Annotated in this window: 55 protein-coding genes (2 of these 55 only partly in view); 37 read left to right on the forward strand and 18 right to left on the reverse strand. The window is 67.2% G+C overall.

Annotated elements, in window-relative coordinates:
* Positions 1-190, reverse strand: partial view of a M48 family metallopeptidase gene (locus ASC87_RS03535; protein ID WP_056656966.1) — the 5' portion only. 323 nt of this gene lie to the left of the window's left edge; the window shows 190 of its 513 coding nt (coding positions 1-190); the start codon lies at positions 188-190; its stop codon lies off the left edge, out of view.
* A 62-nt stretch (positions 191-252) separates the two neighbouring features.
* Here ASC87_RS03535 and ASC87_RS03540 point away from each other — a divergent pair, with 62 nt between their 5' ends.
* The 4 genes from ASC87_RS03540 (at position 253) to ASC87_RS03555 (ending at position 3901) form a co-directional block, all read left to right on the forward strand.
* Positions 253-579 (forward strand): DUF6176 family protein, encoded by a 327-nt coding sequence (locus ASC87_RS03540; protein WP_056656970.1) that lies wholly within the window; start codon positions 253-255, stop codon positions 577-579.
* Positions 580-628: 49 nt separating this feature from the next.
* Positions 629-1123 carry a DUF1993 domain-containing protein gene (locus ASC87_RS03545; RefSeq protein ID WP_056656758.1) on the forward strand — a complete coding sequence of 165 codons (495 nt, stop codon included), beginning with the start codon at positions 629-631 and terminating at the stop codon, positions 1121-1123.
* A gap of 212 nt (positions 1124-1335) precedes the next feature.
* Positions 1336-1917, forward strand: a complete 582-nt coding sequence (locus ASC87_RS03550; protein ID WP_056656761.1) for a DUF1415 domain-containing protein — start codon at positions 1336-1338, stop codon at positions 1915-1917.
* 157 nt (positions 1918-2074) lie between these two features.
* On the forward strand, positions 2075-3901 hold the full coding sequence (locus tag ASC87_RS03555; protein ID WP_056656764.1) for an ATP-binding protein: 1827 nt from the start codon (positions 2075-2077) through the stop codon (positions 3899-3901).
* Here ASC87_RS03555 and ASC87_RS03560 read toward each other — a convergent pair.
* Positions 3895-4665, reverse strand: coding sequence for a hypothetical protein (locus tag ASC87_RS03560; protein WP_157603823.1), 771 nt, complete (start codon positions 4663-4665; stop codon positions 3895-3897). The genes ASC87_RS03555 and ASC87_RS03560 overlap by 7 nt on opposite strands.
* 220 nt (positions 4666-4885) lie before the next feature.
* Between ASC87_RS03560 and ASC87_RS03565 the strand changes: the two genes are divergently transcribed.
* The 5 genes from ASC87_RS03565 (at position 4886) to ASC87_RS03580 (ending at position 7515) form a co-directional block, all read left to right on the forward strand.
* Complete coding sequence (locus tag ASC87_RS03565) at positions 4886-5071, forward strand: CsbD family protein (RefSeq protein ID WP_056656770.1); 186 nt, start codon at positions 4886-4888, stop codon at positions 5069-5071.
* A 72-nt stretch (positions 5072-5143) separates the two neighbouring features.
* Positions 5144-5314, forward strand: coding sequence for a hypothetical protein (locus ASC87_RS31555; protein ID WP_157603824.1), 171 nt, complete (start codon positions 5144-5146; stop codon positions 5312-5314).
* An 83-nt stretch (positions 5315-5397) separates the two neighbouring features.
* The gene (locus ASC87_RS03570; RefSeq protein ID WP_056656773.1) at positions 5398-5847 is read left to right on the forward strand and encodes a CHRD domain-containing protein; all 450 of its coding nucleotides are present in this window, start codon (positions 5398-5400) and stop codon (positions 5845-5847) included.
* Between the two features lie 12 nt (positions 5848-5859).
* Positions 5860-6870, forward strand: a complete 1011-nt coding sequence (locus ASC87_RS03575; protein WP_056656776.1) for a PHB depolymerase family esterase — start codon at positions 5860-5862, stop codon at positions 6868-6870.
* Positions 6871-6966: 96 nt separating this feature from the next.
* Positions 6967-7515: a DUF3617 domain-containing protein gene (locus ASC87_RS03580; protein WP_056656779.1), complete on the forward strand. Its 549-nt coding sequence runs from the start codon at positions 6967-6969 to the stop codon at positions 7513-7515.
* A 180-nt stretch (positions 7516-7695) separates the two neighbouring features.
* Here ASC87_RS03580 and ASC87_RS03585 read toward each other — a convergent pair whose 3' ends face one another.
* Entirely contained in the window at positions 7696-8820 is a 1125-nt protein-coding gene (locus ASC87_RS03585) for an HPP family protein (protein WP_056656782.1), read from the reverse strand.
* A gap of 111 nt (positions 8821-8931) precedes the next feature.
* The gene (locus tag ASC87_RS03590) at positions 8932-11781 is read right to left on the reverse strand and encodes a DEAD/DEAH box helicase (RefSeq protein WP_157603825.1); all 2850 of its coding nucleotides are present in this window, start codon (positions 11779-11781) and stop codon (positions 8932-8934) included.
* Between the two features lie 6 nt (positions 11782-11787).
* Between ASC87_RS03590 and ASC87_RS03595 the strand changes: the two genes are divergently transcribed.
* On the forward strand, positions 11788-12906 hold the full coding sequence (locus tag ASC87_RS03595) for a lipocalin-like domain-containing protein (RefSeq protein WP_056656787.1): 1119 nt from the start codon (positions 11788-11790) through the stop codon (positions 12904-12906).
* A gap of 99 nt (positions 12907-13005) precedes the next feature.
* Positions 13006-14691, forward strand: coding sequence for a sensor domain-containing diguanylate cyclase (locus ASC87_RS03600; protein WP_056656790.1), 1686 nt, complete (start codon positions 13006-13008; stop codon positions 14689-14691).
* Positions 14692-14704: 13 nt separating this feature from the next.
* Here ASC87_RS03600 and nhaR read toward each other — a convergent pair whose 3' ends face one another.
* Complete coding sequence (gene nhaR, locus ASC87_RS03605; protein WP_056656793.1) at positions 14705-15601, reverse strand: transcriptional activator NhaR; 897 nt, start codon at positions 15599-15601, stop codon at positions 14705-14707.
* Positions 15602-15714: 113 nt separating this feature from the next.
* Between nhaR and ASC87_RS03610 the strand changes: the two genes are divergently transcribed.
* The 3 genes from ASC87_RS03610 (at position 15715) to ASC87_RS03620 (ending at position 17945) form a co-directional block, all read left to right on the forward strand.
* On the forward strand, positions 15715-16464 hold the full coding sequence (locus ASC87_RS03610; protein ID WP_056656796.1) for a TerC family protein: 750 nt from the start codon (positions 15715-15717) through the stop codon (positions 16462-16464).
* Between the two features lie 105 nt (positions 16465-16569).
* Positions 16570-17256 carry a Bax inhibitor-1 family protein gene (locus ASC87_RS03615; protein WP_056656799.1) on the forward strand — a complete coding sequence of 229 codons (687 nt, stop codon included), beginning with the start codon at positions 16570-16572 and terminating at the stop codon, positions 17254-17256.
* Between the two features lie 77 nt (positions 17257-17333).
* The gene (locus tag ASC87_RS03620) at positions 17334-17945 is read left to right on the forward strand and encodes an exopolysaccharide biosynthesis protein (protein WP_056656802.1); all 612 of its coding nucleotides are present in this window, start codon (positions 17334-17336) and stop codon (positions 17943-17945) included.
* A gap of 12 nt (positions 17946-17957) precedes the next feature.
* Here ASC87_RS03620 and ASC87_RS03625 read toward each other — a convergent pair whose 3' ends face one another.
* A complete protein-coding gene (locus ASC87_RS03625) occupies positions 17958-19436 on the reverse strand; it encodes a PLP-dependent aminotransferase family protein (RefSeq protein WP_056656805.1) in 1479 nt (492 codons plus the stop codon).
* Between the two features lie 152 nt (positions 19437-19588).
* Between ASC87_RS03625 and ASC87_RS03630 the strand changes: the two genes are divergently transcribed.
* Positions 19589-19882, forward strand: a complete 294-nt coding sequence (locus ASC87_RS03630; RefSeq protein WP_056656808.1) for a DUF2917 domain-containing protein — start codon at positions 19589-19591, stop codon at positions 19880-19882.
* A gap of 12 nt (positions 19883-19894) precedes the next feature.
* Here the strand turns inward: ASC87_RS03630 and ASC87_RS03635 are convergent, their stop codons facing one another.
* The 4 genes from ASC87_RS03635 to ASC87_RS03650 form a co-directional block, all read right to left on the reverse strand.
* Positions 19895-21457: a DHA2 family efflux MFS transporter permease subunit gene (locus ASC87_RS03635; RefSeq protein WP_056656811.1), complete on the reverse strand. Its 1563-nt coding sequence runs from the start codon at positions 21455-21457 to the stop codon at positions 19895-19897.
* 19 nt (positions 21458-21476) lie between these two features.
* Complete coding sequence (locus ASC87_RS03640) at positions 21477-22754, reverse strand: HlyD family efflux transporter periplasmic adaptor subunit (protein ID WP_056656815.1); 1278 nt, start codon at positions 22752-22754, stop codon at positions 21477-21479.
* 33 nt (positions 22755-22787) lie between these two features.
* Positions 22788-24257 carry an efflux transporter outer membrane subunit gene (locus ASC87_RS03645; RefSeq protein WP_157603826.1) on the reverse strand — a complete coding sequence of 490 codons (1470 nt, stop codon included), beginning with the start codon at positions 24255-24257 and terminating at the stop codon, positions 22788-22790.
* 89 nt (positions 24258-24346) lie between these two features.
* Positions 24347-24829 (reverse strand): MarR family winged helix-turn-helix transcriptional regulator, encoded by a 483-nt coding sequence (locus ASC87_RS03650; protein WP_056656820.1) that lies wholly within the window; start codon positions 24827-24829, stop codon positions 24347-24349.
* Positions 24830-24927: 98 nt separating this feature from the next.
* Here ASC87_RS03650 and ASC87_RS03655 point away from each other — a divergent pair, with 98 nt between their 5' ends.
* The 3 genes from ASC87_RS03655 (at position 24928) to ASC87_RS03665 (ending at position 28392) form a co-directional block, all read left to right on the forward strand.
* Positions 24928-26742, forward strand: a complete 1815-nt coding sequence (locus tag ASC87_RS03655; protein WP_056656823.1) for an ABC transporter transmembrane domain-containing protein — start codon at positions 24928-24930, stop codon at positions 26740-26742.
* A gap of 107 nt (positions 26743-26849) precedes the next feature.
* Complete coding sequence (locus ASC87_RS03660) at positions 26850-27506, forward strand: OmpA family protein (protein WP_056656973.1); 657 nt, start codon at positions 26850-26852, stop codon at positions 27504-27506.
* A gap of 76 nt (positions 27507-27582) precedes the next feature.
* Entirely contained in the window at positions 27583-28392 is an 810-nt protein-coding gene (locus tag ASC87_RS03665; protein WP_255358878.1) for a thymidylate synthase, read from the forward strand.
* Positions 28393-28450: 58 nt separating this feature from the next.
* On the opposite strand, the gene ASC87_RS03670 is transcribed toward ASC87_RS03665, so the two are convergent.
* The 5 genes from ASC87_RS03670 to ASC87_RS03690 all read right to left on the reverse strand — a co-directional run bounded on the left by ASC87_RS03670 (position 28451) and on the right by ASC87_RS03690 (position 34490).
* Complete coding sequence (locus ASC87_RS03670) at positions 28451-29353, reverse strand: GGDEF domain-containing protein (protein WP_056656826.1); 903 nt, start codon at positions 29351-29353, stop codon at positions 28451-28453.
* A gap of 167 nt (positions 29354-29520) precedes the next feature.
* Positions 29521-31797 (reverse strand): xanthine dehydrogenase family protein molybdopterin-binding subunit, encoded by a 2277-nt coding sequence (locus ASC87_RS03675; protein ID WP_056656829.1) that lies wholly within the window; start codon positions 31795-31797, stop codon positions 29521-29523.
* A complete protein-coding gene (locus tag ASC87_RS03680) occupies positions 31794-32264 on the reverse strand; it encodes a (2Fe-2S)-binding protein (protein WP_056656832.1) in 471 nt (156 codons plus the stop codon). The genes ASC87_RS03675 and ASC87_RS03680 overlap by 4 nt, the downstream gene beginning before the upstream one ends.
* Before the next feature lie 65 nt (positions 32265-32329).
* On the reverse strand, positions 32330-33418 hold the full coding sequence (locus tag ASC87_RS03685; RefSeq protein WP_235582037.1) for an alpha/beta fold hydrolase: 1089 nt from the start codon (positions 33416-33418) through the stop codon (positions 32330-32332).
* Positions 33419-33437: 19 nt separating this feature from the next.
* Positions 33438-34490: an AraC family transcriptional regulator gene (locus ASC87_RS03690; RefSeq protein ID WP_056656835.1), complete on the reverse strand. Its 1053-nt coding sequence runs from the start codon at positions 34488-34490 to the stop codon at positions 33438-33440.
* 177 nt (positions 34491-34667) lie between these two features.
* Between ASC87_RS03690 and ASC87_RS03695 the strand changes: the two genes are divergently transcribed.
* From ASC87_RS03695 to ASC87_RS03700, 3 genes are all read left to right on the forward strand, one after another.
* Entirely contained in the window at positions 34668-35471 is an 804-nt protein-coding gene (locus tag ASC87_RS03695) for an SDR family NAD(P)-dependent oxidoreductase (RefSeq protein ID WP_056656838.1), read from the forward strand.
* A 75-nt stretch (positions 35472-35546) separates the two neighbouring features.
* Positions 35547-36179 (forward strand): class I SAM-dependent methyltransferase, encoded by a 633-nt coding sequence (locus ASC87_RS30530; RefSeq protein WP_082568361.1) that lies wholly within the window; start codon positions 35547-35549, stop codon positions 36177-36179.
* 90 nt (positions 36180-36269) lie between these two features.
* A complete protein-coding gene (locus tag ASC87_RS03700) occupies positions 36270-36620 on the forward strand; it encodes a YciI family protein (protein WP_056656841.1) in 351 nt (116 codons plus the stop codon).
* On the opposite strand, the gene ASC87_RS30535 is transcribed toward ASC87_RS03700, so the two are convergent.
* The 3 genes from ASC87_RS30535 to ASC87_RS33000 form a co-directional block, all read right to left on the reverse strand.
* Positions 36563-37612, reverse strand: a complete 1050-nt coding sequence (locus tag ASC87_RS30535) for a sigma 54-interacting transcriptional regulator (protein ID WP_082568362.1) — start codon at positions 37610-37612, stop codon at positions 36563-36565. The two genes, ASC87_RS03700 and ASC87_RS30535, sit on opposite strands and share 58 nt — an antisense overlap.
* A 237-nt stretch (positions 37613-37849) precedes the next feature.
* Entirely contained in the window at positions 37850-38827 is a 978-nt protein-coding gene (locus ASC87_RS03710) for a helix-turn-helix domain-containing protein (RefSeq protein WP_056656847.1), read from the reverse strand.
* Between the two features lie 161 nt (positions 38828-38988).
* Positions 38989-39372 (reverse strand): hypothetical protein, encoded by a 384-nt coding sequence (locus ASC87_RS33000; RefSeq protein WP_235582038.1) that lies wholly within the window; start codon positions 39370-39372, stop codon positions 38989-38991.
* A 51-nt stretch (positions 39373-39423) separates the two neighbouring features.
* Here ASC87_RS33000 and ASC87_RS33005 point away from each other — a divergent pair, with 51 nt between their 5' ends.
* The 16 genes from ASC87_RS33005 to ASC87_RS03790 form a co-directional block, all read left to right on the forward strand.
* Entirely contained in the window at positions 39424-41403 is a 1980-nt protein-coding gene (locus ASC87_RS33005; RefSeq protein ID WP_056656853.1) for a phage tail sheath C-terminal domain-containing protein, read from the forward strand.
* Positions 41404-41414: 11 nt separating this feature from the next.
* A complete protein-coding gene (locus ASC87_RS03725; RefSeq protein WP_056656856.1) occupies positions 41415-41930 on the forward strand; it encodes a phage tail protein in 516 nt (171 codons plus the stop codon).
* A 12-nt stretch (positions 41931-41942) separates the two neighbouring features.
* On the forward strand, positions 41943-42677 hold the full coding sequence (locus tag ASC87_RS03730) for a hypothetical protein (protein ID WP_056656859.1): 735 nt from the start codon (positions 41943-41945) through the stop codon (positions 42675-42677).
* On the forward strand, positions 42671-43477 hold the full coding sequence (locus ASC87_RS03735) for a hypothetical protein (protein ID WP_056656862.1): 807 nt from the start codon (positions 42671-42673) through the stop codon (positions 43475-43477). Before ASC87_RS03730 ends, ASC87_RS03735 begins: the two co-directional genes overlap by 7 nt.
* Positions 43474-44811: a DUF4255 domain-containing protein gene (locus tag ASC87_RS03740; protein ID WP_056656865.1), complete on the forward strand. Its 1338-nt coding sequence runs from the start codon at positions 43474-43476 to the stop codon at positions 44809-44811. Before ASC87_RS03735 ends, ASC87_RS03740 begins: the two co-directional genes overlap by 4 nt.
* 8 nt (positions 44812-44819) lie before the next feature.
* Entirely contained in the window at positions 44820-46931 is a 2112-nt protein-coding gene (locus ASC87_RS03745; protein WP_056656868.1) for an ATP-binding protein, read from the forward strand.
* Positions 46928-47203, forward strand: coding sequence for a hypothetical protein (locus ASC87_RS03750; RefSeq protein ID WP_056656871.1), 276 nt, complete (start codon positions 46928-46930; stop codon positions 47201-47203). The genes ASC87_RS03745 and ASC87_RS03750 overlap by 4 nt, the downstream gene beginning before the upstream one ends.
* A gap of 8 nt (positions 47204-47211) precedes the next feature.
* Positions 47212-49626, forward strand: coding sequence for a DUF4157 domain-containing protein (locus tag ASC87_RS30540; RefSeq protein ID WP_082568363.1), 2415 nt, complete (start codon positions 47212-47214; stop codon positions 49624-49626).
* 292 nt (positions 49627-49918) lie between these two features.
* Complete coding sequence (locus ASC87_RS31560; protein ID WP_157603828.1) at positions 49919-50179, forward strand: hypothetical protein; 261 nt, start codon at positions 49919-49921, stop codon at positions 50177-50179.
* Positions 50176-50886: a hypothetical protein gene (locus tag ASC87_RS32390; RefSeq protein WP_056656877.1), complete on the forward strand. Its 711-nt coding sequence runs from the start codon at positions 50176-50178 to the stop codon at positions 50884-50886. The genes ASC87_RS31560 and ASC87_RS32390 overlap by 4 nt, the downstream gene beginning before the upstream one ends.
* On the forward strand, positions 50883-51251 hold the full coding sequence (locus tag ASC87_RS03765) for a hypothetical protein (protein WP_056656880.1): 369 nt from the start codon (positions 50883-50885) through the stop codon (positions 51249-51251). Before ASC87_RS32390 ends, ASC87_RS03765 begins: the two co-directional genes overlap by 4 nt.
* Before the next feature lie 4 nt (positions 51252-51255).
* Complete coding sequence (locus ASC87_RS03770) at positions 51256-52527, forward strand: hypothetical protein (RefSeq protein ID WP_200954298.1); 1272 nt, start codon at positions 51256-51258, stop codon at positions 52525-52527.
* Entirely contained in the window at positions 52524-53132 is a 609-nt protein-coding gene (locus ASC87_RS03775; protein ID WP_056656883.1) for a phage baseplate assembly protein V, read from the forward strand. Before ASC87_RS03770 ends, ASC87_RS03775 begins: the two co-directional genes overlap by 4 nt.
* 13 nt (positions 53133-53145) lie before the next feature.
* Positions 53146-53472 (forward strand): hypothetical protein, encoded by a 327-nt coding sequence (locus ASC87_RS03780; RefSeq protein ID WP_056656886.1) that lies wholly within the window; start codon positions 53146-53148, stop codon positions 53470-53472.
* Positions 53473-53479: 7 nt separating this feature from the next.
* A complete protein-coding gene (locus ASC87_RS03785) occupies positions 53480-53842 on the forward strand; it encodes a GPW/gp25 family protein (protein ID WP_056656889.1) in 363 nt (120 codons plus the stop codon).
* A protein-coding gene (locus ASC87_RS03790; protein WP_157603829.1) for a putative baseplate assembly protein crosses the window boundary here: on the forward strand, positions 53839-56248 show its 5' portion. 245 nt of this gene lie beyond the right edge of the window; the window shows 2410 of its 2655 coding nt (coding positions 1-2410); it begins with the start codon at positions 53839-53841; the stop codon falls past the right edge of the window. The genes ASC87_RS03785 and ASC87_RS03790 overlap by 4 nt, the downstream gene beginning before the upstream one ends.

Genomic DNA, 56248 nt, shown 5'->3' on the forward strand with positions numbered 1-56248 from the left:
GCGGGGCGTTGCGCAGGTGGCGGTTCTTCAGGTCCACCGCGTAGTCGTACAGGGCGGTGTCGGTGCGCACGTCGTGCACGGCCCCATACCGGCCGCGCAACACTTCCGCAAGGCGGCCCTCGTCGACGAGGGCCTGCACTTTCGCCTGCAGGGGCGCCGGGTAGGCGGAGAGGTACTTCAAGACGGCCATGGACACATCGTAACCGCCCGCGCCGCGCAACAATGCAGGCACCGCCGCTTCCGGAGACGCCGATGAAAGACGATGTCGTGTGCGCTCGCGTTCGCCTGCAGCCCGGCAGCCTGCCCCGGGTGCGCGCCTGGGCCGCCCACCTGCACGCGCACCGTGCCGATGCACTGCGCACGCTCGACGCCGAAGGGGTATCGGTGGAATCGGTGTTCCTCGAGACGGGCGCCGATGGCGACAGCCTCGTCTACTACATGCGCGCCAGCGACATCCAGGCGGCTTTCGCGGTGGCGGCGCGGTCCGAGGCGGCCATCGAGCAATATCATCGGGAATTCAAGCGAACCACGTGGCTCGAGGTGAACCGCCTCGAGCTGCTGGTGGACCTCTCGTCCTGATCCTGGAGCGTTCCCATGTCCCTCCACACCTGGCTGCGGGCGGCCCGCGATGCGTGACGCGCCTCACCGCCACACGGCCTCGGTGCCGGTGTTCGACCGCTACCTGGGCCAGCTCGGCGGCCTGCTCGACATCGCCGAGGCCGCAGGCGACCCGGCGGTGCTGGACGCCCGGCTCGTCGCCGGCATGCTGCCGTTTGGCGTGCAGGTGGAAATCGCCTGCAACTTCGCGCTGCGCGCCTGCTTTCCGCTGGCCGGTGAACCGGTGCCGCCTTACGGCGACTTCCCCGGCACGTTCGCAGGCCTGCACGACCGGATGGCCCGCGTGCGCACGATGATCGGCCTGCTGCCCCCGGCCGCCTTCACGCGCGACACCCCCATTGCCGACCAGGCGGGCTGTGCCCTCGTGACACTGCCGCCCGACACGTTCCTGTTCCAGTACGCCTTGCCGAACTTCTTCTTCCACGTGGGAGCGGCGTACCACATCCTCCGGCAGCGCGGCCTGGCCGTCGGCAAGGCCGACTTCGACGGCTTTCATAAATATTAGCCCCCCAGTCGCTTCGCTCCTGCCCCCAAGGGGCGCCCGCGGTCACCCGGGGGACCCGGGCTCGGCGGTAGCTTGATCTTCGGCTTCGCTTCGCTCGCCTCCTCCTGGCGTTCGCGGTTCGGGGCGTTGCTTGCTTCGCTCGCTTGCCCCTTTTCATCTCGACGGGCCGCGGCGGGGGACAATCGGGCTTTCGTGATCTGATTGAGTTGCCCATGTCCGTGACCCCTGAATTCGCCCTCGCCCACACCCGTGCCTGGGTGGACCGTGCCGTGATCGGCCTGAACCTTTGCCCGTTCGCGAAGGCGGTGCAGGCGAAGGGGCAGGTGCGGTATGTGTTCAGCGACACCACGGACGAGCAGGTGCTGCTCGACACGCTGTGCGCGGAGATGCACTACCTGGCCGAGACCGACCCGGCCAAGACGGACACCACGCTGATCGTGCACCCGAACGTGCTGGCCGACTTCGAGCTGTTCAACGACTTCCTCGATGCCGCCGACGCCGCGGTGGAAGAGCTGGGGTACGGCGGGGTGCTCCAGGTGGCCACGTTCCACCCGCAGTACCAGTTCGCCGACACGAACCCGGACGACATCACCAACGCCACGAACCGCTCGCCCTACCCCACGCTGCAGTTGCTGCGCGAGGAAAGTGTCGACCGCGCGGCCGATGCCTTCCCCGAGGCCGAAACGATCTACGAGACCAACATGCGCACGCTCGAGGCCCTGGGGCCCGAGAAGCTGGCCGCCCTGCAGGCCCGGTGCGAGGCCGACGCAGCCACGCCCCCACCCGCAGCCTGATTCGCTCGCGCCACGGCCAGCCACCCCGGTTGGCGCGCGCGGTCATCCCCCTGGCGGGGGAGATGCCGCCCGGTTGGGCGCACGCGGCGGAATTTCGCCACTTCGCGGGCGCCGCGCACGGTATAACGTACGGGTCCAGGCTCCACGGATCTGCCCCATGGCAGCAGCCCCGGTTCACACCGCGCCCGCAGTGCCCGCGTCGCCCGCCGCGGCCGACGACGACGTGCGTACCCGCGTGCGCATGGAGCAGATGGCGATGGTGTTCGGCCAGACCGCGGTGGCCACGTTTGCCGCCACCGCGTTCGCCCTCGGATTCGCACTCCACCTGCGCGGCAGCGTGCCCGACCTGCCGCTGACCCTGTGGGTTGTCGCGAAGGTGCTGGTGGTCATCCCCCGCATCGTGCAGGTGTGGCTCTACTCGCGCCGGCCTCACTCCTTGTCGTGGCTGTTCTGGGGCAAGGTGATGCTGTTCGCCGATGGCCTCGTGTGGGGCGCCGCCGGTGTGTGGCTCGTGCCCATGAGCGACATCCCCACCACCACCGTGATGGTGGCCACCCTGACCGGCGTGTGTTCGGTGGCCGCGTTCGTGCTGCACGTGGACTGGATCGCGTGCGTGGCGTACACCGTGCCCGCCGTGCTGCCCGCTGCCGTGAGCCTCCTGATGCGGGGCGACAGCTTCGGGGCCTACGGTGGCTTTACGGTGCTGATCTTCCTCGCGCTGCTGCTGCGCGCCACGCGCCGGTCCGAGCGCATCGTGGTGGAGATGCTGACGCTGCGCTTCACGAACGAGCGGCTCACCACGCAGCTGTCGGCAGCCCTCGCATCGGCCCACCGCGACAACCTCGCGAAAAGCGAATTCGTCGCGAACATGAGCCATGAGCTGCGCACGCCGCTGCACGGCATTCTCGGCATGGTGAACATGCTGCAGCACACCACCGCGCCCGAACGGCGCATCGAGGGTGCCCGGGTGATCCGCCGTTGCGGCGAACACCTGCTCGGCCTCATCAACAACATCCTCGAGTTCTCCCGGTTCGCCGCCCATGGCATCGACCTGCACCCGGAGGTGGTGGACCTGCGCGCGCTGGTCGACGATACCGTGGCGATGTGTGCCCCCGCCGCCACCGAGAAGGGCCTCGCGCTCACCACGCAGCTCGACCTGCCGCACCCGTGCCTGCGCTCAGCCGACCCGTTTCGCCTGCGCCAGGTGCTGTTCAACCTCGTTGGCAACGCGATCAAGTTCACCGACCACGGCAGCGTGACGGTGATCGCGCGCACCGACGCTTCGGGCGTCTTCCACGCCCAGGTCATCGACACGGGGGTGGGCATGAACGCGAAGATGCTCAGCCGCCTGTTCGAGCCTTTCGTGCAGGCCGACACCTCCAACAGCCGGCGTTTTGGCGGCACCGGCCTCGGCCTGAGCATCACCCGCGACATCTGCCGGGCGATGGGTGGCCGCGTGGACTGTTCCAGCAGCCCTGGCGCCGGGTCCACGTTCGAGATCGAGCTGCCGCTGCCGCCGGTGCCTGCATCCACGCCCCTGCCGGTGCGCGCCGGGCCCGTGGCGGCCCACGGCGAAGTGCCGGCCGGCGTGTCATTGGCCGGCACCGTGCTGCTGGCCGAAGACAACGAGGTCAACGCCATCGTGGCCGAGGCCGCGTTGCTGCGTTGGGGTCTCACCGTCGAGCGCGCGAGCGACGGCCACGAGGTGCTCGACCGCCTCAGCCACGGCGCCCGGCCCGACCTGGTGCTGCTCGACTGCCAGATGCCGCGCATGGACGGCTTCGAGGCCGCGCGCCGCATCCGCGCCATCGAGGCCGAGCAGGGCCTGCCGCGCATCCGGCTCGTGGCGCTGACGGCCAACGTGTTCCCGCAGGACCGCGAGCAGTGCCTGGCCGCCGGCATGGACGACTTCCTCGCCAAACCGTTCACCGACGCCCAGCTGCACGCCGTGCTGACCGAGGCGCTGGCGGTCCAGCCTCAGTGAGCGACACGCGGCCGCAGGCCGTGCCCCACGCGGTCGGTCACCGCGGCGAACAGGTCGATGTCGGGGTGGTACGTGCGGAAGACGAACGGGTAGTCGGCGGCGTCGCGCGCCCGGGCATCGGCCTCGGCCGTCACCATGTCGCGCACCAGCACGTGGTGCGGCAGGCCCCCTGCATGCACCAGCGGCACGAGGCGTCCGTCCTCGAACAGCGGTGCGAACCCGAGCATCCGGTACGACCGCAGGAGCGATTGCCGCGAGCCGGCGAGCACGGCCCCGATCTGCATCGCGATGCAGTACAGGTGGCTCGCCTTCACGAGCGCGAGCCGCACCGGCCCCGTGTAGCCGGGCCGCACCGCGAGACGCGTGATCTCGGCCAGCAGGCGGCCGCGCCATGCATCGGGCAGCGCCACGCTGCGTTCGATCTGCAGCGGCGCACGGCGGTTGGTCTGGATGCGGGCCGAGCCCACCACCTCGCCGGTGAGCTTGTCCTCGGCGTAGAAGATCGTGGTGCCAGGCAGGCGGTCCAGTGGATCGGCCTCGCCGAACGACGCCTTCAGGTGCGGCAGGTGGCGGCCGTACGCCACCTCGCGCAGTGCCTGCACCGCTTCGAGCTGCTCCTCGCTGCTGACCACGTGCACCGAGAACGGCAGCGCCACCTCGTCGATGCCTGCCCCTTCGAACGCCCCTTCGCACGCCCGATCCTCAGCCCAGAGGCCCGGAAACATCGCACGCTCGCCCATCCCCGTCGATTCAATCTGCAGCACGTTCGTTCTCTTGTTGAGTGTTGACCTTCCGAATGTCGGCACGTCGTGAACGGGATCAAGTAAGGCGCAGTAAGCGGCGTGTCGACGCGGTGAAAAGGGGGTGGGCCGATTCCTACGCCGATTGGCCGCCCGCACCGACAGACCTTGTCTCCCCGCCGGGGCACATTGGGCCCATCGGCCATGTGCCGGTTGTCATCCACTGCAGCGAAAGGAACACCCCATGAACAAGGACCAGGTCAAAGGACGTGTCGAGCAGGCCAAGGGCGCCATCAAGGAAACCACCGGCAAGGTGGTGGGCAACGAACGGCTCCAGGCCGAAGGCAAGCTCGACAAGGCGGGCGGCAAGATCCAGTCTGGCGTCGGCGACGCGAAGGAAAAGGTGAAGGACGCGGTGGACAAGCTCTGACCGGCCCACTCACCCGGTGCGGGGCGGCCGCCGGTCTCCGGCCCCGTCCTGCACGTTCGACGCGGACCCCCGATGCCCATCCCCACCACACCGAACCCCATCCTTCCGGACCTCACGCCGCCGCCACCGCCGCTGCCGCCACGACCGGAACCCGATCCCGAACCGGTCGACGACCCGCGGGCACCACAAGGCCTGCCGGTGCCGGTGCGCGACCCGGGTGCCCCCGCGCCCGCATCGCTTTGATGCCCCTTCCGACCGCACGGGCGCTTTTGGCGTCCCTGCGGCGGGTATGCCATAACAGGCTTCCGGCCACTCTGGAGACATCCATGCCGAAACTCGCTTTCGCGTCACGTTCCGCATTCCTGGCCGCCATCGTGCTGGTGGCGGGTTGTTCGATGAACCCGATGGGCACGCACGCGCCCACGTTCGGCGCCAAGCTCACTGGCGGCGCGGAAGTGCCGGCCAATGCCAGCCCCGGCACCGGCTCGTTCGAGGCCCGCCTGAACAAGGACACCTCGGTGCTGAAGTGGAAGGTCAGCTACGCCGGCCTCACCGGCCCCGTGACAGCCGCCCACCTGCATGGCCCGGCCGCACCGGGCTCGAACGCCGGCCCCGTGGTGCCGTTCACCGGGCCGCTGTCCAGCCCGTTCACGGGCGAGGCCACCCTCACTGCCGCACAGGTCGCCGACCTGATGGCGGGCAAGTGGTACGTGAACCTGCACACCGCGGCCCACCCGGGTGGTGAGATCCGCGGCCAGGTCAACGCGAACAACTGACCCACGCAACCGATGGCACGCCGCCGCGCCAGCGTCCCCTGGGGCGTGACGCTCCAACGCGCCTTCGGTGCCGTGGCCCGGGCCAACCTGGGCCTCGCCGGCAAGGCGGCCACGCGGGCCGCCAAGGCCGTGCTCGAGCCCGCCGCGGAGCGGCGCAAGCCGCCTCGCGGCGTGGGCGACTGGATCGCGGGATTCGCGATGGCTGCAGGCGGCACGCGGCGCTTCCAGCTGTACCGTCCGCCCGGCGTGAAGGCCTCGGACCGCCTGCCACTGATGGTGATGCTGCACGGCTGCCAGCAGGACGCCAAGTCGTTCGCGGTCAGCACGCGCATGAACACGCTGGCCGCGCGCGAAGGCTTTTTCGTGCTGTACCCCGAACAGGACCGTCGCGCCAACCCGCAAGGCTGCTGGAACTGGTTCGAGACCCGCACGGGCATTGCGCACGCCGAGGCCGACATCCTGATGGCCGCGGTGAAGCAGGTGTGCCTGCTGTACCCGGTCGACCCCGCCCGCGTGGCGGTGGCCGGCATGTCGGCCGGCGCCAGCATGGCGGCGCTGCTCGCCACGCGCCACCCCGAGCGTTTCAAGGCCGTCGCCATGCACTCGGGGGTGCCACCGGGCGCGGCCAGTTCAACCACGTCCGCCCTCGGTGCCATGCGGGGGCGCCGCACGCCCTCGTCGCCAGACCAGGACAGCGACTGGCCCCCGCTCATCGTCATCCACGGAGGGGCCGACAGCGTCGTGTCCGCGCGCAACGCCGAAACCTCCGCCCGGCTGTGGGCGGAAGCGGCCGGCGCCCGGGCCACCGTGCCGCGCGCGGTGCAGCGCGGCCAACGCCACGCGATGACCATCACCGACTACAAGCGCGGCCGCGACACCGTGGCGTCGCTGTGCGAGGTGGGGTCGTTGGGCCACGCCTGGAGCGGCGGCGCGGCCAAACGCCCGTTCAGCGATGCCAACGGCCCGGACGCCTCGCGGCTCGTGTGGGCCTTCGCGTCGCGCCAGTTCGACAAGGCGGGCTGAGCCCGCCGTCACATCGCGCAACAACCCCGGAGGCCCGAGGGCGCCACATCGCGCGATGCCGTGCGAACATCGGCGACTTCCGCCAGACCGACCGCCATGAACGCCTGCCAACTCACCCTTGCCATCGCCTTCGCCGCCGCCTCCGTCGCGGCCCATGCCCAAACCACCGCACCGCTGAAACCCGGCCTGTGGGAGCAGTCCGCCACGCTGAAGAGCCAGAGCGGCCAGATCGAAAAGGCCATGGCCGACGCCGAGGCCCAGATTGCCCGGCTGCCAGCGGAACAGCGCCGCCAGATCGAAGCCATGATGAAGGCGCGCGGCGTCAGCATCGGCAACGGCGCCACCACGGTGCGCATGTGCCTCACCGCGCAAGACATCGAACGCGGCAACATCCCGGTGCAAACCGGCGACTGCGCGCAACAGGTGCTGTCGCGCGACGACACCACGCTGAAGGTCTCGTTCACGTGCCAGACCAACCCGCCATCGCGCGGTGTGGGCGAGGTGCGCCTGCTGAGCCCCACGTCCACGGTCGCCACCGCCCAGGTGGACACCCAGGTCAACGACAAGCCCGAGCGCATCGACACCACGCAAAAGGGCACGTGGATCGGCGACGACTGCGGCGACATCAAACCGCTGGCCCGCTGAGGGCCTGCGGTCCGACACCGGCGTGCGGCGCACGCCGGTTCTCATGTCCCGGGGTGCCACCTACCCTTTCAATGTCCATCGACTTGAAAGGACCCCATCATGAAAACGCTGCTGTTGCTGGCCGTGGGTGTGCCGCTTCCCATCATCCTGTTGATCTGGTTCCTCACCTGACCGGTGATGTCACCTCGGGTGCGGATCGGCCAGCACGGCCACCACGTCCGACTGCGTGATGATGCCCACCAGGCGCTCCCGTTCGCCCAGGATGGGAATGTGGTGGTGACCGGTGCTGCCGAACAGCGGCACCAGGTCCACCAGCTTGCGGTGCTCGCTCGCCACGCGCACCGTGCGGGTCATGATCTGGCCCACCACCTCGGGCTTGTCCGAGTGTGAGCGGCCCGTGCTGCGGATGAGTTGCTTGAGCTTCTGGCCGAATCCTTCGTGCAGGTCGAGTTCGGCCGTGCGCATGAAGTCGGCGAGCGTGACGATGCCCACGATGCGAAACAGCCGGTCCACCACCGGCAACGCCTTGATGCGCCGCTCCCGCAGCAGCGCCCAGGCCTCCTGCAACGGGGTGCCGAATTCCACCGTGACCAGGTCGCGCGACATCACGTCGCGGCAGTGCAGTTCGGCGAGGCGCCGCTGGTACCCTTCTCCGCGTGTCTGCTCCAGCAGGGCCTGCAGGTCGTCCCGGCTGATGTCGAGCACCTGGTTGTAGCGTGCCAGCACGGCATCGAGGTCGTCGCGCACCCCGGGGGTTTCAGGCACCACCTGGGCGTGCGGGTAACGGCGCCGCGTGGCGTTGTTGTAGAACACCCCCACCGCCACCAGCACCACGGAATTGAGCATCACCGGGAACAGCACGAACCGCGGGTCGGTCACACCGGCCATCACCATCAGCAGGGCCGCCGCGCCACCGGGCGGGTGCAGGCACCGCAGCGCGAACATCGTGCCGATGGCGCCGGCCACGGCCAGCGCCGCGGCCCATTCGGTGGTGCCACCCAGGTTCATGCAGGCCACGCCAACGAGCGCAGACAGGGTGTTGCCCCCCACCACGGCCCACGGCTGCGCGAGCGGGCTCGCCGGCACGGCGAACACGAGCACGGCCGATGCCCCGAGCGGTGCCACGATCCACGCCGCCATGCCGGGGCCGCCGACAAAGTGGCCGATCAGCCCGGTGATGACGATGCCCAGGCACGCCCCGAGCGCCCCGCGCAACCGCTCCCGTCCGTCGACCTTCTGCGGGGCGGGCCAGTAGGCCTTCCACCACGGCACGGCGGCGGGCGATCGGGGAATCGGGGTGGACATGGGCACGGTCGCTGGCAGCGGGACAATCGCACATCCTAAGGCTTCGCGCAGCCCGGGCCGCAGGCCTGGGTGACCGCCACCGTGCTGTGACGCACGGGGCGGCCCCCGCCGTCAGACCCCGTTGTCCACGGCCACCAGGCCGGCCTTCGGGAGCGGCTTGAACAGCTCGTCGAAGTCCTGCGCGTTGAGCGCGGCATCGCTTGCCACCCCCGACAGCAGCATGTCGGCCAGCCCCGCCTTGCGCGCCTGGAGCTCGAGCATCTTGTCTTCCACCGTGCCGTCGGCCAGCAGCTTGTAGACGAACACCGGCTTGTCCTGCCCGATGCGGTACGCGCGGTCGATGGCCTGCTGTTCCACCGCAGGGTTCCACCACGGGTCGTACAGGATGACCGTGTCGGCCGCGGTGAGGTTCAGGCCCACGCCACCGGCCTTCAGGCTGATCAGGAACAGCGGCACGTCGCCCGTCTGGAATTCCTCGACGAGCCCCGCCCGGTCCTTCGTTTCCCCCGTCAGCAGCAGGTACGGCAGCTTCAGCCGCTGCACTTCGGCCTCGATCAGGTTGAGCATCTCGGTGAACTGCGAGAACAGCAGGATGCGCCGGCCGTCCTCCACCAGCGTGGGCAGCAGGTCGAGCAGCAGCTCCATCTTGGCCGAAGGCGCCACCTTCACGGCGGCGTCGCCACCGGTCTTGATGAGGCGCGGGTCGCAGCACACCTGGCGCAGCTTCAGCAGCGCGTCGAGCACCATGATCTGGCTGCGGGCCAGGCCCTGCTTCTCGATGGCCTCGCGCAGCTTGCTGTCCATCGTGGCGCGCACGGTTTCGTACAGGTCGGCCTGGGCGCCCGAGAGCTGCACGCGCAGGTGGGTCTCGGTCTTGTCCGGCAGTTCCTTCGCCACCTGCTGCTTGGTGCGGCGCAGGATGAAGGGGCGCACGCGCCGCGCGAGGTGGGTGGCCAGCGCCGATTCCTGGCGCTTCTCGATGGGGTTGCGGTAGTGCTCGCGGAATTCCTTCTCGTTGCCGAGCAGGCCCGGGCACACGAAGTCGATCAGGCTCCAGAGTTCGCCCATGTGGTTCTCGAGCGGCGTGCCGCTCAGGCACAGGCGGTGGCGGGCGCGCAGGCCCTTCACGCTGAGCGCCGCCTGGCTGCGCGCGTTCTTGATGCGCTGCGCCTCGTCGAGCATCAGGTAGTGCCATTCCTGGCCGGCGAGCGTGTCCACGTCGCGCACGGCGAGCGGGTAGCTCGTGATCACCACGTGCGCCTTCGGGATCTTCGAGAAGTGTTGCATGCGCTGCGGGCCGTGCAGCACCAGCGTCTTGAGCTGCGGTGTGAACTTGTGCGCCTCGGCCGCCCAGTTGCCGATCAGGCTGGTGGGCACGATGACGAGGCACGGACGGTCGAGCCGGCCCGCGTCGAGCTCACCCTGCAGCAGCGTGAGGGCCTGCAGCGTCTTGCCGAGGCCCATGTCGTCGGCGAGCACGCCGCCGAGCTGTGCGCGGCGCAGGAAGTCCATCCAGGACAGGCCGTCCTGCTGGTAGTGCCGCAGCGTGGCGTTGACGTGGGGCGACGGCTGCACCACCGGCAGGCCCTCGCCGATGCGCAGCGCCCGCACCTGCTCGATCAGCGCGGTGAAGCTCGTGGGGGCCGTGATCTTGGCACCCACGGACAGGTCGTCCATGGCGCCGAGGTCATAGCGGGACATGCGCAGCGGCGCGTCGCGTCCGTTGGCCTCGAACACCGTGCGCAGCCAGTCCATCAGCGGCGCCACGCGCTTGACGGGCACACGCAGCAGGCGCTGGCGCACCGGGCGGCCCGGCAGGACCGGCTCGTTGCCGGGCCACGGCACGAGCACGTCGCCGTCGGGGTCGCGCAGCGCGGCATCGAGCTTGAGCCAGCCGGTCTGCACCAGGCCCACGAGCAACGGCACCAGGTCGACCGGTTCACCTTCCACCGACACCTTCAGGCCCAGCGTGAACCAGTTGCCGTCGGGGGCCTCCTCCACGTCTACGGACCATTCGTCCGCGTTGTGCATCTCGTACGGGAAGTCGTCGGCGAGTTCGATGGCCCAGCCGCGGGCCTGCAGTTCGGGCAACTGCTTGGCGAGCAGCGTGGGCCACTGGTCGCGCAATTGGGGCACCAGCACCAGCGGCTGGCCTTCGAGCGCATGCGGCGTGGTGTGGGCCGCGCGGGCGCCCACCTTGGTCAGCCGGTTGTGGGCCAGCCCCGCGGCGAGGCTCCACGGCCGGAAGCCGAGTTCGTTGAACAGCACCAGCAGTGCCGCCGCCTCTTCCTTGCCCTGGCGCTGAAAGCGCACGGCGCTCGTCTGCCCCGGGTGGGCGGGGTCGGCGCGCTCGGCGAGCGTCTGCTCGGCGGCACCCGCCGGGTAGTGGTACTCGAGCGGCGCGCCGTTTTCGGGCACGTAGCGTAGGATGAACTGGGCCGAGGCCTGGCGCAGCGTGGTGTTGCGCGACGCGTTCGACCCGTAGCGGTGGTGCAGCAGCGCTTCGGAGGCCACATCCACCGCGGTGGTGAGGCGCAGCACCGGCACCAGCTGCAGCGTGCCGAGGTTCTCCACCGGGCGTTCGGCCTGGCGTGCGGCGGCGGGCGGCGGTGGCGGCGTGCCACCGAGCGGGCGCACGGCCGGCGCCAACTCGGGGTTCTTCTTGCGGCGGATCTCGCGGGCCTCGAACGCCATCAGCGCGGCGGCCACGTGGGGGCAGTTCAGCCCGACCGGGCAGGTGCAATGGCCCTGCACGCGCAGGCCCAGCCGGTCGAAGGGCAAGGTGATGCGCTGGTCGTACGCAGCCAGGCCGAGGCCCTGCATGCGCGTGAGCAGCGTGCTGCCGTGCGTGTGCATGGACAGCACGGACTGGTCAGGGTTCAAGGCCATCGCGCGCGTCAGCGTGACGCGGTCGAACTGCTGGCCAAAATCAAAGTCGGGGGGAAGAGAGAATTCGATCATGAGCAAATGGGCGGCAACCCTCGATTGTCGGGCAGGACGGAGGTACTTTTGAACTCGAATCGACGCAATCTGCTGTTTTCGCTGGCCGCGCTGCCCTGTTGGGGGGTCGCGGGGGCCATTTCGCGCCCTCCGGCGGTGCACCTGCCCCATGATTTCGGCGCCCACCCGGGCACCCGCACCGAGTGGTGGTACCTCACCGGCACCCTGTCGGCCGGCGATCGGCTGTGGGGGTTCCAGGTGACGTTTTTTCGCGCCACCACCGGCATGGCCACCAGCCACCCCAGCCGGTTTGCCCCGCGGGAGCTGGTGTTCGGCCATGCGGCACTGACCGACCTGGCTGCCGGCCGCCAGCACCACGACCAGCGGGTGGCCCGGGCCGGGTTCGGCGCCGCGGGTGCGGCCGAGGGCCGCACCGACGTCCGGCTGCGCGACTGGCGCCTGGCGCGCGACGGCCCGGTGAACGACGGCCGGTACACCGTCCGCGTGCGCAGCCCCGCGGCCGGTTTTTCCCTGGACCTGGCACTGGCCACCACCCAGCCGCCGTTGCTGCAGGGGCTGGACGGCTGGTCGCAGAAGGGCCCCGATCCGCAACACAACTCCCATTACTACAGCGAACCGCAGCTGGCCGTCACCGGCACCGTCACCCAGCGGGGGCGGGCCACCGCCATCACCGGGCGAGCCTGGCTGGACCACGAATGGAGTACCGCCCTGATGGCACCCGAGGCCCAGGGCTGGGACTGGATCGGCATGAACCTCGACGATGGCAGCGCCCTCACCGCCTTCCGCCTGCGCCGGGCGGACGGCACGGCGCTGTTCGCCGGCGGCAGCTTCCGCCGCCCGGGTGGGCCGGTGCTGATCTTTTCGTCGGACAGCGTCACGTTCACCGCCGGCCGCACGTGGCAAAGTCCGGCGTCGCAGGCCCGGTACCCCGTCGCCTGGACGGTGGACACCCCGGCCGGGCATTTCACCGTGGCCGCGCTGCTCGACGCCCAGGAACTCGACAGCCGGGCCAGCACCGGCGCCTGGTACTGGGAGGGGCTGAGCGACCTGCGCGACGCGGAGGGCCGGCGGGTGGGCCGCGGCTACCTGGAGATGACCGGTTACGCAAGCCGCCTGCAGCTGTGACCCCCGCATTTCGTGCAAATGGGCGCGGAACCGCGCGCTTATCCGCACACACACGGGTCAATCCGCGCCCACAATGGAAGGAACCCGGAATTTCCATCCATGTCGACGTTCACCCCTCCCCGCCAGTGGTCGCTGCGTGCGCAGGTGAGGTGGTCGGTGTGCCTGCTGGTCGCCACGCTGGCCGTCGGCGGAGGTGAATGGCTGGCCCGGCACGACGCCAGCCTGGCCCGCCAGGATGCCGGCAACCAGCAGCTCCAGGTGGCCCACGACATGGCCGAGCGGCTCTCGCAGGAGATGGCCGCCCGCGCCCGCGACGTGCAGCTGCTGTCGGAACTCGACGAGCTGCGCCACTTCACCGACGCCGATGCCGCCCGCAGGGCCCTCGAACGGCTCAAGGCCACGCTGAGCTCCTATGCCTGGCTCGGCATCACCGACCGCGAGGGCACCGTCCTCGCCGCCACCGACGGCGTGCTGGTGGGCCAATCCATCGCCACCCGCCCGGTGTTCCTGAACGGCATCCAGGGCCTGTGGACCGGAGACGTGCACGAGGCCGCACTGCTGGCCAAGCTGGTGCCGCACCCGCCCGGTGAATCCGTCAAGTTCGTGGACGTGGCCGCCCCACTCCGCGGCCCCGACGGCACCATCCGTGGCGCGCTGGCACTGCACCTGAGCTGGGAATGGGCCGAACAGCTCCGTCAATCGGTGCTGCGCCCGCGCGGCGCCGCGCGCGCGCCGCAACTGATGATCTTCGACGCCCGCGGCCAGATGCTGCTGCCCGCGGAAAAGGGAATCCCCAACCCCGTGCTGCAGCTGCCCCGCATCGCCGCGCTCGGCGAACGCTGGGGCGTCGAGACGTGGAGCGACGGCCAGGAGGCCCTCACCAGCGTCTCGGAAAGCCGGCCGCTTGGTGACTTCACCGGCTTCGGCTGGCGCGTGGTGGCCCGAGACACCCAGGCTGCCGCCGCCACGTCCGTGCAGGCCGCCCGGCCCGAAGCCTATGGCTGGGCACTGGGTGCCGGCGCGTTGGCCGCCCTGGTCGCTTGCTGGGTGATCGGCCGCGTGGTCGCACCGGTCGAGCAACTGGCCCGGTCGTTGCGCCCCCCGGGATCGCCCGCGCAGGGCGCGGGCCCCAGGTCCCAGCGCCGCAGCGACGTCCAGCAGATTGCCGCCGCCGTCACCCGGCTGCAGGCCACGGTGAAGGAGCGCGATGATTCCATGGGCCAGCTGGCCGACAAGGCCCGCCGCGACCCCCTGACCGGCGTGTGGAACCGGGGTTACCTGCCCGAGATGACGGAGTCCCTGCGCGTCGCACTGGCCGACGGGACGTACGAGGCCTGCGTGCTGTGCGTGGACCTCGATGGCTTCAAGGAGGTCAACGACCGCTACGGCCACGCCGCCGGCGACGAGGTGCTCGTGCAGGTGGCGCGCCGCCTGCGCCAGGCCGCGCGCGCAGGCGACCCTGTGTTCCGCCTCGGCGGCGACGAGTTCATGCTGCTGCTGACCTGCCCGCTCGGCGAGGCCGCCGGCCTGGCCCGCAGCATCGCCGCCCGCGTGCTCGCCGAACTGCAGCGCCCCATGAGCTACCGCACGCTGAGCAACCTGCGCATCAGCGCGAGCGTGGGCGGCGCGGTGTGGTCCAACCCCGCCGAGCCCCTCGCCGACACCATGGCCCACGCCGACGAAGCCTTGCACGCGGCCAAGCACAGTGGCCGCGGCATGTTCCGGCTGTATGCCGGCATGCCCGCCGCGGCGGCGCAGGGCACACCGCCGCGCCTGCAGGCCTGAGAGGCTGACAGGCTCACAACCGCAGGAACCGCCCCCGGGCCGCCTGCGTGATCGCCACCACGCACGGGTGCGTGATGCGCCGCTCGACCGAGATCGCGTAGAACTCCTCCACCAGTTCCTCGGTGCGGCCCACCACCTGCACGCCGTACTGCTCGCAGGTTTCCTCCTCCAGCACACGCGGCGACATGAACACGCCTCGTCCTTCCCGGCCGAAGGCCTTCATCAGGGCCGCGTCGTCGAATTCACCGATGGCGCGCGGGTGCACCTGCTGCTGCGTGAGCCACAACTCGAGCCGCTGCCGCATGGCCGAGGCCGAGCCCTGGATCAGCATGGGCGCACCGTCGAGGTTGTGCGGAAACGTGCCCTTGAGCGTGCGCTTGAGTGCCGGCGACGCAAAGAAGCTCATGGCCGTGGTGCCGAGCGCGTGGTTGAACGCCTTCACGCTCAGCTGCTTGCTCATGGGCTCGTCGGCGATGACCAGGTCGATGCGGTGCACGGCCATCTGGGCCAGCAGGTCCTCGAACTTGCCTTCGGTGCAGATGAGCCGCACCGTCTCGGGCAGCCCGAGCGCCGGCTCCAGCAGCCGGTACGCGATGGACTTGGGCACCGAATCCGCGATGCCGACGCGGAAATCCACGACGTGTTCTCCTTCGGTGGCGGCGCCGATGGCCGCCTCCATCTCGGTCGACAACGCGAAGATCTGGTCGGCATACCCGAGTGCCACCCGCCCCTGTTCGGTGAGTTCGAGCCGGCGGCCGCTCTTGCGGAAGAGACGGCAACCGAGGCGGTCCTCGAGCAGCTTGATCTGGCCCGAGAGCGTCTGCGGGCTGATGTGCAGCTGTTCGCCGGCCCGCACGATGCCGCCGGCCTTGGCGGTGGCCCAGAAGTAGTGCAGGTGCTTGAAGTTCACGGGCGGAAGTCGATACTGCGGTTTTTCCGCAGCATCTGGCTGAAAAGCTCGAATTTACGCGAAACGTCGCACTCGGTACATTGCCCCCTATTCAAGACTGACGAGGCCACGCCATGGAATTCCTGCTCGACCCCAACATCTGGATTGCCTTCGGCATGCTCACCGCCCTCGAGATCGTGCTCGGGGTGGACAACATCATCTTCATCTCCATCCTCGTGGGCCGCCTGCCGCCCGAGCAGCGCGACTTCGCACGCCGCCTGGGCCTCGGGTTCGCGATGGTCTCGCGCCTCGCGCTGCTGTTCTCGCTCAGCTGGGTGATGGGCCTTACCGCCGACCTGTTCACGGTGGCCGGCCAGGGCATCAGCGGACGCGACCTGGTGCTGCTGCTGGGTGGCCTCTTCCTGCTCTACAAGGCGTCGCACGAGATCTTCGTCGAGGTGGAAGCCCGCGAACAGGACGGCCCGCCGGCCACGTCCCCCGAAGCGGCCGCCGCCGCGCGCCGCGGCATGGTCTGGGGCATCGTGGGCCAGATCGCCGTGATCGACATCGTGTTCTCGCTCGACTCGGTCATCACCGCGGTGGGCATGGTGGACCAGATCGGCGTGATGGTTGCCGCCGTCGTCACCTCCGTGGCGGTCATGCTGTTCGCGGCCAAGCCCATCGGGGATTTCGTCGACAGCCACCCGTCGGTCAAGGTGCTGGCCCTCGCCTTCCTCGTGATGGTGGGCATGGCGCTCACCGCGGAAGCGTTCGATGCCCACGTGCCGAAGGGCTACATCTACGCAGCCATGGCGTTCTCGCTCGCGGTGGAGGCCCTCAACATCCGCGCGCGGAAGAAGCGCATGCTCCTTGCGGCGAACTGAATACCTCGCCTTTTCCCGAAGTATTCCTGCTGAAAATTCGCATTTACGCGAAGTGTTGGGCCACCCAGAATGGCCCATCGCTTCCCTTCTTTGAAAGGACCCCAGATGAACCAGTCCCTGCAAACCGCCTACGGTTTCCCGACCTCCTCGGAAACACGCAACCGCGTGCTCCGCAACACCTACTGGCTGCTCGCGCTGTCGATGGTTCCCACCGTGCTCGGCGCGTGGATCGGCCTTGTCACCGGCGTGGGCGCCGCCCTGTCCGGTGGCTTGGGCGCCATCGTGTTCCTCGCAGGCGCGTTCGGCTTCATGTTCGCCATCGAAAAGACCAAGCACTCCTCCGCGGGTGTGGCACTGCTGCTCGCGTTCACGTTCTTCATGGGCGTGATGCTGTCGCGCATGGTGGGCGTGGTGCTGGGCATGGCCAACGGTGCCGGCCTGATCATGATGGCCTTTGCCGGCACGGGCGCCATCTTCTTCGGGATGGCCACGCTATCGTCGGTGATCAAGCGCGACCTGTCCGCGATGGGCAAGTGGCTCTTCATCGGCGCCATCCTGCTGCTGGTGGCGGGCATCGCCAACATCTTCCTGCAGTCGAGCGCGCTGATGATCACGCTCGCCGTGCTGGCCATCGGCATCTTCTCGGCCTTCATCCTGCACGACCTCAAGCGTGTGCAGGACGGCCTTGAAACCAACTACATCAGCGCCACGTTGGGGGTGTACCTGAGCCTCTACAACGTGTTCCAGTCGCTGCTGATGCTGTTCGGCCTGGGTGGCAGCCGCGACGAGTGACCTCGTCCTGAAACCCGCAAGCGGGGCCTTCGGGCCCCGCTTTTTCGTTCCTGTGTCGTGAAGGAGAATGTTCCCCCATGCACTCCCCTTCCGGGCGCCCGCTGTCAGACGTGCTGTTCGAGATCGCCTCCGACACCACGCGCCCCCGCATCTCCATCGGCCAGCTGCTTCGCGCACTGGACGACCGGGCACTCGCGGCCCTGCTGCTGATCTTCGCGCTGCCCAACGCCATCCCGATGCCCCCGGGCACGTCGTCCGTGCTCGGCACCCCGCTTGTCTTCCTGACGGCGCAGCTCGCGCTCGGGCTGTCGCCCTGGCTGCCCCAGTTCATCGCCAAGCGGTCGGTGGCCCGCACCGATTTCGCCGCCATCGTGGTGCGCCTCGCACCCTGGCTCGCCCGCGCCGAGAGGCTGCTCAAGCCCCGGCTGCTGTGGATCACGTCGCCCGTGGGTGAGCGCGTGATCGGCCTCGTGTGCCTGCTGCTCGCGGTGATCCTGGTGCTCCCCATCCCGTTCGGCAACATGCTGCCGGCCGCTGCCATCAGCCTGATGGCACTCGGCGTGCTGGAACGCGACGGGGTGTGGGTGATCGCCGGGCTGGCCACCACCGTGGCGGCCATCGCGCTGGTGGCCGGGGTGCTGGCCGGCATGCTCAAGGCGGCAATGCTGGTGATCGCCCACCTGTTCTGACTCTCGCGGGGTTCAGTCCACCAGTTCGGGGCGGTGCACCGCCCCTCCCAGGGCCGGCGGCCGCTTCACGCGGGCCATCTCGGACGCGATTTCACCGATGCGGCGAAGGGCCTCGCGCTGGGCGTTGTCCCAGCGGCCGCCCACGCCGAGGCGGATGCAGTGGCGGTAGCGGTCGGTGGCGCTGAACATGGTGCCCGGCGCGAACACGATGCACTCGGCCAGGCACCTGCGGAACAGCTCGAACGAATCCACGTCGGACGGCAATTCGACCCACAGGATGAACCCGCCCGGCGGGTCGGTGACACGGGTGCCCGGCGGGAAACTCTGCGCGATGATGCCGCGCGCATCGTCCACCCGCACCGCCACGGTGGCGCGCAGCTGGCGATAGCTGGCCTCGGTGCCTGGCTGCGTGAGCAAGTCGGCCATGGCCAGCTCCAGCACCGCCGTCTGCGCCCCGCTGGTGGCCGCCTTCAGTGCCGCCACCTTGGCGCCCCACCGGCCCGCCTCCACCCAGCCCAGGCGGATGCCGGGGGCCACGGTCTTCGAAAACGACCCGCACATCATCACGTGCCCGGTGGTGTCGAACGACTTGACGGCACGGCGCATGTCGTCGTGTTCGGCCAGGTCGTTGTAGAGCACGTCCTCGATCAGTGGCACGTTGTGCCGCGACATCATGGCGGCCAGGCGCGCCCGGTCGTCGAGCGACAGCGTGGCGCCCATGGGGTTCGACAGCGTGGGCACGATCAGCACGGCCTTCACCGGCTGGGTGTCGAGCGCGAGCTGCAAGGCGTCGAGCGACACGCCGGTGCGCGGGTGCGTGGGGATCTCGAGCGCCCGCAGGTGCAGGCTCTCGAGGATGGTCAGGAACCCGAAGTACGTGGGCGACTCGAGCGCGACGATGTCGCCCGGCTGGGTGACGGCACGCAGACACAGCGTGATGGCCTCGATGCAGCCGTTCGTGACCACCACGTCCCGGGCATCGAGCTGGCAGCCCATGCGCAGCCCATGTCGCGCGATGGCGCGGCGCAGCGATTCCTCACCCACCCCCAGCGGGTAGTTGCACAGGCTCTGGCGGTTGCGCTGCGTGGCACGGCTGACAGCGCGGCGCACGCGGTCCTGCGAGAACAGTTCGGCGCTGGGGCACGCGGCGCCGAACGAGATGTAGCGTGGATCGGTGGCCAGGCGCATGACCTGGGTGGTGAGCGAACTGACATCCACCGGCATCGACGCGGCCGGCGGGCGGGAGGTTTCGGGTTGCGGGAGGCCCGGCGGGCGGGCGGACACGAAGTAGCCGGAGCGGGGGCGTGCCTCGATCAGGTGCGCATCTTCCAGCGACCGGTAGGCCTGGATCACCGTGGACAGCGACACCCCCTCCTGCCGCGCCATCTCGCGCACCGAGGGCACGCGCTCGCCCGCGGCGAGCGTGCCGGCGCGGATCGCGTTGGCGATCGTCTGGGCGAGTTGGAGATAAAGCGCACCATCGGACGTCATGCGTCCATTCTGTACTGACCCACGATGGGTTGACCAGTACAGAATGGCCCGAAGCCGACCAACACAGCCCCCGAAACGGGCGCCACTGTACTTGTCCAGGTCACGGGCCCTGTGTCTGGCGGCCGTTGGAACCGCGGCATAAGGTTGGGGCCATGAACACCCTGACCTTCTCCGCCTCCGCCGCCCCGGCTTCGGCTTCGCCCGTGCCGGCCGTTCCTGCCCATGCCCCGTTCCGCATCGCGGCCGGCGCGGTGCTGGCGCTGCGCCATGGCCGCGGCCTGAGGGTCGAGGTGATGGAGGGCCGGCTGTGGATCACCGCGGCCGGCGACACGCAGGACCACTTCGTGGGCCCGGGTGGCCGGCACGCGCTGGGCCAGGCCCACGCAGTGGTGATCGAAAACGTGGGATCGGGGACGGCACTGCTGCGCCTGGTCCCCGGCACCTGACCGCGGGGCCTCTCAGTGCGCGCCGCCCACGTCGGCGGCGGCACTACCCCTCGCGGGCCGCGTGGTCCACACCATGCCGATGAGCAACACGAACAGCACGGCCGACACGTAGAACACGTCGGTGGCGGCCATCGTGTAGGCCTGCTGGTCCACGAGGCGGTTGATCGTGGCCAGGGCCTGGTCGTTCGAGTAGCCGGCGGCACCCAGCTGGCCCAGCACGGCGGTGGCCGCATCGTTGGTGCGGTTCACCGACTCGGCGAGGTGCGCGTGGTGCATCACCGCGCGGTTTTCCCAGGCCGTGGTGAAGATCGACGTGCCCATCGCCCCCGCCGTGATGCGCACGAAGTTGCTGAGGCCCGCCGCGGCAGGCATGCGGTCGGGCGTGAGCCCCGAGAACACGATGGCCTGCAGCGGAATGAAAAAGAACGCCATGGCCGCGCCCTGCAGCAAGGTGGGCACCAGGATCGTCATCAGGTCGGCCTGCGCGTTGAACTGCGAGCGCATCCACAGCACGATCGCGAACCCCACGAAGGCCACCGTGGACAGGCGCCGCGGGTCGATGCGGCCCACGTTCTTGCCCACCCACGGCGACAGCACGATGGCGAGCAGCCCCACCGGCGCGAGCGCGATGCCAGCCCACGTGGCGGTGTAGCCCATGTACTGCTGCAACCACAGCGGCATCAGCACCACGTTGCCGAAAAAGAGGCCGTAGGCCACGGCGAGCGACACGGTGCCCAGCGTGAAGTTGCGGCCCTTGAAGAGGCGCAGGTCCACGATCGGGTTCTTCTCGGTCAGCTCCCACGCGAGGAAGACGAGGAACCCCACCACCGCCACGACGGCCAGCGTGATGATCTCGCCCGACTCGAACCAGTCGAGTTCCTTGCCCTTGTCGATCATGATCTGCAGCGCGCCCACCCACAGCACCAGCAGGCCAAGGCCCACGTAGTCGAGCGGCACCCGCTTCGGGCCGGCGTCGCGCTTGCGGTAGATCGACCACGCGGCGGCGGCGGCGGCCAGGCCCACCGGGATGTTGATGTAGAAGATCCACGGCCACGAGATGTTGTCGGTGATCCAGCCGCCGAGCAGCGGTCCCACCACCGGCGCCACCAGCACCGTCATGGCCCACATCGCCATCGCCATGCCCGCCATGGCGGGCGGGTAGCTCGACAGCAGCAGCGTCTGTGACAGCGGGATCATGGGACCGGCCACCAGCCCCTGCAGCACGCGAAAGGCGATCAGCATGCCGATGTTGGGCGCCAGGCCGCACAGCCACGACGAGATCACGAACAGCAGGATGCTCGCGATGAACAGGCGCACCTGCCCGAAACGCTGGGTCAACCAGCCGGTGAGCGGCACCGAGATGGCGTTGGCCACGCCGAACGACGTGATGACCCAGGTGCCCTGGGCCGGGCTCACACCCATGTCGCCCGAGATGGCGGGGATCGACACGTTGGCGATCGAGCTGTCCAGCACGTTCATGAAGGTGGCCAGCGACAGCGCGATGGTGCCCATCACGAGCTGGCTGCCGGTCAGCGGCGGGAACGCGCCGGGCGGCTTGGCGATGGAGGTCGACATGGTGTGACGCTCCCGCCGGTCACTTCGCGAGCGCGAGGCTCGCGGACACCGGCGCGGCCGCCCCGATTTGCAGCGGCGCCGAGGCCTTCACGGGCCGGCCCAGGTTGGTGGCGACGATGCGGTTCACCTCGGATTCGGCCTGCTGGTCGGTCACATCGAACACGGCCGTCTGCGCCACGGCGGCGCGGCGCGGTGCGTCGGCCAGGGTCTTGCCGCTGGTGTCGCTGATGTCGACCTTGGCCTCCATCGACAGGCCCACGCGCAGCGGGTGGCCGGCGAGTTCGCGCGGGTCCATCGACACACGCACCGGCACACGCTGCACCACCTTGATCCAGTTGCCGGTGGCGTTCTGCGCCGGCAGCAGCGCAAACGCCGCTCCGGTGCCAGCGCCGAGGCCCTCGACCTTGCCGTGGTACTCGACCTTCTTGCCGTACACATCGGCCTTCAGCGTCACCGGCTGGCCGATGCGCAGGCTCTGCAGCTGGCTTTCCTTGAAGTTGGCGTCGACCCACACCTGGTCGAGCGCGATGACCGACATCAGCGGCGCGCCGGCCTGCACACGCTGGCCCACCTGCACGCTGCGTTTGGCGATGTAGCCGTCCACCGGTGCCGGCAGGTCCGCGCGCTTGAGGGCCAGGTAGGCCTCGCGCACGCGTGCCGACGCGCGCTGCACGTTCGGATGTTGTTCCACCGACGTGTTGTCGGTGAGGGACTGGTTCGACATCAGCTGCTCACGCGCGGCCACCACCCCCGACCTGGCGGCTGCCACCGCACTGCGTGCGGCAGACAGCTGGGCATTGGCGTGGTTGAATTCCTCCTTGCCCACGGCCCCCGTGGCCACGAGCGGGGTGCGGCGGCTCACGTCGTCCTGCGCACGGACCAGCTCGCTCTCGGCACGGGCCAGGTCGGCCTCGCGCAGCGCGATCTGGGCCTTCAGCGTGGCGTTGTTCGCAAACAGGGTGCGCACTTCGCGGACGGTCTGGGCCAGTTGCGCCTCGGCCTGGTCGAGTGCCACGCGGGCGTCCGCCGGGTCGAGCCTGACGAGCGGCTGGCCGGCCTTCACGAAGTCGGTGTCGTCCGCGTTGATGGCCAGCACGGTGCCGCCCACCTGCGGGGTCAGCTGCACCACGTTGCCTTGCACGTAGGCGTTGTCGGTGGTCTCGAAATGGTTCAGCACGAGCGCGTAGTAGGCGCCGTAGGCGGCGCCGATCACGACGACGGCCGCGGCGATGGCCGTCAGCGCCTTCTTGCGGGCGGGGTTGGTGGCGGGGGCTGCGGTGGTTTGCGGGGCGTTCATGGCGGGTACTCCGGGGCGGCGGTGTGAGAGGGTTCAGCGGGCGGCGTAGCCGCCACCGAGGGCACGGGCGAGCGACACCTGGGTGTCGAGCGCACGGGCCTGCAGGTCGGCGGCCGAGCGGCGCTGCGCGAGCACGTTCGATTCCGCGGTGAGCACCGTGATGTAGGTGCCCAGGCCGGCCTTGTAGCGTTGCGTGGCCAGGTCGTAGGCCGATTCGGCGGCCGTTCCGGCCTGGCGCTGCTCGCGCTGCTGGCGTTCGATCGACTGGATGGAGGTCAGCTGGTCGGCCACGTCGCGCACGGCGTCGATCACCGCCGCGTTGTAGGTTTCCACCGCGGCATCCACGTCGGCCGTCTTGCCGCGCAGGTTGGCGCGCAGCCGGGCCGTGTCGAAGATGGGCAGGTGGATGGCCGGGCCGATGCCGTACTGCTGGCTGCCGCTCTTGAGCAGGCGGTCGAGGCCGATGCTGGAGAAGCCGGCGAAACCGGTGAGGCTCACGTTGGGGTAGAACTGGGCCTTCGCGGACCGGGTGTCCTGCGACGCCGCCTCGACGCGCCAGCGGGCCGCGCTCACGTCCGCCCGGCGGGCCAGCAGGTCCACCGGCAATGTGTCGGGCAGCGCCAGTGCGTGCACCTGCTGCAGGCGCGGCGTGAGGCCGTCGAGCGCCGACGGGGCCTGCGCCGTGAGGGCGGCAAGTGCGTGGCGCGTGATCGCCATCTGTTCGTCGAAGGCCTCCAGCTGCTGCCGGGTCTCTGGCAGCGCGCCCTCGCCCTGGCGCAGCTCCACCTGCGTGTCCAGGCCGGCGGCCACGCGCTGGCGGATCAGCGAGAGCATCTCGTCGCGCTGGGCCAGCGCCCGTGCGGCCACGTCGCGCTGCTCGGCCAGGCGGGCGAGTTGCAGGTAGGTGCGGCTCACCTGGCTCGCGAGCAGCACACGGGCCGCAGCGATGTCGGCCTCCGACGCGCGCTGCGCGCCCACGGCGGCCTCGATGGCCGCGCGGTTGCGCCCGAAGAAGTCGAATTCGTAGGACGCCTTGACCTGCAGCGTGCCGCTGTCCTCGATGGCGCCGGCCAGCGGCTTCGGGATCATGCCGTTCTCGGTGTAGCGCTGGCGGGAGGCTTCGAGCGACAGGTCACCCTGGATGCCGTCGTTGGCACGCGACCCGTCCACCGATGCGGCGGCACGGTCGAGCCGGGCCTGGGCCACCTTCAGCGTGGGGCTGCCGGCCAGCGCCTGCTGGACCAGGCCGTCGAGCGTGCTGTCGCCGAAGCCCGACCACCAGGCTTCGGGCACGGCCGGCGCGGCGGTGTCCGCCGGAACGAGGCCGGCACGCGCCGGCTCGATCGCGGTGGCACGGGGCTCGATGCCGGCGTAGCTCGCGCAGCCGGCCAACGTGAGCACCAGCGTGGACGCCAGTGCCGCAACCAATGCGGAGACGACCAGCCAGCCGGCGTGGCGCGGCACGGCGGGCGAAGGCTCTCGGGAAGTGGAAAGTGCGTTCATGTTGAACATCCTGGAGAAACTTGACAAGGCTTTAATTGCCTAGGCATTCATTTGGGCGGAAAAAGCGGCGGCACTGCGGCTCGGCGGTCTCAAGGTTCCTGGCGGAATGCTTCGCCGTTGTCGAGCATCCGGTGCAGGTAGCCCTTCAGGGCAAGCCATTCGCTCTTCGAAAAACCGGCGAGGTGGTAGTTCATGACCTCGCTGAGGGCGCGCGGAATGTGCTGGGCAACCTGCTCGCCTTCAGGCGTGAGTTCCACGTTGACCACGCGGCGATCGGTGGCGGAACGGATGCGGCGGCAAAGCCCCTTGGCCTCGAGCCGATCGAGCAGGCGCGTGGTGGCGCCGGGATCCATCTCCAACTCGCGGGCCAGTTCGGCCACCGTGGACGCCTTGCCGAGCAGCAGCTTCAACAGGGGCTGCCACTGCGCGTGGGTGATGCCATGCGGCTCGAGGCGCCGGCCGGTTTCCTGGACCATGCTCAACAGCACGCGGCGCATCATGAACCCGACGCTCGCCTCGGCAGCGTAGGTGTCGGCGTGATAGAAGTCGGCGGGAACGGTTGAGCGTGGCATGGGGCCAACTTTAGATGCCTAGGCAATCATTGTCAAGGCTTGCAATGCAAAATGCGCCCGCCCCGACTCGGCCCCTGCCCGGATGGCTACACTGCCGCATGACCGCCGTGCCCGCCCCCGAAAACGTGACTTCCGCCGTCCCCGCCCCCGCCCAACCCGCCAGGAACGTGCGCTCGCTGAGCGGCCTCGGCCCCTTCCTGCGCCCGTACCGCGGGCGCATCATGCTCGCCGCGCTGTTCCTCGTGCTCGCCGCGGCCACCACCCTGGTGTTCCCGGTGGCGCTCAAGTCCCTGATCGACCAGGGCCTGGTTTCGGCCGACCCCGGCCAGCGCGTGCTGGCGCTGCGCGGTCATTTCGTCGCCCTCTTCGCGGTGGGCGCCGCGCTGGGCCTGTTCTCCGCCGCGCGCTTCTACATGGTCTCGTGGCTGGGCGAGCGCGTCACGGCCGATCTGCGCAACGCGGTGTACAGCCACGTCGTGCGCCAGAGCCCGGAGTTCTTCGAGACCACGCAGACCGGCGAGGTGCTTTCGCGCCTGACCACCGACACCACGCTCGTGCAGACGGTGGTGGGGTCGAGCCTCAGCATGGGCCTGCGCAACAGTGTGATGGGCATCGGGGCCATGGGCATGCTGATCGTCACCAACCCGCTCGTGATGACCCAGGTGCTCGGGCTTCTCGTGCTGGTGGTGCTGCCGTCGCTGTACTTCGGCCGGCGCGTGCGCAAGCTGTCCCGCGCCAGCCAGGACCGCGTGGCCGACGCCAGCGCCATCGCGGCCGAGGTGCTCAACGCCGTGCCGGTGGTGCAGAGCTACACCGCGGAACACCGCGAAGCCACCCGCTTCATCGGCGCCACCGAAAACGGGTTTGCCACCGCCATCCGCCGCACCCGCGTGCGTTCGGGGCTGGTGGCCTTCATCATCACCGCCACGTTCGGCGCGTTGCTGTGGGGCCTGTACCAGGGCACGCAGGCCGTGATCGCGGGCGACATCAGCGCCGGCCACCTGGGCCAGACGGTGGTGTACGTGGTGATCCTCGTCAGCTCGGTGGCGGTGCTGGCCGAGGTGTACGGTGACCTGCTCCGCGCCGCCGGCGCCACCGAGCGCCTGATGGAACTGCTCGCCACGCGCTCGCCCATCCTGTCGCCCGCACACCCCGCCGCATTGCCGCCCACGCAGGGTGGCTCCACGGTGCTGTTCGACCATGTGGAGTTCCGCTACCCGTCGCGTCCGCGCCAGCTGGCTCTCGCCGACTTCACGCTGCATGTGCGCGCGGGCGAAACCGTGGCCCTCGTGGGGCCGAGCGGTGCGGGAAAAAGCACCGTGCTGCAGCTGCTGCTGCGCTTCTATGACACGGCGCACGGTTCGGTGTCGGTGGACGGTGTGTCCGTGCGCGACACGGCGCTCGACGCGTTGCGCGACCGCATCGGCATCGTGCCGCAGGACAGCGTCATCTTCTCGGCCGACGCGATGGAAAACATCCGCTACGGCCGCCCCGACGCCGCCGACGACGAGGTCATCGCGGCCGCCCGCGCGGCCTTCGCCGACGACTTCATCACCGCGTTGCCCGAAGGCTACAAGACCTTCCTCGGCGAGCGTGGCGTGCGCCTGTCGGGCGGACAGCGCCAGCGCATCAGCATCGCCCGCGCCATGCTGAAGAACCCGCCGCTGCTGCTGCTGGACGAGGCCACCAGCGCACTCGACGCCGAAAGCGAACGCATGGTGCAGGCTGCGCTGGAGCGGGCCATGAAGGACCGCACCACGATCGTCATCGCCCACCGCCTGGCCACCGTGCAGCGGGCCGACCGCATCGTGGTGATGGAACACGGGCGCATCGTCGAGACCGGCACCCACACGGAACTTGCCGCAGCGGGCGGGCTCTATGCGAGGCTGGCGGCGTTGCAGTTCGACGTCTGACCCACGTAGGCGCCGCCCCACACCCGACGTTAGAGTCGTCCGACAGACGCGCAGTCACCCTTCGCCACACACTGCGCATACAAGCATTCCTGCAGGAGATCAAAATGATGAACAAGACCCTTCCCTTCCGCGCCACCGTCCTCGGCCTCAGCGCCGCCGCCCTGCTGTTGGCCGGCTGCGAAAACATGAGCGAACGCCAGAAGGGCACGGCCACCGGCGCCGGCATCGGTGCCGTGGGCGGCGCGGTGATCAGCGCGGCCACCGGCGGCAAGGCCGGCACCGGCGCGGCCATCGGCGGCGCGGTGGGTGCCATCGCCGGCAACCTGTGGTCCAAGCGCCAGGAAGACCGCCGCAAGCAGATGGAACAGGCCACCCAGGGCACGGGTGTCGACGTCACCCGCACCGACGACAACCAGCTCAAGCTGAACGTGCCGAACGATGTGTCGTTCAACACCGGCAGCGCCGCCATCCAGCCGCAGCTGCGCGGCGTGCTCGACAGCTTCGCCAACAGCCTGCACGGCGACCAGAAGGCCGAGGTCACCATCATCGGCCACACCGACAGCACCGGCAGCGACGCCATCAACAACCCGTTGTCGCTCGAACGCGCCCAGAGCGTGCGCGATTACCTGAGCGCCCGTGGCGTGTCGGCCTCGCGCATCCACACCGCCGGCCGCGGCGACCGCGAACCGGTGGCCAGCAATGCGACCGACTCGGGCCGCGCGCAGAACCGGCGCGTGGAAATCTTCATCCGCGAACCGGCCTGACCTCGCCCGATCCCCTCGAAAGGCGCCTCCCGGCGCCTTTTTTTATAATCGCGGATTCCACCGCCGAAAGCCCCCCGTGACCCGACCCGTCCGCACCCAGTACGAAGACTTCATGCGCCACGTGGCCGAACACGGTGTCGAGAAGGGTGACCGCACCGGCACCGGCACGCGCAGCGTGTTCGGCCACCAGATGCGGTTCGACCTGAACGAGGGCTTCCCGCTGGTCACCACGAAAAAGGTGCACTTGAAGTCCATCGTGCTGGAACTGCTGTGGTTCCTGCGCGGCGACGGCAACGCACGCTGGCTGCAGGAACGCGGGGTCACCATCTGGGACGAATGGGCCGCCGAAAACGGCGACCTGGGCCCGGTCTACGGCGTGCAGTGGCGCTCCTGGCCCACGCCGGACGGCGGCCACATCGACCAGATCGCCGACGTCATCCGCACGCTGAAGACCAACCCCGATTCCCGCCGCATCATCGTGAGCGCGTGGAACGTGGCCGACCTCTCGAAGATGGCGCTGATGCCCTGCCACGCCTTCTTCCAGTTCTACGTGGCCGACGGCCGCCTGAGCTGCCAGCTGTACCAGCGCAGCGCCGACATCTTCCTCGGCGTGCCCTTCAACATCGCCAGCTACGCATTGCTGACCCACATGGTGGCGCAGCAGTGCGACCTGCAGGTGGGCGACTTCATCTGGACCGGCGGCGACTGCCACATCTACAGCAACCACGCCGAACAGGTGGCGCTGCAGCTGTCGCGCACGCCGCACCCCTACCCCACGCTGCGCATCAAGCGCCGCCCCGACTCGATCTTCGACTACGAGTACGAGGACTTCGAAGTGGTGGGGTACGAACACCATCCGGCCATCAAGGCGCCTGTGGCGGTGTGAGGTGATGCGCGACCGGGGGGAAGCGCCCTGGCGTCACGATGTGCAGCAACAGCCTGGGTCAAGCAGGACTCGGTATCGACGCGCCGTCATAGAAGGCCCACCCCGGACTGGCGTTGCGCTTCTTTGCCGCGTACATCGCCTCATCTGCGTTGCTGATCAGTTGCGACGCGGACGTTCCGTGCTCGGGATAGAGCGATATCCCGATGCTCGGCCTGACAGCAATCTGCACGCCTTCGAAGACCACGGGCAAGGCGAGCGTTTCCAGAAGCGCCGAAGCGATTCGCTCGATGTTGGCGTGCCCCTTCGGGTTGATGAGCACATACAGGAACTCGTCGCCGCCCGTGCGGCACACGGTGTCTTCCATGCGGCTGTGTTCGAGAAGGCGGGCGGCGACCTGCTTCAGCACCTCGTCGCCGGCCGCGTGTCCGTGGGTGTCATTGATGTTCTTGAACTTATCCAAGTCGAAGAACATCACCGCGAGTCCGAAGCCTTGGCGTGCCGCCACGGCGATGTCATGGCTCAGTCGTGAATTGAAGTATTCGCGGTTCGGCAAGCCCGTCGCCGAATCGTGCCGCGCGGCAAGAAGCGCATTCTGTTCGCTCGCCTCCGCAGTTGCCAATGCCGACTGGGTATCGCTCAGCGCTTCCCGGGCGGCGGCCAACGCATCCTCCGTGTGCGCCAGGGCCGCGACGCCCTGCGCCAGCGTTGCATTGACGGAATGAAGGTCATCGGCGCACTCCTGGACCTTGTCTTCGACGTCCTTGCCGGCCTTCAATGCAACATGCGTCGCGACTTCGGCGTCTCCGCCAGCAATCTTCGCTTCCAGCACCGCGCTGGCCGAGGCAAGGTCGCTCGCGGCACCTTCAACCCGAACCTTGACGTCCTTGTTCTCCTCCAGCGCAGCAGCAAGCCTCGGCACGCTGGTGGGTGTCTTTTTCGTCGGCGGCTTGTCGTTTGTCATGGCTGACTTCCGGAGTTCATGGCCACCCCAGGGTGCGCCCCGCAACACCGTGCCAGCGTCGGACAAACGCGCGCCTGCGACGCGTCGACGCGGTGCATCACTGTAGGCATGCAGGAGGTGGCCTGCGCCAACGACGGTACGCGGCACCGCGCGTACCAGGCTTCGGTTCAGAGGCTGCGCAGCGGTAGATCGCGAACACGCTTGCCGCTCGCCGCGAAGATCGCATTGACCAGCGCCGGCGCCACCGGCGGCGTCGGCGGTTCTCCGACGCCGCCAGGCGGCAGCTTCGGGTCGCCGCCGACCAGATGCGTGCGGATCAGGCGCGGCGATTGCGCATAGCGCAGCACCTCGTAGTCGTGGAAGTTGCTTTGCTTGACGCGGCCCGCCTCGAACGAGATCTCGCCGGTGAAGGCCAGCGACAGGCCCATGACCGCCGCACCTTCCATCTGCGCCCTGATCCGCTCCGGGTTGACCTGCGGGCCGCAGTCCAGCGCCATGTCAACGCTCACGACCTTGACTTGCCCCTTGGCATCCACCGCCACTTCCACCACCGTCGCCGCGTACGAGACGAAGCTGTACGCAAACGCCAGGCCCAGCCCGTGCCCCTTGGGCAGCTTTCGGCCCCAGCGCGCGCCGCGGGCCGCAGCCTCGACGACGGCACGCATGCGGCCCGTGTCGATCGGATACGCGACGGGCGACTCGCTGTAGTTGAACGGATCGGAGAGTGCGCCCGGGTCGATCTTGCGCGGCGGACCGATCAGCGCCAGCGCGTACTGCAGCGGGTCCTGCTTCGCATGGTGGGCCAACTCGTCGATGAAACACTGCGTGGCAAACACATGCGGGATATTGGCCACCGAGCGGAACCAGCCGATGCGGGCATGCGCCGCCACCTCGGCCCGCTCGATGCGCACATGAGGCACGGCGAAAGGCATGTTGGTGGCCGACATGCCGGTCTCGAATGGCGCGGCGGCCTTGGCCCCTGGGGCAAACAGCGAGGTGATGGTCGGTGCGGCCGTGCGGTGCAGCCAGGCCAACGGCAGGCCGTTGTCGCCGACGGCGGCTTCCAGCCGATCCAGGGACACGGCGTGGTAGTAGCCATGGTGGATGTCGTCGTCGCGCGACCAGACCAGCTTCACCGGCGTGCCTGGCATCGCTTTGGCCACCAGTGCCGCCTCGGCCACGTAGTCCGGCTTGGATTTGCGGCCAAAGCCGCCGCCCAGCAACAGCACGTTCACCTTCACCTGTTCCGGCTTCAGGCCCAGGGCTGCCGCCACGACAGACTGCGCCGCCGGGGGATTCTGGGTCGAGGTCCAGATCTCGCAGCCCTGGTCGTTGACGAGTGCCGTGGCCACCGGCGGCTCCATCGTGGCGTGTGCCAGGTGCGGCACGAAGTATTCCGCGCTGTGACGACGGCCAAGAGGCGCATCGGCAATGGCCTTGGTGGCATCGCCATCGTTGCGCACCACGGTGCCAGCCTGCTTGACAGCGGCCGACTGTGCCTGGCGGAAGGCGACCGATTCGTAGCTGGCGTTGGGGCCGTCGTCCCACTCGATCTTCAGCGCCGCACGCCCCTGCATCGCGGCCCAGGTGTTGCGAGCCACCACGGCGACACCGCCCAGGGGCTGGAAGGCTGGCGGGCCTTGGAAGGCCGGGATCTCGACCACCTTCAGAACGCCGGCGACCTTCAAGGCATCGCTGCTGTCCAGCGTGCGCAGCTTGCCGCCCACGACCGGAGGCCGGGCGACGACGGCATAGACCATGCCCGGCAGCCGGGCATCCATGCCGAACATCGCCTGTCCACGGACGATGGCGTCCATGTCGGCGCCGCCGATGCGGCCTTTGCCGATGTACTTCCATTGCTCGGGCGTCTTCAGGCGCAGCGCATCGGCCGAGGGAACGGGTTGCCTCGCGGCATCGGCCGCCAGTTCGCCGTAACCGAGCCGCCGCCCGGTGGGCCGGTGCAGCACCTCGTGCTGCACCGCCTGCACGTCGGCCAGCGGAACGCCCCAACGCGCTGCCGCTGCGGCTTCAAGCATCTGCCTCGCCGCCGCGCCGACCCGCCGCATCGGGACAAAGAAGTGACGCACGCTCCGTGATCCGTCGACGTTCTGGTTGCCATAGCGCGCTTCGTCGGCGGGCGCCTGCGCGATCTTCACGCGATCCCAGCGGGCCTCCATCTCGTCGGCGACGACCATGGGCAGGCTGGTACGCACGCCGGTGCCCATCTCGGCACGGTGCGCGACGATGGTGACGGTGCCGTCTGCCGCGATGGACACGAAGACCAGCGGGTTGTCCACCGTGCCGCCCGGCATCGAATCCGCACCGTACTTCTTCGGCTCGGCGGCCTCGGCCTGCGCGTCAGCGTTGAAGCCGATGACCAGCGCGAACGAGCCGGCCGCCTGGAGCAGCTGGCGCCGCTGAAGCTCGAGGTCAAGCGTGCTCATGCCTTCGCTCCTGCAAGACGACGCGACGCCAGCTGCACCGCGGCGCGGATGCGCGGGTAAGTGCCGCAGCGACAGATGTTGCCCGACATGGCGTCATCGATCTGGCGATCGTTGGGCTTGGCCCTGGCCTTCAACAGTGCCGTGGCCGCCATGATCTGCCCGGCCTGGCAGTAGCCGCACTGCGCGACGTTCAGTTCCACCCAGGCCTGCTGCACGACTCGACCCACGCGGTCGTTCTCCATGTGCTCGATCGTGTGCACCGAGCGGCCAGCCACCGCCGAAGCCGGCGTGATGCAAGACCGCGTGGCTTGACCATCCACGTGAACGGTGCAGGCACCACACAGCGCCATGCCGCAACCGAACTTGGTGCCGGTCATGCCCAGTTCGTCGCGCAGCACCCACAGCAAAGGGGTCTCTTCTGGCGCGCTGGTGGCTCTGGACTGATCGTTGATTTTCAGCGTGGTCATGCGGCCTCCTGGCAATGGAAGTGACGGATGCTAATCGATGAGTCGCTGCGGGCCGCAAGGCGCTGTCATGCCTTTCGCGTGCCCTTGATGAATGCCGCGATCTGTGCGGCGGCCAGCTCGGGTTCCTGGTGGTGCGGCGCGTGCCCGGCGCGGGGGTACGTGATCAGGTTCAGCGTGGGCAGCTGACCGCCCAATGCGTACCAGTTCTCGACCGGCACCGAGATGTCGTGGTCACCGCCCAGATGCAGGATCGGCACGTTCGTGTTCTTCAGCGCCTGAAGCACCTCATCCGAGGGGAACATCGGATTCGGTGGAGATTGCGGAACCTGTTTCAACGCCCAGTCTGCCGGCACGTCGGGGCTGCGGCCGGTCTTGCGGGCGAAGATGCGCTCGAACGAGCGCTGCGATGCGGCGCGGCTTGCGGCGTCCTTCGGTTCGAAGAACAGCGTGGTGTACTGGTCGAGGGTGGCAGCGTCCTGCGCTGCCGCGTCATAGAAGCGCTGTTCGCCTGGCTTGGCCAGCTTGCCAGGCGGTGTGGTCGAGATCAGCACGGCGTGGCTGACACTGGCGCCGAACATGGCCACGTAGATCTGCGCGACGATGCCGCCGAAGGACCAGCCCCCGATCACGACATCCTTCAGGCCCAGGGCGTCGATCAGATCCTTGGTGTCCTTCACCAGGGACGCGGGGTTGTAGGACCTGTCACCCGTCGAGAGACCCAGGCCTGAATGATCGAAGGTCACGACCTGGAATCCCTGCGCCGCCAAGGCGTCGATGAACAGCGGGTCCCACAGATCGATCACCCCGCGGAATCGATGGGCGAGGACGACGGGTTTGCCTCGCCCAACCGAGCGGTACGCCAGCTTGCGGCCTCCCACTTCAACGAAGCGTGTCGGCACTGCACCTGCGCCTTCACTCCGCGCGTCCGCGGGCTTGGACAAGGAGAGCATGGTGAGTGCAGCGGCACCGGTGACGAGTGCGTGTCGGCGCGTCGATTGGGCCGGTCCATGGTTCAACGTTGAAGGCATGACGGTACTGGCGTTGGCGGAGGTCATCAGGTAGTTCCCAAAGTGAGCATGCATGGGACTGTGCCGACACTGCCCGGACGCCGCACTCGCGAAACCCGCCAAACTGCCGGCGGAACGCGCCAGCATGGATGGGCACCTGGCCCCATCAGTTGCGGACTTTGGTGGACGCCATGCGCACCGCCTGGGGCGTTGTCCCGGTCCACCCATGGAACGCCCGGACAAACGAATTCGGATCCTCGAAGCCCAACAGGAACGAAATCTCGGACCCTGACATGGCGGAGTTGTGGAGATAGTGGTGCGCCAGGGAGTTTCGCAGGGCATCCAGGGTTTGCTGGAAGCTGCTCCCTTCCTCCTTCAGCCTGCGCTGCAGCGTGCGGGAGCTGACACCCAGTTTGCGCGACACCGCCTGCATCGTCAGTTCGCCGGCCGGCAAGGCCTCGAGGAGCACGCCGCGTACGCGCTCGACGCTACTCGCGTGCCGGTCCAGATCCGCCAGCCGTTGGCGCAGGGCCGACTCGAAGAACGTCCACATGCCGTGGTTCGCCGTCAGGAAAGGCCGCTGCGTGTCTTCTGCCGTGAACACGACTGTGGGCGCAGGCATGCGCTCCACCGAAACACCGAAGTAGTCGGCGTACGCTCTCGCGTCCCCTGCCGACATCGCTGGTGACGGCCAGCCCACCTTCAACGGGTGCACCGGGCTTCGGGTAGCCATTCGCGCCAGTTGCACGAAGAACACAAGCTTGAAGGCGACCAGCACCGGCGGCGGGGGTAACGCCCGGTCCAGGAACTCCAAGGTCACCGTGGTGCGCCGGGCAGTGCGCTCGACCTTGAGTGCCATCGGCCCACTCAAGCGCTTGAACTTGGCGAGTCGACCCAACGCGCCGTTCATGTCTTCACTGCACAAGGCGACGAAGAGCTCCGGGTCGAACCAGTCAGCCGACATCTTCCGGGCGAAGCGCAAGGGCGCCGGCCCGCCTGCAGTACCGGCCTCAGCCTCGATGGCTTCCCACAGCCTGAAGTAGGTTGGCGAATCAAGGCGCGCGCTCTCGCGCGATAGCAAGTCCCCGGGAAGTTGCGCGCGGCGCAACACGTTCGCCCCGTTCACGCCGGCGTCTTGCATCAACACCTGCCAGCCAGGCCACACCGCAAAGCTGCCGGCATGCGCGATGCGGCCACCGGGCGCTTTCGGGTCTTCCATGGATCCAGGTTGCATGGGGCCAGTCTATGCGGCACATCGCGCCAAGGCACTAGCCGAAGGCGCCATCCCGTCCCGCGACACGTGGCGCGTTTCGCGTGTGGCTTGGCGCCATCGGCGAGTGCAAGGGCACCCCGTCGACGGCACAGTGAGCCCTTCCATAGTTCGGAGAATCATCCAATGAAGAAGACAGTTCTGATCACAGGTGCATCGTCAGGCTTTGGGCTGATGCTGGCCAACAACCTTCACCAGCAAGGCTTCAACGTCATCGGCACCAGCCGGGAGCCGGAGAAACATGCAGGCAAGGTTTCATTCAAACTGCTGCGCCTCGATATCGACGACGACAGTTCCATCAAGTCGTTCACCGAGGAACTGTTTCGGCACACCAGGCAACTGGATGTATTGGTCAACAACGCAGGCTACATGGTCACCGGCATTGCCGAAGAAACGCCTGTCGACTTGGGCAGGCAGCAGTTTGAAACCAATTTCTGGGGCACGGTCAAGGTGACGAATGCCTTGTTGCCCATTTTCAGGGGGCAAAAGCGCGGGCAAATCATCACGGTCAGTTCGATCGTGGGGCTGATCGGCCCGCCCAACTTGTCGTACTACACGGCCTCGAAGCATGCAGTCCAGGGCTTCTTCAAATCCCTCCGCTTCGAACTGGCGCAGTTCAATATCCAGGTCAGCATGGTGGAACCTGTCTGGTTCAAGACCAACCTGGCTCACAATGCCGTGGCTGCAGTCAAGGGAAGCATTGCGGACTACAACGCGTATCGCAAGCAAGCGAACGCCGCGACGCAAAAGGGTATTGACGAAGCTGAGGCGCCCGTCGCCGTCGTCAAGACCATCACCAAGCTGATTGAGGCCAGGGAACCCAGGTTCAGCAACCCCGTGGGGAAGATGACGGGCATGATTCTCTTCCTCCAGAGCTATGCGCCGAAGATGTTTGAAAGCTCGATCCTGAAGAGCGTGAGAACAGCCTAGCAGTGAAACCCAGGGGTCTGCTGTTGAGCAGTGGCCCTGGATGTCCTATCATGAGTTTTCAGATTGGGGTGAGGTATGGCAGTTGCCATGTGCACATCTGAGATTTTTCATTTCTTGCGAGCGTGGCTTGCCAACCCGTTGCGCGTCGCATCCGTGTTGCCGTCCAGCAGCAGCCTGTCGTTGGTCATCACGCGAGAGATCACCACCGCAACGGGGCCGGTGATCGAGCTGGGGCCGGGCACCGGTGTGTTCACAAGGGCGCTGCTGACGCGTGGCGTTCCCGAAGAAGACATCGTGCTGGTTGAAAGTGGCCGCGAGTTTGTTGGACGTTTGCGCTCACAATTCCCTGCCGCCTCGATACTGGAAATGGACGCCGCAGATTTGGGGTCGGTGCAAGTGCATGAAGATTTGAAAGCCGGCGCTGTGATCAGCGGACTTCCATTCTTGTCGATGCCCCCGAGGAAGATCCTTGCGATTCTCGCCGGCACTTTTCAGAAACTCAGGGCAGATGGGGCTTTGTATCTCTTCACCTATGGCTATTTCTGCCCTATTCCGAAAGTGTTGCTGGATCGATTGGGGTTGAAATCCACCCGCGTTGGCGGAACATTTGCCAACTTTCCACCGGCGGTTGTCTATCGCATAAAGCGTCGTCCTCCGTTGCCTTTCGCATCGAGCGTGGATCCAGCGCCAGCCGCCCTGACTCAGTAGTAGCGCATTGCCAGGCCGTTCCGCCAAGCAGCCGGAGCGAGCCACGCCTGGGTTTCAAGTGAAAAGTCACATTCCAACCAACATCCAATCATGAAATATTACCTGTGCAAGTTCATTCCGCCGCGCGCGGATTTTCTGACAACCCTGTCCGCCGATGAGCGGGACTGGATGAAGCAGCACGGCGCCTATTTGAACGATCTGCTCGACAAGGGCATGATCGTCGCACACGGCCCCGTCATCGACGAGACCGGCGGGTATGGCGTTTCCCTTTTCCAGATCGGCGACGACCAGGATATTTCGGCGCTCACGTCGGAAGATCCCATCGTGAAGAATGGTGTCGGCCATTATTTGCACTACACCATGCCTGGTTTGAAGGCGCGTGGCTACGATGCAATCGCGCTCGCACGTGGTGCGGCAGCGCCTGGTAGTGCGGATTCATAGAGGCGATGCTTCTTCGCCATCTTGCTGAGGGCTCCGCGCTCCATGTTGCACAGCCGGGCGGCTTCACTGATGTTGCCGTTGGATCGTGCAAGGGCGTGCTCGACGAAGCGGCGCTCTACTTCATGCGCTGCGCGCAACTTCTCTTTTCGCAACTCGCTGCCATCCATCGTCTTCACGTGGCAGGCACTGTCAGTCAGTGCAGAAGAGCAGTTCAGCAGGTCTGCCGCCTCGATGATCGCTCGGTCGCTTTGCAAATGACATCGCAACAACACATGCTCGAGTTCGCGCACATTCCCCGGCCACGAGTACCCGCACAGCAATTGAAGACCTGCCAGCGAAACGGACTTGAGGTTTCCCCCTTCTGAACGGGTCGCCTTCGCGAGCAAATGTGGGACCAACAGCGCGATATCGTCTGCGCGTTCGCGCAGGGGCGGCATCTCGATCGACAGGACGTCGAGCCGAAACATCAGATCAGATCGGAACTCGCCGCGGTCGACCAGTCGACGAAGATTGACGTTGGACGCGGTGATGACTCGTACGTTCGCATGGCGGCGGTGTTCTTCGCCCACTGCACGAAACGATGCATCTTGCAGGAAGCGTAGCAAGATCACTTGGCCGCGTGGAGAGAGCGCTTCGACTTCATCCAGAAATAGCGTTCCGCCTTCCGCTTCCCGGATCAAACCAGGGCGTGCGCGGCTGGCGTCGGTGAATGCACCTTTGGCGTGACCAAACAGTTCACTCTCGATCAAAGCGTCGGGCAGCGCACCGCAGTTGACGGGAATGAAGGCAGCGTCGCCGCGATCGCTCAGATAGTGGGCGGCGTGGGCGGCGAACTCCTTGCCGGTGCCGGTTTCCCCAATGATCAGGATAGGAGCCTTGGAGTGCGCAAATCGACGGATCAGTGCGATCGCTCCCTGGAACGCTGGTGACGCCCCAATCAAGTTTCTCAGGTGTATGGCATCGAGGCTCGGGTCGGCAGCGCGCATTTTCATTCTCTCTGGCTGGTCGCGAGATCGCCCACTGGGTGCCGCTCAAGTTCGACGGCACGCACAAACAATATGGAGCACTGTGCGATACGTCTTCGCGATCCGTGCCGAACGGGTTCTCAATCCGTGCAAGCCATTCCATAGGACGTCATGGCGATGCTCAATGCCGCACGAGCCAGCAGATCGACAAGGCGGGTGGAGGGGAAGATTGCCAGCGCGGACGGGCCAAGCAGACGCTGACGGCTATTTCCCGGACATTGACCGGCACTCCGCCGGCGCGATGCCGAATGCCTGCCTGAAGGCCCGATAGAACGTGGCGATGCTGTCAAATCCGCAATCCAGCGCGATGGTCAGAACTGTCTGATGGCGGTGAACGGGGCTTTCGAGCCGTGCACGCGCCAAATCCAGGCGGCGGGACAAGATATAACGGGAGACGCTGCTCCCGCTCTGTTCGAATAGCCTGTGGAGAAGCCGCACGGAGATCCCGAGCTTTTTCGCCACGGCCCCCGGCGTGAGATCCGTGCGAACGAGACTTTCCTCGATCACTCCCTTTGCGGCCTGAAGCTGCGCCTGCCGTACCGCCTGTCGGGGATCGTGGTCGGGGACGCCATGGCCATCGGCTGCTGCGGCAGTCAGGCTCACCAGGGTCTGCAGCGCCAAGGTTTGATGCTCCGGCGAAAGATGGTGCGCTTGGGCGGCGAAGGCGTCGAAGTAGGCGGTCGTGAGGGCACCTATTCCAGATGCGGCCGAGATTACCTGGGTTTTGATATCGTGCGGCCGGGCGAGCACCGACAGGAACATGCGCCGGGGAAGCTTCAACACGCAATGATGAAAATCCGCTCCGCCCGTTGGCGCGGTGACGAAGGCGCGATCGGCGTCCCCGAAGCACAGCGCTCCTTGTTCGGTGACGAAGTCGTCCTGGTAGTCGAAACCGAACCAGGCCTTCGCCTGCTGCCTGTAGAGAAACAGGTAGTCCCCGCTGCGGCGGGCGATATCGTGCGGCGCGCGGCGTGTGCGATGGGGGCTGGCCCGGATCTCCATCAGCGCGGCATCGCCCATTTGCCATCCTGAGACGCTGGCGCGGAACGTCTCGCGGTTGCACTTTTCCAGTTCGGGTGACATCGGGTCGACCGCTGCGCCGATCGCCTCGCGCCAATAGTCGAAGCGCTCCTTTTGACCAGCGGCGTCCGTTGACCAATAGAAAGCAGCCGACTGTTCCATGCGAATTTCTCCACGGTCAAGGGTCTGGTGCGGCAATTTTGCAGGCTACTGCCTGTTAGGGAAACCCTCATCCCTAAACATAGGGATGAGGTTGGGGCCATGGCGATATCAACCTGTGTGTTCTCGGGCTGGGCCGTGTCGCGAGCGACACATCCAAGCCCTCAGTGCGGCGGGTACCGCTGGCCAGCCAAGCAGCGTGCCTGCACGTACACACGTTGGCAGCGCCGGGCGAGAAAATCATCAATGGAATCAACGAACCAGTGGCGGATCTGCATTGGCATGGTTCGCGCTATCACTGTGGTCATGAGCATGCGCAATCCAGGCCACACGTGATGACGCAAGGCGTTCACTCCATCGACGAACTCGCCGACACGATCCTTCGGTATGTCGCGTCGCGGCCCAACGCGTGCGACACGGTCGAAGGCATCTGCGACTGGTGGATTCCGCGGCAGCGCTATGTCGAAGCCAAAGGCAACGTTCTTGCGGCGCTTGAACTTCTCATTGCGCGCGGGCAAATCGCTGCGCGCAACGGTGCCGACGGTCAAGTGCAGTATCGAGCCCAACGTTCTCCAGATTCCTAGTCGAAAGGACGAACAATGCCGAGTTCACTCACCTATCCAGGCGTCTACGTAGAGGAAGTGCCCAGTGGTGTGCGCACGGTCACCGGTGTAGCTACCTCGGTCACAGCATTCATCGGGCGCGCTCGGAAAGGGCCGGTCGACAAGGCCGTCGACATTACCAGCTTCGCCGATTTCGAGCGCGTGTTCGGTGGGCTGTGGCTTGACAGCGCGATGAGCTTCGCCGTTCGAGACTTCTATCTCAACGGTGGCGCGCGAGCCGTGATCGTTCGGCTGTTCCATTCGCTTCCGCAGAACGCTGTCAACGACATTGCTGCGGCGGCGGAGGAGGCGACAAACGGCAAGGACGCGAAGGCCAAAGCTGCGGAGGCGCTCAAGAAGATCACCGATGCGAATCGCTCCGCGTCCGAGGTGAGCGCAGCCAACAACGCCAATGCCCCTATTGCCCTGCTGGCCGACACGGCGGACAAGAAGGCCATCGACGCGGCTGTCGCGACGGCGCGCGCAACCTTGGCCGACTTGCCGAACGATTGCCGCGAGATCGTCGTCGTCGATCCGACCCCGACAACTACCCCGACAACGACAACGACAACAACTCCGACTCCGACCTCCCTGAAGTTCCGGGCCCTTAGTCCGGGCCGGTGGGCGGGCTACCTGCGCGTGCAGGTCGAAGCGGCAAGCGGGCGTGGGCTGTCGGACATCGCGAAGGACCTCAAGGTCCCGGCCGACAAGCTCTTCAACCTGACGGTGACGGATCTCGGTCCGGGCGGCGGTACGGAGACGCATCTCAACGTCACGCTGGAGAAGGGTAGCGTGCGTCGAGTCGACAAGGTGCTGGAGTCCTCTTCCACGCTGATTGCCTGGAGCGGCGACCTTGAAGATGCACACCTCCCAGATCTCAAAAAAGTGAAAGGCGACGCGCTCGCCACCGCCTATGCCGCACTGCAGGCGGCAGTGGCGGAAGACCAGAAGAAGCCCGATAAAACGGGCACGGCCGTCAAGAAGGCGAAGGATGGCGTCAAAGCGGCGCTGGACGCCGCACTCAGCAGCGTCGATGACGGCGGGTCATTGGAGTTCGGCGACTTTGTCCAACCCAACGGCGAAGCGCAGAAAAAGGGGCTGCACGCGCTGGAGCAGCTGTACACGCGAGACGGCATCTTCAACCTCATGTGCATCGCCCCCCACAACGCGTCGAAGGATGTGGAGACGAGCGTCATTGCCGTGGCCGGTGCCTACTGTGAAAAGCGCCGGGCGATGCTACTGGTGGATGCGCCCAGCACCTGGCAATCGGTGAACCAAGCCACCATCGGCTTTTCAAACCCCGACGACGACGAGGTCGGCTACCGCGGGCGAAACGCAGCGCTGTTTTTCCCGCGCCTGAGGATGCCCAACCCACTGCGCGCCAACCAGATGGAAGACTTCGCAGCCTGCGGCGCGGTGGCCGGCATCTTCGCCCGCACTGACACCCAGCGCGGCGTCTGGAAGTCGCCGGCGGGCATGGATGCGTCGTTCCTCGGCGTCAGCTCGTTCACACTGGCGCTCACTGACGACGAGAACGGTCTGCTCAACCCGCTGGGCATCAACTGCCTGCGCACGTTCCCCGTGTTCGGCCGCGTGCTATGGGGCGCGCGCACCTTGCGCGGCGCCGACGCGTTCGCCGACGAATACAAGTACACAGCCGTTCGACGCACTGCGCTCTTCATCGAGGAGAGCCTGTACCGCGCCTTGAAGTGGGTGGTGTTCGAGCCCAACGACGAACCGCTGTGGGCACAGATTCGGCTCAACGTCGGCGCCTTCATGAACAACCTGTTCCGCCAAGGCGCCTTCCAGGGGCAGACCAAGAACGAGGCCTATTTCGTGAACTGCAATGCGGAGACAACCACGCAGAACGACATCAACCTGGGCATTGTCAACATCAACGTTGGCTTTGCGCCGCTGAAACCAGCCGAGTTCGTCGTGATCCGGCTGCAGCAGATGACCGGCGAAATTGAAACCTGAAAGGAGGCGACATGGCCGAATTCACCGCCAATGCACAGCGACATGATCCGTACAAGAACTTCAAGTTCCTGGTGAAGTTCGGGACCGAGACGGTAGCCGGCATCTGCAAGGTCAGCGGTCTCAAGCGCACGACCGAGGTGATCGAGCACCGCCGCGGTGGAGACCCCAGCACCAGCTACAAGTCACCGGGACGCAACAAGTACGAAGCCATCACGCTGGAACAAGGCGTCACGCACGACAAGCAGTTCGAGCAATGGGCCAAGAAGGTATGGAATTTCACGGGCGGGCTCGGCAAAGAAGTCTCTCTGAAGGACTTCCGCAAGGACATCACGATCGAGATCCTGAACGAGGCGGGCCAAGCCGTGTTGCGCTATCACGTGCACCGCTGCTGGGTCTCCGAGTACCAGTCATCGTCGGAGCTGGACGCCAACGCGAACGCCGTGTTGATCCAGCACCTGAAGCTGGAAAATGAAGGCTGGGAGCGCGACGACGGCCTGCAAGAACCGACAGAGCCCACGGTGAACTAGGCGCCGCTCGTCATGCACGCACCCACACAAGCGCAACTGCTCGACCTCTGGGACGCCGGCTCACGCGCCACGCCCTCGGGCCGCGCGGCGCTGCTACTGCAGTCCGCATGGGCGGACGCCACGGTGGCGCAGTGGCCCCTGGGCGTGGCCAATGCACGGTTGCTGGAGTTGCGTGCCGCCCTCTTCGGCCCGACCTGGGATTGCGTGGCCGACTGCCCGGCATGCGCGCAAGTCGCCGAGGTGCGGCTCGATGTCGCGGCCATGCTCACCGCTGCGCCGGGCACTGACCCAGCGCAAACGCCGGCTTGGCACACCATCGACGAGAGCCCGGCCACGCCGCGCTTTCGCTTACCCGTGCTGGCCGATCTCACGAGCGCGGCGCCGGCCGACGCATCGAGCGCAGCGCGACTTCTGCAAGCCATCGTCACAGCGCCTGCTTTGCAGAGCAACGACGCGGCGCTTGTCGATCTGCCGCCGCACACTCGCACCGCGATCGAACAGGAGTTGCTGCGGCTGGACCCGCTGGCCGCGATCGACATCGTGATGGATTGCCCCGCCTGCGGCCACCGGTGGCGGGCGGCGGCCGACATCATCGGCATGCTGTGGGCTGATCTGTCGACCCTGGCCCAACGCCTGCTTGGCGACGTGGCTCGCCTGGCCTCGGTGTTCGGTTGGAGCGAGCAGCAGATCCTCGCGCTGTCGCCGGTGCGCCGGCAGCACTACCTCGACATGGTGCGCGAATGGTGACGGCACCCATCGACGCGCCATCGCCGGGCTTGGGCCTGTTCGATCGCCTGGCCGCCGGCGCGGCGGCACCGGAGATGAACGGTGCTGACCGGTCTCGGCTGCGGCCGCTGCAGCCCTATCACCTTGACTCTCCGCCCGAGGTGGGGACCGCCGAGGACGATGGTCCGCCCGACAGGGTGGCGCCTTCGTGGGCGCCGCCGATGCGCCACCCTCCCGGTACGACAGGCCAGCAGGGAACCGTCGCAACGCAGCGCATGCCCGACGGGCCTGCCGCGCACGCGACCCGCGACGCCACTGCGCCTTCCGAGCAGCACGCGATCAGCGAAGCGAGGCCCACCCATGCGCACGACGCCACGCCGAGCGGCGTGCGCACAACGAGCAGCTCGCACGCCGTGCAGCCCAGCCAGCCCACGGCCGCTGCCCTGGCGCAAGCGCGCAGCCCGGTCGAGCAGGGCAATCGTGCGCCCGACATCTTGCCGCGCCGCTCCGCCCTCGAATCCGCCGCGCACCGCGAACCGCGTCAGGAGCCCCAGGACCGGCCGGCCATGCCGCGACCGCAAGCGTTTCCCGAACCCGCCCGCGCGGCCTTGCGAAGCCGCGACGCATCGCCGGTTTCACCGCTGCCGCGCCCGGCGCCCATGCGTGCCGAGCCGACCATCGAAATTCACATCGGCCGGATCGAGGTTCGGGCACAGACCGCGCCAAGCCCATCCGCTGCGCCAGCGCCTCGCGCAGCCGCGCCGTCGACCAGCTCACTCGCAGCGCACCTTGGCGCCCGAGGCCGGGGAGCACGCTCATGAGCAGCCCGCTCGCCATCGCCGCGGTCACTGCCGTGCTCAAAGACCTGCTCAATGACGGCCTCATCGACAACGATCTGGCGCGCGTCGGCTCGTTCAGCGTCACCGCAGCGCCACCGGACCGCGTCACCACCGGAGAGACCGAACAGAACCGCCTCAACCTCTTCCTGTACCACGTCACGCCCAACCAGGGCTGGCGCAACGCGGCGCAGCCCTCGCGCGGCGCCAGGGGCGAACGCCTGAGCAACCCGCCGCTCGCGCTGGACCTGCACTACATGCTCACCGCCTACGGCCAAGCCGATCTCAATGCCGAGATCCTGCTCGGTTACGCGATGGAGATCATGCACAACAACGGCATCATCGGGCGCGAGTCGATACGCCGTTCGCTGAGCCCGACCAACCCGATCACGGTCGCGCTCATTCCCGATGACGGTCAGGGGCGCAACGCGATCGACCTGGCCGACCAGGTCGAGGCCATCAAGATCACGCCGCACTACCTCAATGCCGACGAGTTGTCGCGCATGTGGACGGCGATGCAGGCCCGCTACCGCCCCACCGTCGCCTACCAGGTGTCCACGGTGCTGATCCAGAGCAAGCGGCCAGTCGTCACGGCCTTGCCCGTGCTCCAGCGTGGCAAGGGCGATCTCGGCGTCACCAGCCAGCCCAACCTGCTGGCCCCGCGCCCGACCGTGCCCACACTCGAAGGCATCGAAGTCGTGCCGTCAGGCGGAGGCACACACGCGGCCGCCGAACTGGGTGACCGCCTCATCCTTACCGGTGTGTTGCTGAGCGGCGATGCAGTCTTCGCTGTGTTCTCCCACCCGAGGCTCGCCAAGGCCATCGAGCTGCCCGTCGATGCGAGTTCGACCGACACGCGCGTGGTCGTCGACCTGCCCGCGGTCAACGCAAATTCCGCTCCCAGCACCTGGCCAGCTTGGCTCGCCGGCCACTACACCGTGAGCCTGAAGATGCGCACGGCGGGCCAGATCGATCGTTCGACCGACGTGCAAGGGCTGGGCCTGGACATCGCGCCGCGCCTGTTCACGCCGCCGCAGCTCAGCGGCACGGGCAACACACTGGCGCTGTCCATCCGCTTCTTCCCACGGGTGTTGCCGGAGCAGCGCGTCGAAATCTTCGTCGGCACCCAGCCCTTCGCGCCGCAGCCGTTCACGCAAGAGACCGATTCCCTCACCGCCGGCATCGCAGGCGTGGCGCCCTCCGGCGTGCCAGTGCCGGTGCTGCTGCGCGTCGACGAAATCAGCAGCCTGACCGTGCGTGACCGCTCCGCGCAGCCACCGCAGTTCGATCCCCAACAACTCATCGCCCTGCCGGCATAGGCCCCGCCATGGCCACCAGCGATTTCGAAGCCAGCAACCAGGCCTACCTCAAAGCCGGCCTGACCTGGCTGCGCGCTTGCCTGGAGGCCCGCAGGGCGCCCACACCGGGCGAGCCCGAAGCGAAGCCTGCGGGGCTGTGGCCTCTGTCTCTGGGTCGCAAGAAACAGCCCGACACCTTGCTGCTGGGTGCACCACTCACCTCGTCGCACATCGAATCGGCGCGCACGGCCTTCGATGAAGCAGCTTCGCGCCAGCCCGCCCCCGCACTCGTGGAGCTGGCTGCTCGACTGGGCCTGTCGCGCTTCGAAACCGACGTGCTGCTGCTGGTGGCTGCCCTGGAGATCGACCCCGGCCTGCCCGACCTGCTCGCCGCCCTACTCGGCACGGCAGCGTCGCGTGCGCCAAGCTTCGCGCTGGCGATGTCGCTGTTCGAAGAGCCGCGCTGGGACGCCCTCTCGCCGCACCGCCCGTTGCGTGCCTTGCGCATGATCGAGGTGCATCAGGCGGGCGCCATGTCGCTGCTCAACGCGCCGCTTCGCATCGACGAGCGCATTGGCGCCTACGTCAAGGGGCTCAACTACCTGGACGAGCGGCTGGCTTCCCTGTGTTCCGTCGTGCCGGCGGCGACCATGCTGCCGCCGTCGCAGCAGTCCGCTGCCGATGCGTTGACCCAATGGCTGGAACAACCCTTGGCCGGCCACCTGCTGCAATTGACCGGCGCGGACGACTCCTCCAAGCGCGACGTCGCCGCGGCGGCGGCCAGCGCGTGCGGCCGCGTGCTGTTGGCCATCGCCGCGGATACCCTGCCCGGGTCCGCAGAGGATACCGAGCAGTTGGTGCAACTGTGGACGCGCGAGGCCACGCTCTTGCCCATCGCCTTGCTGGTACACGGCATCGACAGCGAACGCGGCCTGGGCGAAGACGGCCGCGCCAGCCCGGATGCGCGCCGCTGGCGGCTGCTGCAACGCATCGGTGCACCGGTGCTTCTGGCATGCCGCGAAGCGCTGATCGGCCTCGAGCAGTCGGTGGTCGTCGCGGTGGAAGCGCCGCAGGCGAAAGAGCGTGAGGCGCTCTGGCATGAGGCGCTGGCTAGCGACGTACAAGCGGATGCGCAGGCCCAGCCGCCCCAAGAGGCCGTCCAGCGACTGGGCGCGGAGTTCACGCTGAGCGCCTCGCGCATCGCCAGCCTGGCGGCGGCTGCGCGCTCGATAGCAAAGACCGACGAGCATGTTGCGCAGACCGCTTGGGACGTATGCGTGGCCCGCACTGCCGGCGAGCTCAACGGCCTGGCGCAGCGCATCGTGCCGCGCGCGACGATCAACGACCTGCAACTCCCGGCGCAAGAGAAGGCGCAGCTCGAACGTTTGATCAGCCACGCTCGCCACCGCGCAGCGGCGTTGGACGACTACGGCTTCAGCGAGCGCAGCAGCCGCGGGCTGGGCATCGCGGCGCTGTTCCACGGCGAGAGCGGTGCCGGCAAGACGATGGCTGCCGAGGTCGTGGCCAACGGGCTGTCGCTGGCGTTGTTTCGGGTGGACCTCTCTACCCTCATGAGCAAGTACATCGGTGAGACCTCGAAGAATATGCGCCGCACACTAGATGCCGCCGAGGCCGGCGGCGCGGTGATTCTGTTCGACGAGGCCGACGCCGTTTTCCGCAAGCGCACCGAGGCCAAGGACGGTCTCGACAGCTTCGCAAACATCGACGTGGACTACCTGCTCACGCGCATGGAGAGCTTCCGTGGCGTCGCGCTGCTGGCGACCAACATGAAGCACGCGCTCGATACGGCGTTCATGCGGCGTTTGCGCTTCGTCATCGGGTTTCCCTTCCCGAGCGCCGCGGAGCGCAAGGCCATCTGGGCCGGCGTGTTCCCGCGGCCAGAGTGTGTGGGCGCGCTCGACCTCAATCATTTGTCACGGTTCGTGCTGACGGGCGGCAGCATCTTCAACGCTGCGCTCGCGGCTGCGCATGCAGCGGCGAGCGAATCAGCGAACGTCGAAATGCATCATGTGCTCGACGCGATCCGGTGGGAGTTGCGCAAGATCGAGCGGCCGGTCGCGGAGTCGCAGTTGCGCGATCTCGCGACGCCTATGGCCGATCGGCCGGAGGTCGTCGAATGAAGGTGCGCTTCAGGATCGATCGTCTGATCGTCGACGGCGCGAACCTATCGTCAATCGAACGCGCACGATTGAAGGACGCATTGCGGATGTCCCTCGAGGCGCAATTGCTGGAACGGATGGAGACCAACGTTTCTTTGCCGCGAGGTGAGCTTCATTTCGAACGCCGACACATAGCAATGCCGATGGCGGTCGACGTCCGCGGCGCCGCGCTCGGAATGACGCTCGGTCCCGTCGTCGCGCAGAGCGTTTGGCCAACTGCACCTCAATCCTAAGGATCGCCATGAAACCAGCCATGCTTGAACATGCGGCCTCCGCGCTTTCGAGCGCTGCTCCAGCCGAACCATCACGTAATCTGGCTCGTAATTGGAGAAACCGGGATGTCAGCAATTCGGCCTCGCGAATCGTCAACGGCCCTCCGGTTTCCCCAGGCGAACCTCTGGACCGGGTCACCCTAAGTTTTATGGAGCAGCGATTCGCTCACGACTTCAGCCACGTTCGCATCCATACAGACACGTTCGCAAGGAAATCGGCCGACGAGGTGGACGCCAGGGCATACACGGTGGGATCGGATGTCGTCTTTGGACGGGAGCAGTTTGCACCCAACACCGATGAAGGAAAGCACATCCTGGCTCATGAATTGGCACATGTAGTGCAACAATCCCGGGGGGGTATCGCCCCCCCGCTCGAACCGGGGAGTTCGCTAGAGGCCGCGGCGGATGCGGCTGCAGACCATGCGATCGCGAGCCGCGGACCCGTTCCGATTGCGGGGGCGTGCGGTGTCGGCCTAGCGCGCCTGCCCTGGAAAGATGTCCGCAAGCGGGTCTGGCCCGTGGCGGGTCTACTTGCCGGTAGCCTGGGTGAGAAGGCTGTGGACAAGGCCATTGCACAGGCCGAAGCGATAACTGGTGCCGACGTGCCGAAACCGGCAGAAGCATTGGTCGATCGGGGGCTGCAAACTCTGGACCGAATGTCTCCTGACCCGAAGCAGGCCCCACAGGCAGGTTCGTCTACTGCATCCGGAACGACGGCACAGGAAAACCCCGCACGGGAGGCACGAAAACACTCCGAGGGATCCTCCGAGGGTTCCTTCGCCCCGTCCGCCACCAAGCGGTCTGTGGATCCAGCCGACGACACTCCCGAGCTCAATCAGTTTTTCCGAGAACGCTGGCGGAAAGCCCAAGTCTTCCATGGCGTCAAGCTGATGTATGTTGCCGAACGAACCTTGACGCGCGCCGCAACGCAGGACCGCGTCGTCAACAAATCGAGTCGCTATTGGCTGGTCAGCCACGCTGACAAGGAAACAGGAGAAGTCTTTTACTACGCAGCCTTCAATCGCCAGGCGAACCGAAGCGAATACGCCATCGGACCGGCCGAATTGGACACCTTCCTTGCAAATGAAAAGTACCACGCAAATATCGCGGAGACCATTTACCCGAGTGGAGGAGGTGAGCTGAAGGGCTGGGAAGCCAGGGCTGGACAAGCCACCGACATGGCGATGGAGGGAGACTGGGGCGGCGCGTTGGGCGCAGTGGTTGACTCCAACGCGGGAGCATGGCAAGACCCCGAATTCATAGCGTCCAATGCTGCCAACCTTGGAGGTATCGCCGCGACGAAACCCGTGCCCAAACCGCCTTCGCGGATGATGCGATGGCTGCGCCCCAGGGCTGCGGGTGCTCTCTCCAGAGTCATGGTCGCAGTCGACAACAGCCTGCCGGTCCACACCGGGGGTGGCAGCTTGGCCAATGCGACGGCATTGGCCGCAGGAGAGATCAGACCGCAGCTATTGAACACCAGGCCGGCGATTCCGACCGGCGCAATCGCAAGCAGCGCCGAGGCTGGCGTCAGCACGGCTTCGAAAACAACGGGGCAAGCACCTACAACTCGGGTCAGGGCAAGCCAGGCGCTTGAAGGGGCGCTGAAAAAGGAAGTCACGCAGACCGCCGAGACCGCCGTAAAGAAAGAGGCTACGCAGACGACCAAGGGAGTGATCAAGGGCGACGAGGATGCTGCGGCCTCCACCAGCACTGCCATGAAGGACGGTGAGGAAGAAGCGCTTAAGGCGACGCCAAGGAATCCTGCCGCCAAGGATCTTGCAGCAGGTTCGCAAGTCCCGAAGCATTCCGAATCCGCCAGCAACCCGGCTGTCGAGCCCCTGCAATACGTCGGGGCATTGTCGAACGGAAATGTCGCAAACGACGTTGTCCCTCACCGCGAACCACAGGTGATGGCGGCCACAGGAACCGATAGCGCGGCGCCGATTACCTCTGAAGTCGTCGGTACACCCAGCATCGCCGGCGTCACTGACCCAATGGTTGCTTCCGGCAGCAAGATGACACCGAAAACGGCCGAGTATCTTCGCGTCAACAGGATCGCGAATCAGGCCGGCTACTTTGTAAGGGAAGCCAAGCCGTCTAAGGCCGATCTCAAGGCAATCGCAGCTTACTACCGCAAACCGACGCCTCAGCTCGGTGGAACTGCGGGTCACGCTGCGCGAGGGATGGCGCCGAAAGGTGCGGACGTAGTCTTCCTCGATACTGTGGGCGAACTGAAGATGCTTACCGTTGTGAAAGGCGAGAGCATCAATCAGGCGTTCGCGCAAGCCGCACGGTACGCGAAGAAACTCGGCAAGAAGAACGTCGTGGTCCGCGTCATGGATATGACGAACGGCATCATCTACGACTTTTTCCCGAAGTGAGGCCGAAGCGATTCGGGCTAAACAGGCGAAGGGTCCGCTCGCAACCGCGGTGTCATGGACGCGGCCTTCAGGATGGCCCTTAGGTGCAAGGCAAAACGGCTTCTGAAGGGCTTCACAAAGGCTAATGCGTATCTGTAAGCAGACCCGACACCAGTCACGATCATGATGAAAACTCAAATGAAGCTCAGCGTTAGTAAGCACTCGGTGCGAAGTCCTCTTCCACTTGCTGCCGATGGGCAAGCCGTGGGTTTCTGCCCTGTGCCGGGCGCTGGCTGAATAGGGTATCTAAACTATGAACGCCCGCATCAGTCCGCGCCTGCTCAAAGGCGGCATCGCGGTTTTCGACCCGCAACCGGGCCGGCCGCGCGTGATCACGCTGCAATGCAACCCGGACACTTCGTCGCGCACTTTGCAGGTGCAGGCGGTGGTGAGCGGCGGGCAGCCGTCGGCCCCCGACATAGGTTGCCATATGTCGACGTTAACGCGCGTCTCCCACTTGAGCCTGCAGCGTGCACGTCTCCACCACGCAAACGTCGGGGGGCATCGCGCATGAGCACTTTCAACGTGGGTGTCTCCAACCGCCTAGCGGTCACCGGATCGCCACTCAGCCCCAAGACCCTCAAAGCCGGCATCGTCCTGCTCGACCCCGTCTCGTTCACACCGAGCCGAGTCATCCTGCTGCAATACACCCCCGACCAGCTCACGCGCTCGCTGAAAGTTCAATCGGTCACCGGCGACACCGGCGACAAGACCGAGCCCTTGCGACTGAAGGGCCCGCCGGAAGAGAGCTTCAAGCTCGAAGCCGAGCTCGACGCCACCGATCAACTGGAGTTTCCAGAGCAAAACCACAACGCCGTGGCCTACGGCATCTTTCCCCAACTATCCGCCCTCGAATCGCTGATCACGCCCAGCGCCGATCAGATCCTGGCGACCGATTCCTTCCTCGCCATGGGCGCCGTCGAGATCGCGCCGATGGAGGCGCCGTTCGCGCTGTTCGTCTGGAGTGCGCAGCGTGTCGCGCCGGTGCGGGTGACGGAGTTTTCCATCACGGAAGAAGCCTTCGACGTCGATCTCAATCCCATCCGGGCCAAGGTGAGCCTGGGCCTGCGCGTGCTGTCGGTCAATGACATGGGCTACGCGCACCCAGGGGCGCGCTACTTCATGTCCTATCTCGGCAAGAAGGAGGCGCTGGCCAAGTTCGCCTTTGGCGCCGAAGTCAGTCAATCGATAGACCAACTCGGCGCGACGGGGCTCATATGATGGATCTCACCACGCTGGTACCCGGCTTGCAGGACGCTCGCGTCGAGGTCTACGACGAGTTCAGCCGCTACCGCGGCCTGCCCTTGCTGAGCTTCGTCGATGCCGCAGGCCGCGAGCATGTCTATGGGGGCCGCCGCATCGTGCCGCAGCCCGAGACCATGCCCGAGGTTGCACGCGTCACGGTGCGCGACGGCGACCGGCTCGACAACGTCGCCGCCGTGCAGTTCGGCGATGCGCGCTGGTGGTGGCGCATCGCCGATGCGAACCGCGCGCTCGCGCCCACGGCCCTCACCGGCCCGCAAGCGCTGGGCCGCGGCCTGCGCATCACCCTGCCCGAAGGCGTGCCGCTGCCGCGGCAAGGATGAGGCCTTGACCATGCTGCGTGGCATTCACCTGTCGTTGATGATGGGCACTCTGGGCCCGCTGTTGCCCGAGGCAGTGGAGCCTGGCGTGGCTGAAGCCCTGCTCTCGGCGCAGGTGACGCAGGCCACCGAGGGCAAGAGCGGCTTCTCGTTGTCGTTCGCGCTCGGCAAGGGGTCGGACATCCGCCGCAAGTTCGAGAACGGCTATTTCGACCCGCCCAAGCGCGTGGTGCTGGTCGCCACCGTGAACGGCGTGCCCAACATGCTGATCGACGGCGTGATCGTGAAGCACGAAGTTGCGGTGTCGAACGACCCTGGGCAGACGCGGCTCAACATCACCGGCGAAGACCTCACGCGGCTGATGGACCTGGTGGACCTCAGCTGGGTGCTCAAGTACCCGGCCATGCCGGCCGAGGCGCGGGTGGCCATCATCCTGGCCAAGTACCTGCCGCTGGGGATCAAGCCCTTGATCGTCCCCAGCGTGAACATCGACATACCGATGCCCACCAGCTACATCCCCAGCCACATGGGCACCGACTTGCAGTACGTGACGTACCTGGCCAAGTCGGTCGGCTACGTGTTCTACGTGGAGCCCGGCGATTTCTTGGGGCTGCCCATCCCATTGCCGGACCAGCCCACCCCGTTGCCGGGGCCGCCCACCTCGTTGCTGGGGTCGCCCTTCTCGATGCAGGGGCGGCCCATGCCATTTCCAGTGTCTTCTACCGCCTATTGGGGGCCGGAGATCAAGGTCGGCGCGCCGCAGCAAGCGCTGATCGTGAACAGCGATGCGGCCAGCAATGTGGATCAGCTGAGTTTTTCGTTTGACGGCTTCTCCAAGACAATATTTGCCTTTCTGCTGCATGTCGAGAAGCTGCCGATCAAGATTCCACTGCCGATCCCGATTCCCGACGTCAATCCGCTGTCGCCGCCGCTGGGCCCGCGCGTGCCCACGCCACTGCGCTTCGAGCCGCTCACCGGCATGGCGAAGTTTTCGCTTCCGCAATCGCTGATGGTGGGGATGGCAAAGGCAGCGCGTGCCGCGGAAGTGATCAGCGGCAGTGGCAGCCTCAACGTGATGCGCTACGGCCGCGTGCTCAAGGCGCGCCGGCTGGTCGAGGTGCGCGGTGCAGGGCTGCCGCACGACGGTCTGCACTACGTGCGCAGCGTCACGCACCAGATCAAGCCGGGCGAATACAAGCAGAACTTCACGCTCTCACGCAACGCGCTCGACCCATGGCCGAGCAATCTGAACGAGGCCTTGCAAAGGATCCCCACATGAGCCGCAGCACGATGGCCGACATGCACTTCGTCGAGGGCATGCGCAAGGACCAAGACGAAGGTGACTTCCCGGCCGGTGACAACGTCAAAGGCATGGCGCGCTACTACGGCAAGTACCGTGGCGTCGTGGTGGCCTCACTCGACCCTGAAGCGCGCGGACGCTTGCTTGTGCGCGTACCCGATGTGACTGGCCCCAACATCACCAATTGGGCACGGCCTTGCATGCCGTGGGGCGGCATGTCGATGGGCTCGTACATCGTGCCGCCGCCAGAGACCAACGTGTGGGTCGAATTCGAACAAGGAGATCCGAACAGTCCGATATGGGTTGGCTGCTTCTGGGGAACGGCTCTCGAAACGCCAGCGATGCCCAAACTCGTCGCGCCGGGGGCGCCGATCTTCGCGGTCGAATCATTTGCCAAACACGGCTTCGCCGTGACCGATATGCCGCTGCTGCCCTACCTGCCTTCGGGCGGCATTTTCATCGGCAATGCCGCGGCGGGCATAGCAATCGACATCACCGGCGTGCGCATCTTCGGTCCTGTCGTACATCTGGGCGCCATGCCCGGAGACATCGCCGGTGTCACCGCCGCCTTGCTGGTCAAGTAGCCGGAGGATCGCCATGCCGGGCTTCGTCGCCACCATCGCCAATCAGATCATGTGCTCGCACGGGGGGCAGGCCAAGCCCGCACCGTTACCGGTGCGTGTGTTCATCATGGGCGTTCCGGTGCTCACCTTGTCCAGCCCTTACGCAATTGCCGGCTGTGGGCTGACCGCAGCGGGCACGCCATGCCTTACCGGTATGTTCACCAGCGGCAGCACGCGCGTGTTGGCCTCCATCGGTGCCGCCATGGTGCCCTTGCTGGTGATTCCCAACATCGGCACCTGCGCGCCGCCCGGGCCGTTGATCCCAGTGCCAGCCGGCCAGCAGCGCGTGATCGCATCGTAGGCTCGCGATGAACATCGACTTCCCGTTTCGCATCGGCGCCGATGGCCGCACACGGGCTTCGCCCGAAGACGCCAAGCACGTGCGCGACATGATCGAGCTGCTGCTGTTCACGCAGCCCGGTGAGCGCGTGATGCGGCCCGACTTCGGCGCCGGCCTGTTGCAGTACGCCTTCGGGCCTAACCGGCCCGAGCTGGCAGCCACGCTGCAGGCCACGATCCAGGGTGCGCTGACACAGTGGCTGGGCGACCTGATCGAGCTGCGCGCGGTGCAGGTCGAGAGCGACGACGCCACGGTGCGTGCCACGGTGGTCTACGCGCTGCGCGCCAGCGGTGACGTGCGAAGCGACACCTTCACCCGGAGTTCTACGTGAACCGCCCGGGTTGCGCCACGGCCTCGACTGCTGTCTGCGGCGTCGACCGGCGCAGTGCGTTGGTATACGCGAGTGGCCGGCTTTGTGGGCTCGATGAGGTCGAAGTACTGGCCGACGGCGTGACGCTGCACGCGCGGCTGTTCGGCCATGTGCCTGAGGGCCTCACCGAGCACAACGTGCGCATCGAGGGGGGCGAGCGCATCCGCGGCATCGGGGTGCTGTCCGCGACCTTCGTCGCCGACGAAGACGGTGACATGTGCCTGCACGTCGTGGTGGACCGGCGCGGCGACTTCTCCACCTACTGCCTGTGCCTGGTAGAGCACGCGGAGGACATCATCACGCTCTGCGGCCACGACCCGCTGCCGCCGGAGCCGCTGGCGCGCCGCGCGCCGCCGGGGGTCGATCCACGCTACGCCTGCGTCGAGTTCAGTTTCCGCATCGACTGCCCAAGCCAGCTCGATTGCCGGCCGCAGCCCTGCCCGTCCGACCCGCAGCCGGCGCCGCCCGTCATCGACTACCTGGCACGCGACTTCCCGAGCTTCCGTGCGCTGCTGCTGGACCGGCTGGCCACCACCATGCCGCAGTGGCGCGAGCGGCATGTGCCCGACCTGGGGCTGACCCTGGTCGAACTGCTGGCCTACAAGGCCGACCAACTGAGCTACCAACTCGATGCGGTCGCCACCGAAGCCTACCTCGCCACGGCGCGCCGGCGCATCTCGGTGCGCCGCCATGCGCGCTTGGTGGACTACCGGTTGCACGAAGGATGCAATGCGCGCGCCTGGATCACATTGGATTCAGACCGCGACGTTCCCCTGGACCTGGCCGATCTCGTATTTGCCTGCCCACCCGCCGACACTGCAATCGCCGCGGGTGGTGTGATGGACTGGCCGGCCATGCAGGAGACCGCTGGCGCGACGCTGTACGAACCGATGGCGCTGGCCGGCACTTTTGTCGATGTGCCCGATGTCGGTGCCCCGGACGGGGCGCTTCGCAGCACGAAGCCGGTGATTCAGGTGCGCGCGGCGCACAGCACGATTCATTTCTACACCTGGCGATTCGAGTCGTGCTGCCTGCCGCAAGGCAGCACACGGGCCACGCTGCTTGACCAGCTCGATGCGGGCACGGCCGACGGAAAGCGCGTGCTGCAGCTGGCCGAGGGCAACTACCTGATCCTGGAAGAAACATGCGGCGCCGCCACCGGGTCACGGGCCGACGCGGATCGCAGCAAGCGGCACGTCGTGAAGCTCGTGCGGGTCGAGCCAACCACCGACCCGCTGGACGGGACACTGTTGTTGGAAGTGGAATGGGACCGCCGCGACGCGCTGCCGTTCGCGCTGTGCCTGTCGGCACGCACCGCCCCGCCTTCATGTAAGACCATCGAGGTGGCGGTGGCGCGCGGCAACGTGCTGCTGGTGGACCACGGTGCCCACCCGGACAAGGACGAAGACGGCTGGGTCGTCCAAGTCGAGCGGGAGACAGGCTGCTGCGAGTGCGACGGTATGGTGGCCGACACAGTCTCGGTAGCCGCAGCGCTGCGCTTTACGCTCGGGCGTAGCCAGGTCACCCATGCGGCGCTGCCGCCGCCTCGAGGGGCGCCGGCATCGCAGCTGTGCGTCCAGCATCCGCGGCAGGCCTTGCCACAGATTCATCTCGATCTGGGCACACCCGATCTACGCGATTCGCAGAAAGCGCACTGGCGGGGCAGCTATGCGTGGCGACCTGTCTTGGACCTGCTGTCCAGCAACGGCAACGACCCGGTCTTCGTGGCGGAGATCGACGACGACGGCATCGCCAACATTCGCTTTGGCGACGGCATCGGCGGCATGCAGCCGCAGGCCGGGTGGCGATTCCGCGCCCGGTATCGCGTCGGCAACGGGCAGCGCGGCAACGTCGGCGCAGATTCCATCGTGTGGGTGGCTCGACGCTCGGGCCCCATCACGGGCGTGTCGCTGAGCCCACGCAACCCGCTGGCAGCTTGCGGCGGCATCGACCCCGAACCGGTGGCCGACGCCAAGCTGTTCGCGCCCCACGCCTATGCGCGCCTGCTCGAGCGCGCGGTGCGCGCCGAGGACTACGCGCAGATTGCCATGGCCGACCCCCGCATGGCAGGCGCCAACGCCGAGCTGGCCTGGACCGGCGCATGGTACGAAGCCACCGTAGCGCTGGACGCCTATGCCGCAGCCGAAAACGACACCGAGCTGGCCGACACCACGCTGGAGCGCCTGCTCGGCGTGCGCCGCATCGGGCACGACGTGCGCATCGTGCCGGCACGGCGCGTGCCACTGCGTGTTGAGCTCGATCTGTGCGTGGCCCCCGGCCATGCCCGGGCCGACGTGGTGCGTGCGGCGCTGGATGTCTTGTCCAACCGCAGCCTGCCGAACGGCGACCTCGGGCTGTTCCATGCCG

Origin of the sequence: Rhizobacter sp. Root1221 (assembly GCF_001425785.1) — a bacterium.
Lineage (GTDB): Bacteria > Pseudomonadota > Gammaproteobacteria > Burkholderiales > Burkholderiaceae_C > Rhizobacter.

Excerpts from the sequence above, each read along its gene's own strand:
- ASC87_RS31555 (WP_157603824.1), top strand. The coding sequence starts at position 5,144 with ATGCCCATCCCCACCACACCGAACCCCATCCTTCCGGACCTCACGCCG.
- ASC87_RS03600 (WP_056656790.1), top strand. The coding sequence starts at position 13,006 with ATGTCGACGTTCACCCCTCCCCGCCAGTGGTCGCTGCGTGCGCAGGTG.
- ASC87_RS03775 (WP_056656883.1), top strand. The coding sequence starts at position 52,524 with ATGAGCCGCAGCACGATGGCCGACATGCACTTCGTCGAGGGCATGCGC.
- ASC87_RS03675 (WP_056656829.1), bottom strand. The coding sequence starts at position 31,797 with ATGAGCACGCTTGACCTCGAGCTTCAGCGGCGCCAGCTGCTCCAGGCG.
- ASC87_RS03695 (WP_056656838.1), top strand. The coding sequence starts at position 34,668 with ATGAAGAAGACAGTTCTGATCACAGGTGCATCGTCAGGCTTTGGGCTG.
- ASC87_RS03710 (WP_056656847.1), bottom strand. The coding sequence starts at position 38,827 with ATGGAACAGTCGGCTGCTTTCTATTGGTCAACGGACGCCGCTGGTCAA.
- ASC87_RS03580 (WP_056656779.1), top strand. The coding sequence starts at position 6,967 with ATGAACGCCTGCCAACTCACCCTTGCCATCGCCTTCGCCGCCGCCTCC.
- ASC87_RS03610 (WP_056656796.1), top strand. The coding sequence starts at position 15,715 with ATGGAATTCCTGCTCGACCCCAACATCTGGATTGCCTTCGGCATGCTC.
- ASC87_RS03680 (WP_056656832.1), bottom strand. The coding sequence starts at position 32,264 with ATGACCACGCTGAAAATCAACGATCAGTCCAGAGCCACCAGCGCGCCA.
- ASC87_RS03575 (WP_056656776.1), top strand. The coding sequence starts at position 5,860 with ATGGCACGCCGCCGCGCCAGCGTCCCCTGGGGCGTGACGCTCCAACGC.
- ASC87_RS03700 (WP_056656841.1), top strand. The coding sequence starts at position 36,270 with ATGAAATATTACCTGTGCAAGTTCATTCCGCCGCGCGCGGATTTTCTG.
- ASC87_RS03565 (WP_056656770.1), top strand. The coding sequence starts at position 4,886 with ATGAACAAGGACCAGGTCAAAGGACGTGTCGAGCAGGCCAAGGGCGCC.
- ASC87_RS03645 (WP_157603826.1), bottom strand. The coding sequence starts at position 24,257 with ATGAACGCACTTTCCACTTCCCGAGAGCCTTCGCCCGCCGTGCCGCGC.
- ASC87_RS03620 (WP_056656802.1), top strand. The coding sequence starts at position 17,334 with ATGCACTCCCCTTCCGGGCGCCCGCTGTCAGACGTGCTGTTCGAGATC.
- ASC87_RS03650 (WP_056656820.1), bottom strand. The coding sequence starts at position 24,829 with ATGCCACGCTCAACCGTTCCCGCCGACTTCTATCACGCCGACACCTAC.
- ASC87_RS03745 (WP_056656868.1), top strand. The coding sequence starts at position 44,820 with ATGGCCACCAGCGATTTCGAAGCCAGCAACCAGGCCTACCTCAAAGCC.
- ASC87_RS30535 (WP_082568362.1), bottom strand. The coding sequence starts at position 37,612 with ATGAAAATGCGCGCTGCCGACCCGAGCCTCGATGCCATACACCTGAGA.
- ASC87_RS03655 (WP_056656823.1), top strand. The coding sequence starts at position 24,928 with ATGACCGCCGTGCCCGCCCCCGAAAACGTGACTTCCGCCGTCCCCGCC.
- ASC87_RS03570 (WP_056656773.1), top strand. The coding sequence starts at position 5,398 with ATGCCGAAACTCGCTTTCGCGTCACGTTCCGCATTCCTGGCCGCCATC.
- ASC87_RS03670 (WP_056656826.1), bottom strand. The coding sequence starts at position 29,353 with ATGACAAACGACAAGCCGCCGACGAAAAAGACACCCACCAGCGTGCCG.
- ASC87_RS03785 (WP_056656889.1), top strand. The coding sequence starts at position 53,480 with ATGAACATCGACTTCCCGTTTCGCATCGGCGCCGATGGCCGCACACGG.
- ASC87_RS03590 (WP_157603825.1), bottom strand. The coding sequence starts at position 11,781 with ATGATCGAATTCTCTCTTCCCCCCGACTTTGATTTTGGCCAGCAGTTC.
- ASC87_RS03725 (WP_056656856.1), top strand. The coding sequence starts at position 41,415 with ATGGCCGAATTCACCGCCAATGCACAGCGACATGATCCGTACAAGAAC.
- ASC87_RS03765 (WP_056656880.1), top strand. The coding sequence starts at position 50,883 with ATGATGGATCTCACCACGCTGGTACCCGGCTTGCAGGACGCTCGCGTC.
- ASC87_RS03555 (WP_056656764.1), top strand. The coding sequence starts at position 2,075 with ATGGCAGCAGCCCCGGTTCACACCGCGCCCGCAGTGCCCGCGTCGCCC.
- ASC87_RS03750 (WP_056656871.1), top strand. The coding sequence starts at position 46,928 with ATGAAGGTGCGCTTCAGGATCGATCGTCTGATCGTCGACGGCGCGAAC.
- ASC87_RS03730 (WP_056656859.1), top strand. The coding sequence starts at position 41,943 with ATGCACGCACCCACACAAGCGCAACTGCTCGACCTCTGGGACGCCGGC.
- ASC87_RS30530 (WP_082568361.1), top strand. The coding sequence starts at position 35,547 with ATGGCAGTTGCCATGTGCACATCTGAGATTTTTCATTTCTTGCGAGCG.
- ASC87_RS03595 (WP_056656787.1), top strand. The coding sequence starts at position 11,788 with ATGGGCGGCAACCCTCGATTGTCGGGCAGGACGGAGGTACTTTTGAAC.
- ASC87_RS03630 (WP_056656808.1), top strand. The coding sequence starts at position 19,589 with ATGAACACCCTGACCTTCTCCGCCTCCGCCGCCCCGGCTTCGGCTTCG.
- ASC87_RS03740 (WP_056656865.1), top strand. The coding sequence starts at position 43,474 with ATGAGCAGCCCGCTCGCCATCGCCGCGGTCACTGCCGTGCTCAAAGAC.
- ASC87_RS03550 (WP_056656761.1), top strand. The coding sequence starts at position 1,336 with ATGTCCGTGACCCCTGAATTCGCCCTCGCCCACACCCGTGCCTGGGTG.
- ASC87_RS30540 (WP_082568363.1), top strand. The coding sequence starts at position 47,212 with ATGAAACCAGCCATGCTTGAACATGCGGCCTCCGCGCTTTCGAGCGCT.
- ASC87_RS03545 (WP_056656758.1), top strand. The coding sequence starts at position 629 with ATGCGTGACGCGCCTCACCGCCACACGGCCTCGGTGCCGGTGTTCGAC.
- ASC87_RS03635 (WP_056656811.1), bottom strand. The coding sequence starts at position 21,457 with ATGTCGACCTCCATCGCCAAGCCGCCCGGCGCGTTCCCGCCGCTGACC.
- ASC87_RS32390 (WP_056656877.1), top strand. The coding sequence starts at position 50,176 with ATGAGCACTTTCAACGTGGGTGTCTCCAACCGCCTAGCGGTCACCGGA.
- ASC87_RS03625 (WP_056656805.1), bottom strand. The coding sequence starts at position 19,436 with ATGACGTCCGATGGTGCGCTTTATCTCCAACTCGCCCAGACGATCGCC.
- ASC87_RS03660 (WP_056656973.1), top strand. The coding sequence starts at position 26,850 with ATGAACAAGACCCTTCCCTTCCGCGCCACCGTCCTCGGCCTCAGCGCC.
- ASC87_RS31560 (WP_157603828.1), top strand. The coding sequence starts at position 49,919 with ATGAACGCCCGCATCAGTCCGCGCCTGCTCAAAGGCGGCATCGCGGTT.
- ASC87_RS03780 (WP_056656886.1), top strand. The coding sequence starts at position 53,146 with ATGCCGGGCTTCGTCGCCACCATCGCCAATCAGATCATGTGCTCGCAC.
- ASC87_RS03735 (WP_056656862.1), top strand. The coding sequence starts at position 42,671 with ATGGTGACGGCACCCATCGACGCGCCATCGCCGGGCTTGGGCCTGTTC.
- ASC87_RS33005 (WP_056656853.1), top strand. The coding sequence starts at position 39,424 with ATGCCGAGTTCACTCACCTATCCAGGCGTCTACGTAGAGGAAGTGCCC.
- ASC87_RS03585 (WP_056656782.1), bottom strand. The coding sequence starts at position 8,820 with ATGTCCACCCCGATTCCCCGATCGCCCGCCGCCGTGCCGTGGTGGAAG.
- ASC87_RS03640 (WP_056656815.1), bottom strand. The coding sequence starts at position 22,754 with ATGAACGCCCCGCAAACCACCGCAGCCCCCGCCACCAACCCCGCCCGC.
- ASC87_RS03690 (WP_056656835.1), bottom strand. The coding sequence starts at position 34,490 with ATGGAAGACCCGAAAGCGCCCGGTGGCCGCATCGCGCATGCCGGCAGC.
- ASC87_RS03540 (WP_056656970.1), top strand. The coding sequence starts at position 253 with ATGAAAGACGATGTCGTGTGCGCTCGCGTTCGCCTGCAGCCCGGCAGC.
- ASC87_RS03615 (WP_056656799.1), top strand. The coding sequence starts at position 16,570 with ATGAACCAGTCCCTGCAAACCGCCTACGGTTTCCCGACCTCCTCGGAA.
- ASC87_RS03685 (WP_235582037.1), bottom strand. The coding sequence starts at position 33,418 with ATGCTGGCGCGTTCCGCCGGCAGTTTGGCGGGTTTCGCGAGTGCGGCG.